The organism is Janthinobacterium sp. SUN176 (assembly GCF_030587335.1).
In the GTDB taxonomy this organism is placed as follows: Bacteria; Pseudomonadota; Gammaproteobacteria; order Burkholderiales; family Burkholderiaceae_D; genus Janthinobacterium; species Janthinobacterium kumbetense.
The window spans coordinates 111,188-168,858 of record NZ_JAPWIA010000007.1 but is presented as its reverse complement, the minus strand read 5'-3'; the positions used below and the strand labels follow the sequence as shown (position 1 = coordinate 168,858).

The 57,671-nt window shown below is 63.9% G+C and carries 46 protein-coding genes and 1 tRNA gene (2 of these 47 running past the window's edge); 3 read left to right on the top strand and 44 right to left on the bottom strand.

Annotated elements, in window-relative coordinates:
- Positions 1–1,177 carry the 5' portion of a glycosyltransferase gene (locus O3299_RS27340; RefSeq protein WP_305063633.1) on the bottom strand. It extends 35 nt beyond the left edge of the window, so 1,177 of the gene's 1,212 nt are visible here — the first part of the coding sequence; its start codon is at positions 1,175–1,177; its stop codon lies beyond the left edge, outside the window.
- A 316-nt stretch (positions 1,178–1,493) separates the two neighbouring features.
- On the opposite strand from O3299_RS27340, the gene O3299_RS27335 reads away from it, so the two are divergent.
- On the top strand, positions 1,494–2,480 hold the full coding sequence (locus O3299_RS27335) for a glycosyltransferase (protein WP_305063632.1): 987 nt from the start codon (positions 1,494–1,496) through the stop codon (positions 2,478–2,480).
- Between the two features lie 49 nt (positions 2,481–2,529).
- On the opposite strand, the gene O3299_RS27330 is transcribed toward O3299_RS27335, so the two are convergent.
- The 31 genes from O3299_RS27330 to O3299_RS27180 all read right to left on the bottom strand — a co-directional run bounded on the left by O3299_RS27330 (position 2,530) and on the right by O3299_RS27180 (position 41,913).
- A complete protein-coding gene (locus tag O3299_RS27330; RefSeq protein WP_305063631.1) occupies positions 2,530–4,761 on the bottom strand; it encodes a heparinase II/III family protein in 2,232 nt (743 codons plus the stop codon).
- Between the two features lie 205 nt (positions 4,762–4,966).
- Positions 4,967–5,911 carry a glycosyltransferase family A protein gene (locus O3299_RS27325; protein WP_218965277.1) on the bottom strand — a complete coding sequence of 315 codons (945 nt, stop codon included), beginning with the start codon at positions 5,909–5,911 and terminating at the stop codon, positions 4,967–4,969.
- Positions 5,911–7,329, bottom strand: coding sequence for an O-antigen ligase (locus O3299_RS27320; RefSeq protein ID WP_099665077.1), 1,419 nt, complete (start codon positions 7,327–7,329; stop codon positions 5,911–5,913). Before O3299_RS27320 ends, O3299_RS27325 begins: the two co-directional genes overlap by 1 nt.
- Complete coding sequence (locus tag O3299_RS27315; protein ID WP_305056770.1) at positions 7,322–8,860, bottom strand: lipopolysaccharide biosynthesis protein; 1,539 nt, start codon at positions 8,858–8,860, stop codon at positions 7,322–7,324. Before O3299_RS27315 ends, O3299_RS27320 begins: the two co-directional genes overlap by 8 nt.
- Positions 8,861–8,924: 64 nt before the next feature.
- On the bottom strand, positions 8,925–9,611 hold the full coding sequence (epsI, locus tag O3299_RS27310; RefSeq protein ID WP_077400965.1) for an exosortase-associated protein EpsI, B-type: 687 nt from the start codon (positions 9,609–9,611) through the stop codon (positions 8,925–8,927).
- On the bottom strand, positions 9,608–10,516 hold the full coding sequence (xrtB, locus tag O3299_RS27305; RefSeq protein WP_251350013.1) for an exosortase B: 909 nt from the start codon (positions 10,514–10,516) through the stop codon (positions 9,608–9,610). Before xrtB ends, epsI begins: the two co-directional genes overlap by 4 nt.
- Positions 10,516–11,394 (bottom strand): chain length determinant protein tyrosine kinase EpsG, encoded by an 879-nt coding sequence (epsG, locus tag O3299_RS27300; protein WP_077409017.1) that lies wholly within the window; start codon positions 11,392–11,394, stop codon positions 10,516–10,518. The genes xrtB and epsG overlap by 1 nt, the downstream gene beginning before the upstream one ends.
- Positions 11,395–11,407: 13 nt before the next feature.
- The gene (gene epsF, locus O3299_RS27295; protein WP_077400960.1) at positions 11,408–12,805 is read right to left on the bottom strand and encodes a chain length determinant protein EpsF; all 1,398 of its coding nucleotides are present in this window, start codon (positions 12,803–12,805) and stop codon (positions 11,408–11,410) included.
- Positions 12,806–12,846: 41 nt separating this feature from the next.
- The gene (epsE, locus tag O3299_RS27290) at positions 12,847–13,635 is read right to left on the bottom strand and encodes a polysaccharide export protein EpsE (protein WP_077400957.1); all 789 of its coding nucleotides are present in this window, start codon (positions 13,633–13,635) and stop codon (positions 12,847–12,849) included.
- A 56-nt stretch (positions 13,636–13,691) separates the two neighbouring features.
- Positions 13,692–14,630 carry an EpsD family peptidyl-prolyl cis-trans isomerase gene (locus O3299_RS27285; RefSeq protein ID WP_257218705.1) on the bottom strand — a complete coding sequence of 313 codons (939 nt, stop codon included), beginning with the start codon at positions 14,628–14,630 and terminating at the stop codon, positions 13,692–13,694.
- 527 nt (positions 14,631–15,157) lie between these two features.
- On the bottom strand, positions 15,158–16,540 hold the full coding sequence (locus O3299_RS27280; protein WP_305063630.1) for an undecaprenyl-phosphate glucose phosphotransferase: 1,383 nt from the start codon (positions 16,538–16,540) through the stop codon (positions 15,158–15,160).
- A gap of 8 nt (positions 16,541–16,548) precedes the next feature.
- Positions 16,549–17,787 carry an XrtB/PEP-CTERM-associated polysaccharide biosynthesis outer membrane protein EpsL gene (epsL, locus tag O3299_RS27275; protein WP_305063629.1) on the bottom strand — a complete coding sequence of 413 codons (1,239 nt, stop codon included), beginning with the start codon at positions 17,785–17,787 and terminating at the stop codon, positions 16,549–16,551.
- 40 nt (positions 17,788–17,827) lie between these two features.
- On the bottom strand, positions 17,828–18,490 hold the full coding sequence (locus O3299_RS27270) for a CAAX prenyl protease-related protein (RefSeq protein ID WP_305056775.1): 663 nt from the start codon (positions 18,488–18,490) through the stop codon (positions 17,828–17,830).
- A gap of 176 nt (positions 18,491–18,666) precedes the next feature.
- Complete coding sequence (locus O3299_RS27265; RefSeq protein WP_077400945.1) at positions 18,667–20,559, bottom strand: ATP-binding cassette domain-containing protein; 1,893 nt, start codon at positions 20,557–20,559, stop codon at positions 18,667–18,669.
- 172 nt (positions 20,560–20,731) lie between these two features.
- Positions 20,732–20,806 (bottom strand) — tRNA-Arg (locus O3299_RS27260).
- Between the two features lie 71 nt (positions 20,807–20,877).
- Positions 20,878–21,945: a hypothetical protein gene (locus O3299_RS27255; protein ID WP_305063628.1), complete on the bottom strand. Its 1,068-nt coding sequence runs from the start codon at positions 21,943–21,945 to the stop codon at positions 20,878–20,880.
- Positions 21,946–21,953: 8 nt separating this feature from the next.
- The gene (locus O3299_RS27250; protein ID WP_354669839.1) at positions 21,954–23,321 is read right to left on the bottom strand and encodes an MBOAT family protein; all 1,368 of its coding nucleotides are present in this window, start codon (positions 23,319–23,321) and stop codon (positions 21,954–21,956) included.
- 340 nt (positions 23,322–23,661) lie between these two features.
- Positions 23,662–24,435, bottom strand: a complete 774-nt coding sequence (locus O3299_RS27245; RefSeq protein WP_251350006.1) for a PEP_CTERM-anchored TLD domain-containing protein — start codon at positions 24,433–24,435, stop codon at positions 23,662–23,664.
- A gap of 119 nt (positions 24,436–24,554) precedes the next feature.
- Positions 24,555–24,947: a RidA family protein gene (locus tag O3299_RS27240; RefSeq protein ID WP_099665086.1), complete on the bottom strand. Its 393-nt coding sequence runs from the start codon at positions 24,945–24,947 to the stop codon at positions 24,555–24,557.
- A 17-nt stretch (positions 24,948–24,964) separates the two neighbouring features.
- Positions 24,965–26,125 carry an acyl-CoA dehydrogenase family protein gene (locus O3299_RS27235; RefSeq protein WP_305063627.1) on the bottom strand — a complete coding sequence of 387 codons (1,161 nt, stop codon included), beginning with the start codon at positions 26,123–26,125 and terminating at the stop codon, positions 24,965–24,967.
- Between the two features lies 1 nt (position 26,126).
- A complete protein-coding gene (locus O3299_RS27230) occupies positions 26,127–26,981 on the bottom strand; it encodes an enoyl-CoA hydratase family protein (RefSeq protein WP_305063626.1) in 855 nt (284 codons plus the stop codon).
- A gap of 2 nt (positions 26,982–26,983) precedes the next feature.
- Positions 26,984–27,496 carry a MarR family winged helix-turn-helix transcriptional regulator gene (locus O3299_RS27225; protein WP_305063625.1) on the bottom strand — a complete coding sequence of 171 codons (513 nt, stop codon included), beginning with the start codon at positions 27,494–27,496 and terminating at the stop codon, positions 26,984–26,986.
- A gap of 13 nt (positions 27,497–27,509) precedes the next feature.
- Entirely contained in the window at positions 27,510–28,298 is a 789-nt protein-coding gene (locus O3299_RS27220) for an SDR family NAD(P)-dependent oxidoreductase (protein WP_305063624.1), read from the bottom strand.
- 1 nt (position 28,299) lies between these two features.
- Positions 28,300–30,693, bottom strand: coding sequence for a bifunctional salicylyl-CoA 5-hydroxylase/oxidoreductase (locus tag O3299_RS27215; protein WP_305063623.1), 2,394 nt, complete (start codon positions 30,691–30,693; stop codon positions 28,300–28,302).
- Complete coding sequence (locus O3299_RS27210) at positions 30,690–32,309, bottom strand: AMP-binding protein (RefSeq protein WP_305063622.1); 1,620 nt, start codon at positions 32,307–32,309, stop codon at positions 30,690–30,692. Before O3299_RS27210 ends, O3299_RS27215 begins: the two co-directional genes overlap by 4 nt.
- Before the next feature lie 93 nt (positions 32,310–32,402).
- Positions 32,403–33,113 carry a response regulator gene (locus O3299_RS27205; protein ID WP_077400918.1) on the bottom strand — a complete coding sequence of 237 codons (711 nt, stop codon included), beginning with the start codon at positions 33,111–33,113 and terminating at the stop codon, positions 32,403–32,405.
- A gap of 86 nt (positions 33,114–33,199) precedes the next feature.
- Positions 33,200–37,378, bottom strand: coding sequence for a two-component regulator propeller domain-containing protein (locus O3299_RS27200; RefSeq protein ID WP_305063621.1), 4,179 nt, complete (start codon positions 37,376–37,378; stop codon positions 33,200–33,202).
- A gap of 105 nt (positions 37,379–37,483) precedes the next feature.
- Entirely contained in the window at positions 37,484–38,653 is a 1,170-nt protein-coding gene (locus O3299_RS27195; RefSeq protein WP_034751717.1) for a patatin-like phospholipase family protein, read from the bottom strand.
- A gap of 41 nt (positions 38,654–38,694) precedes the next feature.
- Positions 38,695–40,470 carry a gamma-glutamyltransferase gene (gene ggt / locus O3299_RS27190; RefSeq protein ID WP_305054467.1) on the bottom strand — a complete coding sequence of 592 codons (1,776 nt, stop codon included), beginning with the start codon at positions 40,468–40,470 and terminating at the stop codon, positions 38,695–38,697.
- Positions 40,471–40,564: 94 nt separating this feature from the next.
- Positions 40,565–41,323: a 3-hydroxyacyl-CoA dehydrogenase gene (locus O3299_RS27185; protein WP_099665094.1), complete on the bottom strand. Its 759-nt coding sequence runs from the start codon at positions 41,321–41,323 to the stop codon at positions 40,565–40,567.
- Between the two features lie 152 nt (positions 41,324–41,475).
- Positions 41,476–41,913 carry a hypothetical protein gene (locus tag O3299_RS27180; protein WP_099665095.1) on the bottom strand — a complete coding sequence of 146 codons (438 nt, stop codon included), beginning with the start codon at positions 41,911–41,913 and terminating at the stop codon, positions 41,476–41,478.
- A 278-nt stretch (positions 41,914–42,191) separates the two neighbouring features.
- On the opposite strand from O3299_RS27180, the gene O3299_RS27175 reads away from it, so the two are divergent.
- Positions 42,192–44,249 carry a TonB-dependent receptor domain-containing protein gene (locus O3299_RS27175; protein ID WP_305063620.1) on the top strand — a complete coding sequence of 686 codons (2,058 nt, stop codon included), beginning with the start codon at positions 42,192–42,194 and terminating at the stop codon, positions 44,247–44,249.
- 4 nt (positions 44,250–44,253) lie between these two features.
- Here O3299_RS27175 and O3299_RS27170 read toward each other — a convergent pair whose 3' ends face one another.
- From O3299_RS27170 to O3299_RS27125, 10 genes are all read right to left on the bottom strand, one after another.
- Positions 44,254–44,604 carry a glycine zipper family protein gene (locus tag O3299_RS27170; RefSeq protein ID WP_305063619.1) on the bottom strand — a complete coding sequence of 117 codons (351 nt, stop codon included), beginning with the start codon at positions 44,602–44,604 and terminating at the stop codon, positions 44,254–44,256.
- 13 nt (positions 44,605–44,617) lie between these two features.
- Positions 44,618–45,004 (bottom strand): hypothetical protein, encoded by a 387-nt coding sequence (locus O3299_RS27165; RefSeq protein WP_305063618.1) that lies wholly within the window; start codon positions 45,002–45,004, stop codon positions 44,618–44,620.
- Between the two features lie 191 nt (positions 45,005–45,195).
- Entirely contained in the window at positions 45,196–47,319 is a 2,124-nt protein-coding gene (locus O3299_RS27160) for a sodium-translocating pyrophosphatase (RefSeq protein ID WP_099665098.1), read from the bottom strand.
- 180 nt (positions 47,320–47,499) lie between these two features.
- Complete coding sequence (adk, locus tag O3299_RS27155) at positions 47,500–48,156, bottom strand: adenylate kinase (protein ID WP_077400901.1); 657 nt, start codon at positions 48,154–48,156, stop codon at positions 47,500–47,502.
- Positions 48,157–48,400: 244 nt separating this feature from the next.
- A complete protein-coding gene (gene kdsB / locus O3299_RS27150; RefSeq protein ID WP_305063617.1) occupies positions 48,401–49,156 on the bottom strand; it encodes a 3-deoxy-manno-octulosonate cytidylyltransferase in 756 nt (251 codons plus the stop codon).
- 2 nt (positions 49,157–49,158) lie between these two features.
- A complete protein-coding gene (locus O3299_RS27145; RefSeq protein WP_010395789.1) occupies positions 49,159–49,335 on the bottom strand; it encodes a Trm112 family protein in 177 nt (58 codons plus the stop codon).
- Positions 49,316–50,371: a tetraacyldisaccharide 4'-kinase gene (gene lpxK, locus O3299_RS27140; RefSeq protein WP_305063616.1), complete on the bottom strand. Its 1,056-nt coding sequence runs from the start codon at positions 50,369–50,371 to the stop codon at positions 49,316–49,318. Before lpxK ends, O3299_RS27145 begins: the two co-directional genes overlap by 20 nt.
- Before the next feature lie 74 nt (positions 50,372–50,445).
- Positions 50,446–50,886 (bottom strand): biopolymer transporter ExbD, encoded by a 441-nt coding sequence (locus tag O3299_RS27135; protein WP_035825768.1) that lies wholly within the window; start codon positions 50,884–50,886, stop codon positions 50,446–50,448.
- Complete coding sequence (locus O3299_RS27130; protein ID WP_251349991.1) at positions 50,883–51,485, bottom strand: MotA/TolQ/ExbB proton channel family protein; 603 nt, start codon at positions 51,483–51,485, stop codon at positions 50,883–50,885. The genes O3299_RS27135 and O3299_RS27130 overlap by 4 nt, the downstream gene beginning before the upstream one ends.
- A 521-nt stretch (positions 51,486–52,006) precedes the next feature.
- Positions 52,007–52,480 carry a hypothetical protein gene (locus O3299_RS27125; protein WP_305063615.1) on the bottom strand — a complete coding sequence of 158 codons (474 nt, stop codon included), beginning with the start codon at positions 52,478–52,480 and terminating at the stop codon, positions 52,007–52,009.
- Positions 52,481–52,814: 334 nt separating this feature from the next.
- Between O3299_RS27125 and xseA the strand changes: the two genes are divergently transcribed.
- Positions 52,815–54,176 carry an exodeoxyribonuclease VII large subunit gene (gene xseA, locus O3299_RS27120; RefSeq protein ID WP_305063653.1) on the top strand — a complete coding sequence of 454 codons (1,362 nt, stop codon included), beginning with the start codon at positions 52,815–52,817 and terminating at the stop codon, positions 54,174–54,176.
- A gap of 81 nt (positions 54,177–54,257) precedes the next feature.
- Here the strand turns inward: xseA and O3299_RS27115 are convergent, their stop codons facing one another.
- Together O3299_RS27115 and O3299_RS27110 are read right to left on the bottom strand one after the other, a co-directional pair.
- Positions 54,258–56,720, bottom strand: a complete 2,463-nt coding sequence (locus O3299_RS27115) for a TonB-dependent receptor (RefSeq protein WP_251349989.1) — start codon at positions 56,718–56,720, stop codon at positions 54,258–54,260.
- A gap of 107 nt (positions 56,721–56,827) precedes the next feature.
- A protein-coding gene (locus O3299_RS27110; protein ID WP_305063614.1) for an ABC transporter ATP-binding protein crosses the window boundary here: on the bottom strand, positions 56,828–57,671 show its 3' portion. 197 nt of this gene lie beyond the right edge of the window; the window shows 844 of its 1,041 coding nt (coding positions 198–1,041); its start codon lies off the right edge, out of view; its stop codon occupies positions 56,828–56,830.

Genomic DNA, 57,671 nt, shown 5'->3' with positions numbered 1-57,671 from the left:
GCGCCAGTGCCTGCGCCAGCACGCGGTAGCTGCGCCGCGCCTCGATATAGGCGACGCCGGCCTGGGCGCGGGCGCGCGCTGCGGGCACATCGGACAAGATGGCCGCCATCGCGGCGGCCATGGCGGCCGGTTCGCTGGCCGTCAGCCAGCCTGCGCCGCTGGCCGTCAGCACTTCGGCCTGGTCCGGGCTGTCATTGCCCACGGCCGGCATGCGCAAGGCCAGGTATTCGAGCAGCTTGGTGGGCGAACTGACGTCGAACAGGGCGCCACGGGGAATATACGACAGCGCGGCGTCGGCCCCGGCGAGCAGGGGCCACGCCTGGTCCGAGGGCAGCCAGCCCGTCACGCGCACGGCCCCGGCCAGGCCGGCACGCTGCGCATAGGCAAGCAAGTCATCGACGTCGGATGGCGTATCGGAAGCGCCGATCAGCAACAGACAGGCCGCGGGGATACGCTGGCGCACGATCAGCAAGGCGTCCAGCAAGCGTTCCAGCTGGCGCGACTGGTCGAGCGTACCCAGGTAGGCCAGCAAGGGCACCTCCTCCCAGCCCTCCGGCCGGACGGGCGCGATGGCTTGCGCCTGCAACACTTCCATGTCGACACCCATGGGCACGGCAGTGAGGCGCTGCGCCGCGATGCCGCGCGCCTGCATCATGCGCAGCATCGCGTCGCTTTGCACGAACACATGATTAGCGCGCGGCAACACAATGCGGTACAACAACCATTGTTCGAGCAAACCCTTGCACAGCACAAGGCGCGCGCGCAAGGTGGGGCGCTGCGCCAGGCTGCTGCGCGCCCGTTCGATGCGTCCCTCGCTGATCAGGTATGACACCCAGTAATAGAACGGTATGCCCTTCAGGCGCGCCACCAGCAGGGCGAGCAAGCCCGTGGGCACCATGTCGCGCACCTGGATCGCATCGCAACCGGCGCGGCGGGCGCCCGCCAGGGCGCGCAGGCAGAGCCACTGGAAAGCCAGTTCGCGCAACAGGCGGCTGCCCAGGAAACGCCCGTGGCGTACCGAACGGAAACCCTGCGCCTGCGGCGGCTGTTGCGACGGCATGCCGACGATATCGCATTCGACGCCGTGGCGCGGCAGGTACTTGCCGAACAGTACCGCGACATCGGGACGAAACGTGGGCAGGCTTTCCGGCACCAGTTGCAAAATCTTCAGGGACATAGGCGGTTCGACGGCAAAAAAAGGTTGAGGCAGATACAATACGCCATGCGCCGAAGCATATCATGCCCTTACGAAATAATTAATTATATTGCATTAGTAGCATCAAACCAAGCTTGTGCCATTGATGAGCGGCAAGCATGCGGCAAGCTGGCCACAGCATGACATGCCTCATGCTGAAACAATGCATAAACGCCCATTTTAATGCTATTATAATAATACAGTCGATTGCCAATCATTAATTGTGTGACAACGAGGGCCGGAACGGCCCTGGCTGTTGTTTTAATGTGATAATGTTCATTTTTAATAAGGCGCAACAATGATCCACGTGCTGCTGTCGGAAGCGGGAACCTACCACGACATCGTCGAGCATCTGGCGGCGGGCGGCGCGCGCGTGACGCATATCGGGCCGGACGCGCAGGCGCACATGCGCAGCAAACTGTCCATCCTGGCCGCCATGCTGTCGCCGTCGCTGTTGCGCACGCGCAAATTATGGCGCCAGCAAGACCGTCTGCTGGTCGTCGGCTGGCAAGCGCTGCCCGTGCTGGCGCTGATACGCCTGGGCCTGCTACCGCGCCCGCAACGGCTGCTGGTGATGGCTTGTTTCATCCATGGCACGCGGGCCCGCAACGTGATCAACCGGGCCTGGCGCCTGCTCAATTTCCCCGGACTGGAATTCATTACTTTTTCCAGCGGCGAAACGCGCAACCTGACCGACAACGTCGGCATCGCGCCCGCCGCCGTGCATTTCCACCTGTGGCGCCAGCATCTCGACGGTGCCACCACGGCGTCCCAGCGGCAAGATGACGGCAGCATCTTCTCCGGCGGCTTTTCCAACCGCGATTACGACCTGCTGCTGGAGGCGGCGCGTGGGCTGGAAGCGCACCTGGTGATCGTGGCGTCGGCGCAAAACCAGATCCCCGCGCAAGACCCGGCGCAGACCACGGTCCATCTCGACTTGCCGGAAGCGCAGTTTGAAAAGCTGCTGGCAAGCAGCCGGGTGGTCGCCATGCCGCTGAAAAGCCAGGGCGAAGCCTGTGGCCAGAGCGTGCTGCTGCGGGTATTGCGCAATGGAAAACCGCTGATCGCCACGCGCCACGAAGCCATCGAAGCATACCTGGGACGCGATTACGCCGGCTTCGTTGCCGCCGGCGACAGCGGCGCCATGCGCGAAGGCTTGCGCCGCGCCCTGTCCGACGACGCCTTCCGCGCAGGCTTGGCCGCGCAGGTGTCGCGCGCCTGTGCCCGGATGGAGCAGCGCGGCGGACCGGGCCAGGAAATCGAACAATTTCTGCTCGCCAATTAAAAAAATCCACTGCCGCAACAACGACAGTGGATTTTCCTTGAACCGGCGGTCAGTTCGGCAATGTCACCACTTGCTTGCCGACCGTCAGCGTGCGGGCCGTGCCGCTTTTGCCCAGCTTGATCAGCGGCTTCTTGCAGCCGACATCGAGCACCGTGAGGAATTCGCCGCTCAGCGCTGCGGCCGACTTGATGAATACCCCATGCTCTTCATAGGTACCGGGCTGCGGCGGAGGTCCCGTGCGCTTTTCGAAACGCGCACCGGTGCTGACCGGCACCACGCACACCTTGCGGCCCTGATTCGTCACCGAGATGGCGCCGCCGGCGTCGACCACGATAGGCGCATACGTATGGAAGTTCCACTCGAACACGCGCGGCGTGGCCGAGGTCACCTGGTCCTGCACCACCACGGCGTCCGTGGTGCGCAGGAACCACAGCTTGCGCAGCGCCGATGTCAGCTGGCCGCCATAGGCCAGCGTGGCGTCGCCCGCCACATAGTCGACGGTGGCCTTGGGAGCAAAGGCGGTGATGCGGCCGTTGCGCGCCATGGTCGTTTCATAGCCGTCGACCAGCTGGCCCTGGCCATTGTCGAACGTCAAGGCATTGTGGGCCTTGGTCTGGCGGTACCAGGAACTCCACAGCGGCGAATCGTACCAGTCGTACCAGCCGCTTTCCGTCAGCAGGGGCACGCCCGCGCTGGCCAGCACAAAGCCGTTCTGGTCGCCGTGGCTGTGATTGAACGAACCGTAGGGACTCGATTTGAAATACACCGAGGTGCGTTGCAGATTGCCGATGTCGCTGTGCATGGCTGCCCAGCCGATGCTGGGGTAATACGCCGAGTTGCCTGGCGGCGCGGGCGTGGCCACCGTCGCCACCGGCAACGGGTATGGCGCCTGCAAGGTGGCCAGCGAATCGTCGGTGCGGATCAGGTTCTTGTAATACCACGCCGCGGCAGGCGTGGCGAAATGCGCGGCGAAACCCTTCATCATGCGGATTTCAGGCAGCGTCTCGTGCCCGTCGCCAAACACGTGGGTCTGCGAACCGGGCGGCACGAAATGCATCAGGTAATCGAGGAAGCCGCTGGCCCAGGGCTTGGTGAACAGGTCGACCTTGGTCGCGTAGGCAAGCGCCGGCCATATCTGCAGCGCATAGTCGGCTTCATACTCGGCATACGCCGTGCCGTTGGCAAAACCGCCCTCCGGACCGCTCCACACGCTGTAGGAACTGACAAAGGCGCGGAACGAGAAATCGAACCAGTCCTTCGCCTCCGGGATATCGCCCAGGGACAGCGTTGAAATCAGCGTCAGGAAACCGATATTGCTGGCGGCGTGGGAATCGTAGGGATACTGGTCCAGGCGCCCCGTCTGCGCAGCCAGGTCGAGGTACATCGCATTCGTACGAACGCGTACCATTTCCAGCCACGCGGCGCGGCGCGGCGCATCGAGGGCGCTGCCCAGGTTGTCGACCGCCTTGATCAGGCTTTGCGCAATGGCGCGGTTGCCCTGGTCATGGTTGACAAAACTGGTACCGCCGTTCGGGCTGAGCGCGGCTTCCTGGTCGCCGCGCGCGATCGCCTCCACCAGATACTGGTTCTCGCCCGTCACGCGATACAGCAGCGAGGCCGCTTCGAGCTGGCGTGCGCTCTGATTCGTGCGCGAAATGACGCGCGCATTCTGCGCCTCGTTGGCGGCCGTGCGCACCTTGCCTGGAGACAATGGCCACTCGGCGTCGGAGACGGGCGCGATCGCCGTCATATTACGTATCACCTCGGTGCTCAGCCAAGTCAGCACCTGGGTGCGGTCGGCGCGCTTGGCCGCGCTCCAGCTCGCAAAAAAGGTCGCGTTATCCTCCAGGCCGCGCGGGCGCGGGCGCAAGACGATGGCGGCGCGCAAGGTGCTGCTTTCCGGCACTTCGAACACTTTCGACGTGGCGTCGATCACAAAGGTTCGCGGGCTCGACCATTCATTGCTCGTGCTGGGACGCACGCGCCAGCTGTAGGTGCCTGCCGCAAATTTCTTGGATGGCAGATACCAGTTGCGCGCCGACGTGAAGGTGCTGACCACGGCGCCCGCCAATTTGACTTCAATGACATACGACGCCGGCGACAGCGGATGGCGCGACCAGGTAAAACTGGGGGGATTTTGCGGCTGGATCTGGCGGTTGTCCGGCAAGGTGCGGACGGCCAATGGGTCGGTCGCCAGGGCCCAGTCGGCCTGGGCCTGGCCGCAGGCTGAACAGACGAGCAGCAGCGCCACTTTGACCAGCGTATATTTAGCGAATTTCATAGATTACCTTCTTAACATCAACTATCGAGCAAGATACCGCCGCTGCGTGGGGCATATCATACGCCTCCTGTCGAGGCTGCTTGCGAGACACAGGACGGCCCGCCGTACAAAATCGGGCAAAAGGCGAAGACACTGCTGAAGGCACTGCGAATACCTGTAAGCATATACCTAAAGTATTCTTCCGAACATTAATATTAGTTGCAGCTCAGCTATTAATGTGCGTTTCGCGCCACATTTGCCATTTGACGGCGAGCCGGGTCGGCAGCAAACAAGACAAGGCCAGGGCCACCCACCAGTGGCGCGACATGCCGCCGCCGGCGGCGCGGCGCAGCCCGGCCAGCGCCTCGCCGCGGCGGCCCCGCGCCAGCGCCGCGCGCGCCACGCTGACGCGCGCATCGGACACCAGCCGCAAGGCGGAACGGCGCGCCGGATTGGCCGCCGGCCAGGCCAGGGCGCGCCGTTCCAGCCGCTCGAACGTGGGCGCCAGCACATCGGCCGACTCGATCGCGCACAGGCTGCCTGCCACCTCGACACGGTAGGCCACCAGCTGTGCCGGCGTAAACACCAGGGTCAGGCGCTCGGCCAGCCGGAACCACAGATCCTGGTCCTCGCCAGCCGACTCGCCTTCCGGGAAGCATGGTTGCAAGGGCAACAAATCGCTGCGCCGGATGGCCACCGAATTCGTGCAGAAAAACGGTCCGCCACGGCGGCGGCGCTCGAAAAAGTCGTCGAGCAGGCGCGTCTCGCGCACGGCCCCGCCCTGGTAGCTGAGCGCCGCGGCGCGGCTGTCCGGTATGCGTTCGAAGCCGCAGGCGAAAAACGAGCCGGACGGATGGGCGCGCGCCATGCCCACCATGGTTTCCAGATACACGGGGCCATACCAGTCGTCCGCATCGAGAAAGCAGATCAAGTCGCCGCGCGCTTCGAGGATGCCGCGGTTGCGCGCGCGCGAGACGCCGCCATTGGCCTGGCTGACCAGCCGCACGCGCGCATCGGCGCAGGCCCGCACGCGCTGCGCGCCATCGTCGCTGGAGCCGTCATCGACCACCACCACTTCCCAGTCGGCATGGGTTTGCGCCAGCACCGAGGCCAGCGCCGCTTCGATATACGGCCCCTTGTTATACAGGGGCACTATGACCGAGCACAGCATCAAGCCATCCCCGGCACGCGCACCTTGCGCGCCCTGACGGCCTGCTTGTCGGCCACCGGGAAATACGCCGTCACGATAATGAGCAACAGCAAATGCGTCATCGCCTCGGCGGCAAAGCCCGTCAGCGACAGCGGCACTTCGCTGATCGAGCGGATGGCGATGAGAACGAACAAGGCCATCGACAGGCCCTGGCTGGCCCGCGCCGTGCGCGCGCACGCATACAGCAGCGCCATGGCATACAGCACCAGGCCGATGGCGCCGATGGTGCCGGCGCTGGCCAGGCTCTGGTAAAACTGGCTGTGCGCATGGGTGGCGTATGGCATGCCGATGCTGATGCGGAATGCGTCATCCCACAGAGGCAAGCCGTAGCCGAACACGGGATTCTTGTGCCATTCCTGCAGCGCCACCTGCCAGATCACGTCGCGGCCCGTCAAGCTGATCAAGTCGGAGCCTTCGCTGCTGGTGGCAAAGTGCGCCAGCTTGGCATCGATATTGCCAAACATCACATACAACATGCCCAGCGTACACAGCAGGATGAAGCAGAAGATGCCGACGATCGACAATTGCGGGCGGCGGTAATCGAACAGCCGCTCCTTGATCTGTTCGCGGAAACCGAAATAGGCGACGCAGGCAAAGCACAGGAAGCACGCGATCCAGCTGGTTTTCGATTGCGCCAGCAGCAGGCTGCCCAGGCCCAGGCCCCAGGCGAACAGGTTCAGCGGGCGCCAGCCATAGGGCTTGCGCCATAGGCACAGCAGGAACACCACCACCATCGGTCCCAGGCTGTTGGCGTGATTGGCCAGGCCCGTATAGCGGATGCTGAGGAAGGGAATCAGGCCGTGGTAATTCCGGTTGACGACCATGTTCGGCTTCCAGGCAAACACGGCTGCGCTGAGCACCAGGAACAGCAAGGTGGCGTTGCGCATCGAGATGACGCTCAGGTCGACCTCCTTGTGCGTCATCAACAAGGCCGCATAGCCGGCCAGGAACATGTACAGGTATTCATGCGACACATTGGTATGGCGCCCCAGCACGGCCGGACTGACGATATTGCTGAGGAAATACACGAACAGCGCCCAGAACAGCAGCATCGGTATCGGCTGCAGCTTGTCGCGCGTAGTCAGGCGGTGCAGAATGCGCTCGCCGCAGGCAAAGATCACGAACAGGGACGTGAGCCGGCCAAACCAGGAGCTGGCCGGGTGCCGCGCCAGCGCCTGCATGCCCATCTGGAGTTCATCGCCCGAGACATCGCGGTTCGACAGGATGGCCGCCACGGCGATCGACAGGAAGACCGGATAGAACACGTACGGCACCAGTCCCGTCTCGCGCTTGCTGCCCCAATGGATGCTCAAGGCGATCACGAACACCACCACCAGCGCGGCGACCACGGCAAACAGGCCAAACAGTATTTCACTCATGTAGTTCTCGCGTATCCAGTAAGTTGTCGCGCGCGCCACAGCGGGCGCGCAAATAAGAGACTACCCTGGCCGGCAGCGGCGGGCTGAAGCGGGCAAGCATGCCCACCGCGCGCGTGCCCAGCAGTTCAGGCCAGGCCAGCACGGCCAGCAGCAGGGTCAGGCCGCCGAACAACGCGCCGCCCAGGAATGCCGGCAGCGGATGACTGCCGCCCAGGCTGCCCAACATGGCGCCGCCCCAGCTGCCGGCGGCGGCCAGCAAGCCCATGGCCAGGCCGCGCGCGGCCAGCGGCGCCAGATCGCCCGGTCCCACCTGCAGGCGCAGGCACGCCACCGTGCCCACCACCAGCGCCCGCGCCAGCAAGGTGCCGGCGGCGATCATGGCGACCACCGCCCCGCCCTGCCCCGCCCACAGCACCAGCGCCGCACCGGCCAGCACGATCAGCGGCAGCTGCAGCAGGCTTTCCAGATGCTTGCCGCCCGTATTCCACAAGATCGGCGTCGACATGCCCCACGTGATGTACGCGGGCATGGCCAGCGCCAGAATGCTCAGCACGATGCCCGACTCTTGCCACACCTTGCCGTACAACACGCCGATCAAGTCCGGCGCCGTCATCGCCAGCAGCACGAACAGGGGCAGGATGATGATCCAGATGGTCGCCAGCACCGACAGATACGTGTCGCGCAGGCGCGGCAGATCGTCCTGCAGCTTGGCGCCCGTGGCCAGGAAGGCCGGCTGCAAGGCGCTCAGGAACAGCGAGTTGGGCGTATTGGCCAGGTTGTAGCCGACCGCATACACGCCCACCGCGTGGGCATTCAGGAAGCGGCCGAGGAACACGCGATCCATATTGTTCAGGCACCAGTTGCACAGATTCGTCACGAACACCGTCACGCCCACATTCGTCGAGCGCCGCGCGCCCTCGTACCACAGCAGCGGCTTGAGCGAGAAACGCGTACGCGCATACGTCAGCACCAGCGCCGTGGAAGCCTGTCCCAGCCAGGCGCACACGAGGGTCCACACGCCGGCGCCCGCATACGCGAGCGGCAAGCCCACCAGCAGGTAGCCGACGATGTAGCTGATCACCTGGATGATGTTGAGCCAGCGGAAATCGAGGGCGCGCCGCAGCAGGCTGCTGCCCGGCGCCGTCAGCGCATTCAGCAGGCAAGTCAGGCTCATCCACGCGATCACGGGCGCGATGCGCGGTTCCTTGAAGTACGCGGCGATCCACGGCGCCATGAAAAACAGCAAGCTCATGGCCGCCAGGCCCGTCAGCGCCTGCCACGTCACCGTGAAGCGCACGTCTTCCTCGCTGAGCGTGCGGTTTTGCACCAGCCCCCAGGAAAAACCGAAATCGGCCAGAAAGTTGCTAAATGTCAGCACAATCAGTCCCATCGCAAACAAGCCGTAGTTTTCCGGCCCCAGCAGGCGCGCCAGCACCACTTGCGTGACCAGCTGCAGGCCAAACATGAGGACCGTGCCCATCGCCGCCCACTTGACGGCGCTGACGCTTTTCTTGTTGATGTCGCTGCTCATGATTCTCGCTGTCCGCCACGCCGTGCCGCGCCCGCAGGCGCTTTGTCATCGTTCCAGCCATGCCTCATCCGGGCGGCGCGCCGATCAGGCGGCTGCGCTGCGCCGCCGGCATGCTGGCCAGCAAGCCGTTGACGAAATCGGCCTGCAAGCGGTAGGCGCGCGGCAAGTCCGTATCGATGCTCGACACGCGGAACAGCATGGCGTCGGCCACGGTGCCCGTCAAGCCATAGCGCAATTGCTCCAGGCGCTGCTGCATGCCCACCTTGCTGATCTTGTCGCCGATGGTGATCCAGTACGTGATGGGCTCGCTGCGGTTGCCATTCACGGCCAGCAAGCGCTTCACGGGCAGGCTGCCGTAGGCCGAGGCCAGCTCGCCGTATTCGTCGCGCTCTACCTGGAAACCCTGCGCCGCGTAGCACACTTCCGGCTTGTGCACGCCCATGTTGTCGCTCTGGTCGCCGCCGTACGCGATCGACAGCATCACCCGTTCGCCGTGCCCATTGATGTAGGTGCGCGACAAAGTCTGGTTGTAGATCTTGTTCAGGCGCTCCTGGGTTTCCGGATCCACCTGCAGCGGCACGATGGAACTGTCTACGCGCCAGTCGCCGAACGCTTGCGGTATCGCCGCTTCCAGCGAAAAACTCGGGCGCTGGTCGGCCATCTTCACGCCCGGCGCCACGCCGTGGCTGAGGACGGCTGCGCCCAGCAGCAAGGCGCCCAGCAGCATATTCATGCGCAATGCAGCGTTCATGTCGACGCTCCCACGGTTGGCGCGCGGCCCGCCTGGCGCTTGCGCACGATCCACTGCAGCAAGCTGTCGACACTGAGGATCAGCAGCAGCGCGGAAATGAACAGCACCATGCCGGCGAAGCCGTGCAGGAAGCCCTGCCCGGCCGCGTCGCCGAAGTAATACGTGATCAGGGTCAGCACCATCACGCGGATGACATTGGCGGTAAAGGAAATCGGCACGATCAACAGGGCCAGCACGATGTTGCGGAACGGCGAAGTATGCCGCACCAGGTTCAGGTAGAACAGGCCCAGCGCTTCAAGCGTCAGCAGGGTCTGCAAGCCGGCGCAGGCGTCGGCCACCAGCAGCTGGTACTGGCCGATCTGCAGGATCACGCCATTGCGGGCGATCGGATAGCCGGCCAGGAAAAGCAGGTGTTCGGTCACATACGAAACCGCCATTTTCATCGGCATGGTCAGGGTCGTCACCAGCGGCAGCGGCAGCGGCACCATGAACAGCATGAAAAAGAAGGGAAACCACAGAATACGCGCGGCAATCCAGCCGCGCTTGAGCAGCAGCAGGGACAGGCCGGTGCCGATCAGGGCGAGGATTTCCAGCGACAGGATATGCTGCGAACGGCCCAGCACATACAGCAGCAGCGAAACGGCCAGCAGCGGCCAGCCGGCGCGGGCCGGACGGGCGCCGGCGCTCTGCGCCAGCATCTCGGGCCATTTGCGGTAGATCAACCACAGCGACAGGGCCAGGATGATGGGACCGTGCGCCTGCTCTTCGGTGGACCAGATGCCGCGGAACAGGCCGACCAGGCTGGGCGCGAGCATGGCCAGGAAACCCAGCGCCAGCGGCAGCCAGTCCGGCACGGCGGAGCGGCCGGCCTGCGCCGGCGGCATGGCGTGGCCTGGCGCAGCCATCAAAAGTCGACCATCACGGAACCGACCACCTGGGCGCCGCTATGCGTCATTTGCTCGGCCATGGCCGCCACTTCCGCCATCGGCGTCTTGTTCTTGCGCGCCACCAGCAGCACGCCGCCCGCACGCGCCGCCACGGCCAGCGCATCGGAACCGGTGGCATACGCCGGCACGTCGTACAGCACCACGTCGTAGCGGCTTTCCAGCTGCTTGTTGAGCGTGACGAAGGAGGTGCGGCTGAGCAATTCCTGCGGATTCGGCGGCAAGGTGCCGGCGGACAACACCGACAGCGCGACAAACGATTCCACCTTGGCGATGATATCGAGTTCGGCGCGGCCGGCCAGCACGTCGGACAGGCCCTGGCGTGTCTTCAGGTCGAAGATTTCCTGCTGGCGCGGCGCGCGCAGGTTGGCGTCGACCAGCAAGGTGTGCTCGCCCAGCTGGGAAAACACCACGGCCAGGTTGGCCGCGAACAGGCTGGCGCCGTCGCCCGGCTCCATGCCCAGCACCACCAGCGATTTGCTGCCGCGGGCGAACCAGCGCAGCATCAGCTGGCTGCGCACGGCGCGCAGGGTTTCCACCTGGTGGCTGAAAGGCTGGTAGGCGGCCACCAGTTCCTGCGGATACTTGCCGGCGCCCGGCTGCAGGTAGGGATAGTCGAACTGGCGCGCCAGCACTTGCTCGATATCGGCTTCCGTGATCAGGCCCAGGCGCAGGGCCGCTTCACCGAAGCGGATGCCCAGTTCCTTTTGCATGCGCAGCACGCGTTCGGCGTTTTCCGGCGTGATCTTGCCCGATTCGAGCAACAGGCCGCCAATGCTGGAATCGGTGCCGCGCGCCAGCGGCGCAGTGGTATTGAGGAGGTGTGGACTTGAAGTCATGATAGGTTCCATCTCAGTTCAGGCGCAAACGGCGCGGCAGCATGCCGCGCATGCGACGCTGTTTAGGTTTCCAGTCGACCACGCCGAACACGGGAATCTGCAGCACTTCGCTCAGGTCCTGGTCGGAACGGATACGGCGGTCCAGCAATTCGGCCAGCAGCGCGATGCCGCAGCCCAGCATGAGGCCGAGGAAGATCGACAGCAGCACGTTGCGGAGAATCTTCGGGCTGTCCGGCTCGATCGGCGCCGTGGCCGGATTGAGCATGGCGATATCGGACTGCTCCGCCTGGCCTTCGATGCGCGTCTGCGACAGGCGCTGCGAAGTCACGTCGAAGGCGCGCTGGGCGCTTTCCACATCCTTGCTCAGCACGCCCATTTCATCGCGCGTCCGGTTCAATTCCAGCACCTTGGCCTTTTGCGCCGCCAGTGCGGCGCGGATCGCGCCTTCGCGCTGCTGCAGGATCTGCGCATTGTTGCCCACGCTTTGCGAGGTGGCGCGCGTCTGCTCGGCCAGGTCGCGGCGCAGCTTGTCCACTTCCGCCTTGGCGCTTTGGTATTGCGGGTGATTGCGGTCCAGGCGCTGGCCCAGTTCGGCCAGTTTGCCCTCGGCATTACCCAGGCCCAGCTTCAGGCTCTGGATCAGCGGATTCGACGCGACGTCCGGCGATTCGGACAGGTTGCCGCCCTGCGCCATGCGCTGGCGCGAATTGGCTTCCATGGCCTGGCCCTGCGCCAGCACCAGTTGCGCCGACAGGTCGTTCAAGCGGTTCGATTCCACATCGAGGCGGTTGTCGACGCTGACGATGCCATTGTCCTGCTGGTATTTCGACAGGCGGCTTTGCGCGCGCTCGACGTTGTCACGCAGCAATTTGGTCTGGTCATCGAAGTACGTCGTCGCCTTGCGCATCGGGTCGACCTTCAGCTGGATGCTGACCTTTTGATACTGTTCCGCAAAGGCGTTCGACACGGCCGCGACGAATTGCGGGTCGGCGCCCTTGAAGCTGACATCGACCACGCTGCTTTCGCGCGACGGCATCACTTCGAGTTTCTTCAGCAGCAAGTCGGCCAGCCAGTCGCGCACCGTGCCCTTGCCTTGCGCCGCGTCATTGAACTGGGCGATCACGGCGGGGCTGCGCGCCAGTTCCAGCTGGTCGACGACGCGCAAGGCCACGTTCTTGCTGCCGATAATATCGACCTGGGTCGCCATGTAGCCAGGCAGCAACTGCCCCGGCATGGTCATGCCCGTCAGGGGATCGACGCCCTTGTAGTTCAGCAGCAGGGTGCTGGTGGCCTTGTAGGTCTTCGGCAGCACCAGGCTGACGCCCAGCGCCAGCGCCACGGTGATCATCAAGGTCAGCAGCACAATCTTCTTGCGCGCCCGAAGGATCAGCAATAGTTGGGTGAGGTTCATTTGGAAACTTTCAATACAAAAAGATAGGGAGCCAGTTGCTCTTAGAACAGGCTTTCCTGGACATACACGACATCGTCGACGCGCAGCAGGTCGTCATGCTTGACCGACAACACTTCCATCTGGCCTTCCGCATTGCGGCGCTTGACGCGCACGCCCCGTTCGGTGCCGCGCAAGGTCAGGCCGCCACCCACGGACAGGGCTTGCAGCACGGTCATGTTGCGTTCCAGGCGGAAGGCGCCCGGACGCTGGACTTCGCCGTAGATGTAGAAGCGCGGCGCGCGTTCCACGTAGATGATGTCGTTGCCGCCCACTTCCATGTCGCCCTTCAGGTCGCCGTTGCGCACGATGTCGAGAATGTCGGCCACGTCGCGCGTGGCAGTGCCGCCGCGCTTGCGGATCACGGTGATCTGGTCGGCGCCGTCAGGACTGACGCCGCCGGCCATGGCCAGCATGTCCATCACGCTGCGCTTGCCTTCCACCGGGTAGCGGCCCGGACGGTTGACCTGGCCCAGCACGGACGCCTGCTGGCTTTGCAGGCTGGTGACGATGATGTTGACTTGCGCCTTGCGCAGGAAGCCGCCGCTCTCGAGCAAGCCGCCCAGTTTCTTTTCCGCTGCCGACGTCGACAGGCCGCCGACGGCCACCGCGCCCACCAGCGGGAAGGTGATTTCCCCCGCTTCGCTCACGCGCGTCTCCAGGCCCAGATCCGGGTTGCCGTAGACGGAGATTTTCAGCACATCACCAGCCCCAAGGGGGACATCGGCTGCACCGGCCATGCCTGCGGCGAGGGCCAGAAAGGCCGCCATCATCCAGTTTGCGAGTCGTTTCATGATTACAGATTCCCGTTGGTAGATTGCTGATGTTTAACTACTTGTCGATAAGTCACTTATTTCAAGCCCGCCACGCCGCGCTCGTTGGCTTCATGCGCGCTGTTCGCCGGCGCCGCTGCCGCAGGTGCGCTGGCCGTAGCCGAGGCCGCAGCCGCTGCATCCTTGTTGAAATACTCGATCTTGGCGCTGGCGCGCAGACGCTTCAGTTCCGCTTCGGCCGCATCCTTGTTCTTCTTGTTGGCCAGGAATTGCTCGATTTGCGGCGCCGCCGCGTCCAGGCCCACCGGGCTGTCCTTGATATCGGCCAGCGCGATGAGCAGGCTGCGCTCGCCTTCGCGCACGATGAACAGCTGGCCCTTCGGCATCGATTGCAGTTTGCTGCTCAGTTCGGGCGCCAGGTCGGCGCTGGTGCGCGACACCTGGGTGCGGCCGAACGCGATCTTGTGCTCCTCGAGCCATTGCGCCACGTCTTCCAGCGACTTGGCGCGGTCCATGACGGCTTTGAGCTCATCGTTCAGCGCCGCCGTCGGGATGACCAGTTCGCGCAGATCGAATTGCTTGCGCTGGCTGAAGAACAGCGGGTTTTTCGCGAAGTACTCTTCCACTTCGGCCTTGCTCGGGCGGGTGGCCGCGCCGATGCGCTTTTGCATGTATGCCTGGGCAACGATCAGCGCCTTGGCGCGCTCGATGGCCTGCATGACTTTCGGATCGCGGTCGACCTTTTCCTTGGCCGCTTCGTTCTGCAGCAACTGACGGTCGATCAGCGACTCGAGCAACTGCTTGCTGGCCGCGGCCTGCTGCGGCGCCTGCACGCCGGCGCGCTGCAACTCTTCATTCAACTGCAAGACGGTGATTTCTTCGCCGTTCACGCTGGCCAGCGCCTGGCCAGCCTTTTTTTCCTTGTTGCCGCAAGCGGACAGGCCAGCAGCGGCCAGCAGGACCAGGGCGGCGCACAACAAACGTGGCGCGGGGCGGGAGTGAATAAAATGATTCAAGCGTGCTCCTTCGGATGACAGGTATGACGGGGGTGGAAAATCCGGCGCAGTATAACGGGCCATGGCCAGGCTGCACTGCACGGATGCCCCGAAAAATAGTTATTCGTCAAATAATTAACAATATTGTAAACATAATACACATAATGCATGACGACAAGCAAAATATTTGCTTAAAAATCTACTAATGAGATATAAAAACAACTATTTCCACAGTCTACTTGATTGCAAAAAATTATGTATTGCGTGGTTCAGACCGACTTTAAAATCGATAGTTGGCGCGTGCCGTCCCGGACGGCTTCCCGTCAGGGTGACGCACGTCCGGCAGGGGCAAGGCCGGATACTGCTCACATCGTGAACCCTTTCCAAGAGGAAAGTAATGGCGCATGGCCGGCACGACTCGTGGCAAGGTGAGCGCGGAGTGGTCGCGTAATGCGCTGGTGCTCTATAGATGCTCCATTTTAACGCGTATTGACTCCGTGCAAAGTATATTCAAACGCTATTTTTTCCTGCTGGCAGCATACTGACGCTCAATGGGCGTTCTCGCGCGCCAGCACCACTTTGACCGTGCGCGCGATAATCCACAGATCCAGCCACAGCGACCAGTTGCGCAGGTAATCGAGGTCGAAATGGATGCGCGCCTCCATCTTGTCGAGCGTTTCCGTCTCGCCCCGCAAACCGTTGACCTGGGCCCAGCCCGTAATGCCGGGCTTGACCTTGTGGCGCAGCATGTAGCCCTTGATCAGCTTGCGGTACTGCTCGTTGTGCACGACGGCATGGGGGCGCGGTCCGACGATGCTCATGCGGCCCTGCAGGACGTTGAGGAATTGCGGCAGCTCGTCGAGCGAGCTGCGGCGCAGGAAGGCGCCGACGCGCGTCACGCGCTGGTCGTTCTTGGTGGCCTGCACCACCGTGTCGCCATCTTCGCCCACCGTCATGGAGCGGAACTTGTAGACGACGATTTCCTCGCCATACAGGCCATAGCGGCGCTGGCGGAAAATCACGGGGCCTTTCGAAGTGGTCTTGACGGCGATGGCGATGACCAGCATCACCGGCAGCAGCAGGATCTGGATCATCAGCCCCAGCACGATATCGCTGCCCCGCTTGACCATGCTGTTAAAGCCCGTGAACGGCGATTCCCGGATGGCGATGACGGGCATGCCGCCCACGTTGTCGAAACGCGCCTGCATCAGGTCGAAGATATAAATATCCGGCAGGAAATACACGGAAGCCGTCGTATCTTCGAGCTCGTCGAGCATCTTGCGGATGCGCGGCTGGGCCGAAATCGGCTGGCTGATGAAGATCATCTTGATGTTGTGTTCGCGCACATAGGAGGCGATATCATCCATGCGCCCCAGCATGGGTTCGCGCATCTTTTCCGGCCAGCGGTCGTCCGTGCGGTCATCGAAAAAGCCGTGCACGTGCATGAACAGGTTGGCATTGCGCTCGATGGTGGCGGCAAACTTCAGGCTGGCGTCGTTGGCGCCGATGATGACCACCGAGCGCACTTCGCTGTCGCCGTCCGGGCGCAGGCTGAACCTGCGCCCGGCCAGGTGCCCGGCCAGCAGCACGAAGGGCGTGAGGACAAACCAGGCCAGCACCACTTCGGTATCGAAATGATAGGCCAGGCCCGTGGCCGAGCCCAGGAAGGTGAGGATCAGCGCGACGATGGTCCAGCCGACGAGGATATCGCGCGCATACGCCAGCATGCGGCCGCTGCGCCAGGTACGGTAGGGGTCGACATGCTGGTATACCGTCGATGAAATGAAGACGGCCAGTATCATCAGCACCAGCGTATAGCCGGTGAAGGTCGAACCCGACAACACCGTCATCAGGTACAGCAAGCCCATGATGATGATCGGGTCGAGAACGCGCTGGAAAAACGAAATCAGGGGTATATCATTGACAGTCATGTTGATCTTTAAAACTGTACGCTGCCATTGAAGGAAATGCCCTTGGCCCGGTAGCTGCCGTTATCGATGATGGCGACGCCTTCGCGCCGCTCGTGGAACACGCGCACGCCAAGCTGGATTTTCCGGTGCGGCGCATACGTCGCGCCGAGCGAGGCCGTGCGCGTGGTGTCGCGCCCGTCGCCGGGCAGCACCAGGCCGCTGACGGCCTCGAAATCGCGCCGTTCCTGGCGCAGCTGCGCATCCACGCGCACCTTCGACGTGGCCGTCCAGGTCGCGCCCAGGCTGGCGCCCGTGTTCAGGCTGCTCGTCACCAGCGAATTGTCGACGGAACCGAATTCGCGCCAGACGATGCCGGTGAAATTGACCTTGCCCAACGGCTTCCAGTACACGCTCAGCCGGCCATTCGTGCCGCTGGTATCGCGCCCGGACAGCAAGTTGTTGCGGTGGCGCACCCAGCCACCGAGGAATTCCATCTGCGTGATATCGCTGAAATCCCAGAGAACATTGGCCTTGACCTCGTCCTGGCTATAGCCGTTGCCGTACACACTGGCGTCGAACGCGCCGCGGTTCGGATACTTGCCATTCAGGTGGCGCAGCTGCACGCCGACGCGGCTGTTGCTGCGCGCCAGGTAGTCGACGCCAAATTCCGTCGCGTCTTCCACCCAGTTGGAAAACGCCTGCGACGGCAGGTCATACGAGTAGCGGTCGCGCGACAGGCCGCCGCGCACGCGCCAGCTGGGGTGGAAGCGCCACGCGCCATTCACGTACTCGCGGCGCTGCGTGCGCAGATTGCGCACCGAGCTCTGGAAGTCGCTGAACGGCGTCAGGGTCTGCGAATAACTGGCGCCCACATGGCCTTCCAGGTGGTTGGCGATGTGCCATTCCAGGTCGGCCAGGTAATCCTTGCCATCGTAGTCGAACTGGCTGAAGCGGTTGAAGCTCACCTTCGACCACTTGGCCTGGCCCGTCAGTATCTGGCGGCCGATGGGACGGTTGAACAGGAAGCCCGCCTGCAGCATCCTCGACGTATCCGAACGGGGGCCGGAAAAACCCCGCACATCGTCCGGCAGGCGCATCAGGTTGTCGTCGTACGAATAGGACGTGGCAACGAAAGGCTTGATGGTGTCGCTGATATCGGCCACAGCGGCGCCGCTGGCCAGGGTGCCCAAGAGTAACAGCGCAACCGGCAAACGTGGGCCGGCCATGAAGGCGGCGGCAACGGCTTTTTTACGCAAGGAATTCAACATGGATTTTGTCTTTGAAAGATCACACAGTTGATAGGCAATACTACCAGTAAATCCAGTGCCCACCAGAAATAATCCAGAGGCCCAGCACGCCGTTCGTCACGCCGTGCGCGAGGATGGGCGACCACAGGGACTGGCTACGCATGTACAACAAACTATAGACCGCACCGGCCACCATGCCGGCCAGCCATAAATTATGCTCAAAGCCAAACAGCAACACGCTGATGGCGAAGGCCTTGACGCTGGCCAGGCGCGGATCGGCCCGCAAAAAGTCCGGCTTGTCGATCCAGCGCAGCAGAAAGGAGCGCCAGAACAGCTCTTCCATCACGGGCACCACCAGCGCCGCGCCGGCGATGCGCAGCACTACCAGGCTCCACTCGATGCGGCCATCGGTGCGGGGATCAAAACCGTCCGGCTTGCCGATGCTCATCCAGCTGGCGTCGAGATTGATCCACAGCAAAAAAACAACAACACCGCCTGCCAGCGCCCCGAGAATGGCACGCGCGCCCAACGGCGTCCACCGCAATTCCGTGTAACTGCGGCGCCAGTACAACAACAAGCCCAGCACGACGCCGATCTTGACGACATACAGCCAGCGCAAGTCCTGCGCGGCAACGCCCAGGCGGCCGAGCATGTCGGCAATGGCAATGAAGGAGAGATAGGCCAGGAATGGCGCTACCCGGGGCAAGGCGGCGCGGTCAAACATGCTGCCACGCATCGGAGGAGGAGCTGCGCGCCGGACGCGGTGGTCCGGAGCGCATGTTTTTCATGACAAACATGCATCCTCCGATGTAATAAATATAATTATATAATTATATCAAGCAGAACCGTTGCCGTGGCAAATAATCCTGACTTAATTACAACAGGGTATGCAAAAAAGCATCAGCTATTCGCGCGCGCCTCGATCTGCTCCCACTTTTCCAGCGCTTCCAGCAGTTCGCCTTCGATCTCGGCCACGCGCGCATTCAGGCGCTTGCCTTCGGCTGGCGTCTTCTTGTAGAAGTCCGGATGCGACAGTTCGGCGGCCAGCACCGATTGCTCGTCTTCCAGCTTGGCGATCAGTTTCGGCAACTCTTCCAGCTCGCGCTGTTCCTTGTAGCTGAGCTTTTTCTGCTTGGCGGCCGGCGCGGCAGCCTCGACCTTCACGGCCGGCTTGCTGGCTGGCGCCGTGGCGATCGGCAAGGTGCGCACGCGCTCCCAGTCCGTGTAGCCGCCGACGAATTCGCGCCACTTGCCCTCGCCTTCGGCGACGATCACCTGCGTGACCACATTGTCGAGGAAGGTGCGGTCATGGCTGACGAGGAAGACGGTGCCTGTGTATTCTTCCAGCAACTCTTCCAGCAATTCCAGGGTATCGATATCCAGGTCATTGGTCGGTTCATCGAGCACCAGCACGTTGGCCGGCTTGGCGAACAGACGCGCCAGCAGCAAACGGTTGCGCTCGCCACCGGACAGCGACTTGACGGGCGAACGGGCGCGTTCCGGCGCGAACAGGAAGTCGTTCAGGTACGTCATCACGTGGCGGCGCTGGCCGTTGATCTCGACCCAGTCGCTGCCCGGCGCGATGGTTTCCATCAGGTTCGCCTCTTCGTTCAGCTGCGTGCGCATCTGGTCGAAATACGCCACTTGCAGCTTGGTACCCAGGCGGATGGTGCCCGTGTCCGACTGCTCTTCGCCGAGGATCATCTTCAGCAGGGTGGTCTTGCCGGCGCCGTTGGCGCCGATCAGGCCGACCTTGTCGCCGCGCAAGATGGTGGCGCTGAAATCCTTGACAATGACCTTGTCGCCGTAAATCTTGGAGACGTTTTCCAGGTCCGCCACGATCTTGCCCGAGCGTTCGCCGGCCGAGACGTCCAGCTTGACTTGTCCCTGCTGTTCGCGGCGCGCATTGCGCGTCAGGCGCAGCGCTTCCAGGCGGCGCACGCGGCCTTCGTCGCGCACGCGGCGGGCCTTGACGCCCTTGCGTATCCACACTTCTTCCTGCGCCAGGAACTTGTCGAACTTGGCGTTTTCCACTTCTTCGATTTCCAGCTGCTCCGCCTTGCGCACTTGATACGCCGTGAAGTTGCCCGGATACGACAGCAAACGGCCGCGGTCGAGCTCGATGATGCGCGTGGCAACGTTGTCGAGGAAGGAGCGGTCATGGGTAATGAACAGCACGCTGCCCTTGAAGTCGCGCAACAAGCCTTCCAGCCACAGGATGGAGCTGAAGTCCAGATGGTTGGTGGGCTCATCGAGCAGCAGCACGTCGGGCGCCGACACCAGCGCGCGCGCCAGCGCCACGCGCTTCTGCATCCCGCCGGACAGGGTTTTCATGGCCATGTCGCCCGTCAGGTTCAGACGGTCGAGCACGGTTTCCACCTTGTTCGGCAAGCTCCACGCATCGGCCGCATCGAGTTTGACCTGGATGTCGTGCATGCGTTCCATCAGTTCGTCGTCATTGCCCTGGCCAAACTGGCCCGTCAACGCATCGTATTCCTTCAGCCACGCCTGCGATTCGCCCATGCCGGACGCGACGGCGTCGAACACGGACATTTCCGGGTCGAATTGCGGTTCCTGCTCCACATACGCGATCTTGATGCCTTGTTGCATTACCAACAAGCCGTCATCGAGCTTGAACTTGCCCGAAATAACCTTCAACAGCGACGATTTACCCGTGCCGTTGCGGCCGATCAAGCCGACCCGCTCCGAGGTTTCCAGTGAAAATTCCGCGTGATCGAGCAGCGCGACGTGACCGAACGCAAGTTGCGCCGATGAAAGAGAAATGACAGCCATAATGAGTAAGAGTGCTCGGGCGCCGTCTCGCGCACACCGCGTGGTGTGCAAAACAGCCGCCGATTGGATGAATGAAGCACGCATTGTACCGATAACTCGGACTTCAATCGCCATCGACCAGTAATTACCGCCTGGATGATCACAGGCTGCCGACGCGCGTTGCGTGGAAACGTGGTGTCGCCAGCAGGAATCGAACCTGCATTTAAGTCTTAGGAGGACCTTGTACTATCCATTGTACGATGGCGACACGCGCAGCGGCATTATACAGGCTAGTTCCTGCCATTGACAGTCCGGCAGCACGTGCGTGGGGCCGGCGCCTCAGTGCCCTGCCACCTGGCGCAATGGCGCCGGCAACGCAGGCGATGCCGAAGGCAACAAGGGCAGGATTTGCTGCGCCGCCAGATCGTGCGCCACCGGGTTCCAGTGGCCGTCCATCGGCAGAAAATCCATGCGCTCGCGCTGTTGCGCCCAATGGCGCGCGAATACCGGCTGCATGTCCACCACCTGATGGCCGTGTCGCAGGGCCGTCTGGATGAAAAATGCGCGATCGCCCGCTTTCCAGTTCGGTACCGCCTTCTGCGGCGCGTACAGCATGTTCCGGTCCGCGTCGACCAGGAAGATAAAGCGCGTATCGCCAGCGCCGCCCAGCGCGCGCAATTGCGTCATGTAGTACTCGAGCGCGGCGGCGCGGCGTGCATCAGGTGCGCTGGCGGCCGGCTCCTGCGCCGCGGCAGGAGGACTGCGGCGCAATTGGCTCATCAACCAGTCAGGAAATTTCAAGTTGTAATAGATATAACGGGCCAGGGCCGAATAGGCGACCAGTCGCTTGGCCTTGGACTCGACATAGGGAACATGCACCATCCTGATATCATTCCCTTCGCCGACAAACATGCTGTGGCCCCGCTGCGCCGGCGCCAGGATGTCCTGCATGTCCATCGGCTCGACAAACATCACCACCGTGCGCGGATGCAATTGCGCACGCGTATGACGGAACACTTCCAGCGCGTCGGCAAAGCCGTTGCCCGAGGCAGAGGCGGCATACACGCCGCCGCCCAGGGCTTGACTCAGCCGGCCTTGCAGGGTTTCCTGATACTCGAGCATCAGGCTTTCGATAAAGCTGTCGCCGATGACAAGCACGGCCGCGCCATCCTTGAAATCGGGGGAATTGGTAAAGCCCTGCCGATTCGTGCGGCCATGCCGGGCATTCGCCAGGGCCCAGCCATGCGAATACACGTAGTCCTGCTGCGGCAGATAACGGGCATACGGGCGCTGTTCGCTGCTCTGCTCCATGCGCAATCCGGACACCACCGGCATGCATTGCAGGAACGCTTCCAACGCCAGTGCCGTGACCAGCACACCCAGGCCTATCGCAAATATGGAGCGCATATGATTTGTCAGAAATTAAAGTACAAGAATTCAGAAACGCCACGCGTCTCGCTAATTGCCAGCAAGACCAGGCAAAGCATCAACATGGCCCCCAGCAAGACGCTGCCCCGGCCACTGTCCAGGCGCTGCTCCGTCGACAGGCGCAAGCCTCGCCCCAGCAGCTCATACACATTCGGCAGGAAGAAAACGATGGCGGCGCAGACGCCCAGCCACCACAGGCAGGAACTCAGCTGCATGATGCGGTTCACGCCCAGCATGCTTTCCTGCATCGCGGGCGTCAGCGTGCCGCCGCCCATGGCTTGCAGCACATCCAGCGCCACCTCGAGGGAACTGGCGCGAAAAAACACCCAGGCCAGCACCACGGCAAAAAAAGTCGCCAGTGCGCCGCCGGCCCGTATCGCCAGGTTGCTGCGCTGGCCCAGCAGATGACGCAAGGCATGGTTGACGATCAGATAAGCGCCGTGCAAGCAGCCCCAGACCACAAAGGTCCAGTTGGCGCCGTGCCACAGTCCGCCCAGCAGCATCGTGATCAGGAGGTTGCGGTAACGCAAGAACCCGCCCTTGCGATTCCCGCCCAGGGGGATATACAGATAATCGCGCAGGAAATTGGACAGCGTGATGTGCCAGCGGCGCCAGAAATCGATGATGGAGGTCGCCTTGTATGGCGAGAGAAAGTTAATCGGCAAGATAATGCCGAACATATAGGACAAGCCATACGCCATGTCGCAATAGGCCGAAAAGTCGAAATACAGCTGGAACGTATAGGCCAGCGCACCGGCCCATGCCTCCAGCATGCTCAAATGGGCGTGATGGAGGTCGAAGACGGGTGCGACGTAGCGCGCGATGCCATCGGCCAAAATGACTTTCTTGAACAGGCCAATCGTGAAGAATGCAAGGCCGACGATCAGGCGCCCGCGGCTGAAGACATGCGATTCGGCCTGCACGAACTGCGGCATCATTTCCTTGTGATGCAAAATCGGACCGGCGATCAGGTGCGGAAAGTAGGTGACGAACAAACCGTAGCTTTCTGGCTGGTAATCCTTGACCTTGCCGGCGTGGCAATCGACCAGGTAGGCGATTTGCGTGAAGGTGAAAAACGAGATGCCGATCGGCAGGGTAATCCCCAGCGGCTGGAATGTCGCCCCCGTCAGGGTGGCAATATTGCTGATAAAAAAATCAAAATACTTGAAAAACACCAGCAGCGACAAATTGAAGGCGAGTCCGAGCCACAGCCAGTGCTTTGCCTCGCGCTTGCGGCCCGTCTCTTGACGTTTCGAAACGACTCGGCCAATGCTGAAGTTGCAGCAGATTGACAGCAGCAGCAGCGGCAGGTAGGCGACATCCCAGTAACTATAGAATGCAAGCGAGGCCAGCAACAGGAAAATTATGGATAGCCGCAGCGAGTATTTTGACAGGAGAAAGTATCCCAGCAACGCCAACGGCAAGAACACCAGAAAGAACGGAAATGAATTAAATAACACGGTGCAATTCCATAAAGTTGCTTATACGTAACGCGTTGGCAGCCAGCAATGGCAAGTTTATGCTTTTAACGCTGATATTTGTTTATTATTATTCTACACATGGTGACGAGACGAACTCTTGCCCGCACAACGTGCGGGCATGCGCCGGACTGCCACGGCCAGGCGCGCCGTCGCCGGCAGCCATTCCTGCACACCATTTCCCGCCACGCTGCCGAACTCGTACCAGCGTCCTGCCTTATTTGAGACCCATGGTGGCAAACGGCGGCACGCTAAATTTCCTGCGCCGCGCGACGCCTGCACCAACCAGCAACAAGCCGGCCAGCATGAGTTGCAACATCGCGGGCTCGGGCACGGCGCTGACGCTAAATACTTGCATGGCGCCAAACGTGACGTTCGGATAGGAGCCATACGGCGCGCCATCGAGCAAGCTTGCGCCAAAGATGCCATTGACCGGGTCGATGTACGAGTAGCGCGAAGAAATGCCATTGGTGCTCAGGTCCGCCGACATGCCCAGGTCGGCGCCGATGCCGAACGTGGGGCCGGCATCGATATCATTGAAGGTTTGATACGCCCCCACCGAGTCCAGCGCATAGGTTTTCGGCGTCTGCCGGAAATACTGGCCCGACGTCAGGTTGAAGATGAAGGCCGTGCGGTCGCGGTCTTCCGGCGTCATGTTGTAGGTACCCGACGAATTCCAGCTTTGCGGGTTGTAGCCGCCCACCAGCCAGGTCTGGCCGGCGGCGTTGCTCGCCTGCATCACGGAAAACGTGCGTCCCTTGCCGTCGGCGGCCAGGTGGAAGTCGCGCGAGGTGTCGCCCGCCGACTTCGTGTAGATGGCCGTCAGCGCCAGCGGCCCTTCGCCCAGCCAGGCGGACAGCTGCGCTTCCTGCGCGCCGTTGAGCAAGGATTGCGCCGAGGCGACAGGAACGCTGCCGATGCACAGCAAGGCACCGGCGAGCAAGGTGACGGGCCGCACCGCCTTGATTTTCAGCATGATTTGTTGTTGCATCGCTCCCCCTGTATATATGCCGCGAATTTTCGGCATATCAATATAGCACAGGGTGATATATTAATTGCATTAATTTATTTCAATTGAAATGCAGTTAAGGCAATAGTTTATTGCAGCCATCATGGCGGCAGCACGGCCGTCACCTCGATTTCCACCCTGGCGCGATCCTCGATCAGGCCGGCCACCTGCACGGCCGTCATGGCAGGAAAGTGCTTGCCGATCAGCTCGCGGTACGCCACGCCGATTTGCGGATACGCCGCCACATACTCCTTCTTGTCGAGCACATACCAGTTCATGCGCACGATATGCTCGGGCAAGGCGCCCGCCTCCGCCAGCACGGCGACGATATTCTGCAAGGCCTGGCGTACCTGCCCCGCAAAATCGTCCGTATGGAACCGGCCCTGCGCATCCCAGCCTATCATGCCGCTGACGTACACCGTGCGTCCGCTGGCGGCTACGCCATTTGCATAGCCGCGCGGCCTGGCCCATCCCGGTGGTTGCAGCACTTGCATTGCGTTCTCCTGGTTATTCATACATGTCCCGCCTCGCGCAGCAGTTCGCGCGCGATGATCAATTGCTGTACTTCGCTGGCGCCCTCGTAGATGCGCAAGGCGCGGATTTCACGGTACAGGCGCTCGACCGGATGATCGCTGACCACGCCCATGCCGCCGAACAGCTGCACGGCCGCGTCGATCACCTGCTGCGCCGTTTCCGTGGCCGTCAGCTTGGCCATGGCCGCTTCCTTCGTCACCTTGCGGCCCTGGTCGCGCTGCCAGGCGGCGCGGTAGGTCAGCAAGGCAGCCGCCTCGATGCCGGTGGCCATCTGCGCTAATTTTGCCTGCGTCAGCTGGAAGTCCGCCAGGGTCTGGCCGAACATCTGGCGCGCCATGGCGTGGCGCAGCGCCTCGTCAAAGGCGCGCCGCGCAAAGCCCAGCGCGGCGGCGGCCACCGACGTGCGGAACACGTCCAGCGTGGCCATCGCCACCTTGAAACCCTGTCCCGCCTCGCCCAGGCGCTGCGTGGCGGGCACGCGGCAGGCATTGAAACGCAGGCGCGCCAGCGGGTGCGGCGCGATCACCGCGATGCGCTCGGCGATTTCCAGGCCGGGATTGTCCGCGTCGACGATGAAGGCGCTGATGCCGCGCGCGCCCGGCGCCTCGCCCGTGCGGGCGAACACCACGTAAAAATCGGCGATGCCGCCGTTCGAGATCCACGTCTTTTCGCCATCGAGCACGTAGTCGTCGCCATCGCGGCGCGCCGCGCACGCCATGGCCGCCACGTCGGAGCCAGCCTGCGGCTCGGACAGGGCAAAGGCGGCGATGCGCTTGCCGCTGGCCACGTCCGGCAAATAGCGCGCCTTGTTGTCGGCGCTGCCGAACAGGCCGATGGCGCCGGAACCGAGTCCCTGCATGGCGAAGGCGAAATCGGCCAGGCCGTTGTGGCGCGCCAGGGTTTCGCGCATCAGGCAAATGGCGCGCGTGTCGATCTTGCCATCGGTGCCCGTGGCGTATGCCAGCCAGCCGCCCTGCCCCAGTTGCGCCACCAGCGCGCGGCAGGCGGCATCGACATCGGCGCCATGGGCTTCCTGCAGGTGCTGCGCGGCCCAGGCATCGAGTTCGCGTTCAAGTTCGGCATGCCGCGCTTCGAAAAACGGCCAGTCCAGGTAAGTTATATCACGCGTGCTGCTCATGTCAGTCGCCCTCGAATTGCGGTTTTTCTTTCGCCACGAAGGCGTGATAGGCGCGGTGGAAATCGTTGGTGGCCATGCAGATGGCCTGCGCCTGGGCTTCCGCCTCGATGGCTTCATCGACGCCCATGTTCCACTCCTGCTGCAGCATTTTTTTCGTCATGCCGTGCGCGAAGGTGGGGCCGCTGGCCAGGCCGGCGGCGAACAGCTGCGCCGCCTCGGCCAATTCTTCCGGCTCGACCAGGCGGTTGAACCAGCCCCAGCGCTCGGCCTCGCTTCCAGGCAGGGAGCGCCCCGTGTACAGCAATTCGGCGGCGCGGCCCTGACCGATCACGCGCGGCAGCAAGGCGCAGGCACCCATGTCGCAGCCGGCCAGGCCCACGCGGGTAAACAAAAAGGCCGTCTTGCTGCGCGCCGTGCCGATGCGGATATCGGAGGCCAGCGCCAGCATGGCGCCAGCGCCCGCACAAATGCCGTCGATGGCGGCGACGATGGGTTGCGGACAGGCGCGCATGGCTTTCACCACGTCGCCCGTCATGCGGGTAAACGCCAGCAGGCCGGGCATGTCGAGCTGCGTCAGGGGGCCGATGATGTCGTGCACGTCGCCGCCCGAACAGAAATTGTCGCCGCTGCCCGTGATGACCACGGCCTTGACATCGTCCGCATGCGCCAGCGCGCGGAACAGCTCGCGCAGTTCCGCATACGAGTCAAAAGTGAGCGGATTCTTGCGCTCGGGCCGGTGCAAGGTCAATGTGGCGACGCCGCCTGCGACGGAAAACAGGAAATGCCGCGCGGCGTAGCCGGCCAGGCTGGCGCGGTTGCCTGGCAGGTCTTGCGGCTGGCCGGGTAGATGGCGCATGCTCAGTCCTTTAGGGGGGTGTTATTCAACTGCTGCTTCATGTGCGACAGCAGGTCGATCAATCGGGTTTTGTCGTCCGGTGTCACGCCGTGCAGCAGTTCGGCGATCCAGCCTTCGTGCACGCGCGCCATTTCGTCGAACGCGCGCCGGCCCGCCGGCGTCAGCTTGACGCTGTAAGAGCGGCGGTCCTTGGGATCGACCACGCGCGCCACCAGTTTTTCCTGCTCCAGCTGGTCGGTGATTCCCGTGATATTGCCGCCCGTAACCATCATGCGTTTGGACAGTTCGCCCATGCGTAAACCTTCGGGAAAGCGTTCCAGCTGCGCCATCAAGTCGAAGCGGGGCAAGGTGATGCCGAAGGTGGCGCGCAGCCGCGTGCGCACCTCGTTTTCGATCTTGACCGTGCACGAGAGCATGCGCAGCCACAGCTTGAGCGACTGGTGGTGGTCCTGCGTCAACCGGCTGGCCAGATCCAGCACGGGCTCGTCCTGCACATTCTCGGGTTCTTTATCCATGATCTTCATTCCGTTACATGACTTCGCCGCCGGCGACGGCGATCGATTGTCCATTCATGGCTGCCGACGCGGGCAGGCATAGCCACGCCACCGCATCGGCCACTTCGCGCGGCTGCACCAGCCGCTGCTGCGGATTGCTGGCCGCCAGTTCCGCGCGCGCCGCATCTTCGCCGCACCCCGTCTTGCGCACGATATTCTGCACGGCCTGGGCCACCATGTCCGTTTCCGTGTAGCCGGGGCAGACGGCGTTGACGGTGACGCCGCGCGGCGCCACTTCCAGCGCAAGCGCGCGCGTCAGGCCGATCACGCCATGCTTGGCGGCGACATAGGCGCTGACGTAGCGATAGCCTTTCAAGCCCGCCGTCGACGCCACGTTGACGATGCGCCCCCAGCCCGCTTCCAGCATGGCCGGCATGGCCGCCTGGCAGCAGTGGAACACGCCCGTCAGGTTCACGGCCAGCATCTGCTGCCAGATGGCGGTATCCGTCTTGCCGAAAGGCGCCGCATGCGCCTGGCCCGCGTTATTGATCAAGATATCGATGCGGCCGAAATGCGCGGCGGCCTGCGCGAAACCCGCCTGCACGGACGCTTCCACGGCCACATCGAGCACGCAGATGGCCACCCTGCCCGCATGACCCTCTTCTTCCAGCTGCATGCGCGCGCGCGCCAGCCGCGCGCCGTCGCGCCCGGCCAGGGTGACGCGGGCGCCCGCATCGAGCAAGGCGCGCGCGCAAGCGAGTCCGATGCCGCTGCCGGCGCCCGTCACCAGCGCGTGCCTGTCGATTATCGCTTGCGTCTTCATGTCATCCTTCCAGCAGCCGCGCGGCCACCTGTTGCGGGGTGAGACCCGTATTGGCGGCCGCCAGCTGGCGCTCGCGCTGCAGATTGCGTTCCAGCTGCTGCTGGCCCGGCCGGTACTGTTTCGGCCAGGCAGCTCCGGCGCCAGCGCCGCTGTAGCCGATGCGCGCCGTCTCCGTCAGGGTCCAGGCCGGGTTGGCCAGGTGCGGCCGGCCCACGGCGCACAGGTCGGCGCGCCCGGCGGCGATGATGCTGTTGGCGTGGTCGGCTTCAAAAATCGAGCCGACGGCCATGCTGGCGATGCCCGCCTCGTTGCGCACGCGGTCGGCGAACGGCGCCTGGAACATGCGCCCGTAGACTGGCTGTTCGAGCTTGCTGACCTGACCCGAGGAGCAGTCGATCAGGTCGGCGCCCGCCTGCTTGAACAGGCGCGCGATGACGACGGCGTCGTCGGGCGTGATGCCGCCTTCGACCCAGTCGTGGGCCGAGATGCGCACGCTCATGGGCTTATCCTGCGGCCAGGCGGCCCGCATGGCACGGAATACGCGCAGCGGATAGCGGCAGCGGTTTTCCAGGCTGCCGCCATATTCGTCCGTGCGGCGGTTGGTCAGCGGCGAGATAAAACTCGACAGCAGATAGCCGTGCGCGCAATGCAGCTCCAGCCAGTCGAAACCGGCGACGGCCGCCGCCAGGGTGGCGCGCACGAAATCCTGCTCGATGCGCGCCAGGTCGCTTTCCGTGGCCGCGCGCGCCACCTGCGACACGCCGGCCAGGTATTGCTGCTCCGAGGCCGAGATCAGCGGCCAGTTACCCTCTTTCAAGGGCAGGTCGATGCCATCCCACATGGGCCGTGTCGAGCCTTTCGCCCCCGCGTGGCCCAGCTGCAGGGCGATCTTCGCATCGCTGTTGGCATGCACGACATCGACGATGCGGCGCCAGGCCTGCGTGTGCGCTTCGCTGTACATGCCCGGGCAGGCGGGCGTGATGCGCGCATCGGCCGACACGCACGTCATCTCGGCAAATACCAACCCCGCGCCGCCCATGGCGCGCGCGCCCAGGTGCATCAGATGGTAGTCGCCCGCCACGCCGTCGACGGCGCTGTACTGCGCCATCGGCGAGACGGCGATGCGGTTTTTCAGCAGCACGCTGCGCAAGCGGAAGGGCGTGAGCATGGGCGGCAAGGCCTCGTCCAGCATCGCCACGCCGGCCTGCTCGCCCGCGCGCCGCGCCAGCCATCGCTCGTAATCGGCCACGTAGGCAGGGTCGCGCAGGCGCAGGTTTTCATGCGAGATGCGCTGGCTGCGCGTGAGCATGGAATAGGCGAACTGTGGCGCTTCCATGGCGCTGTAGCGCTCGACGTTTTCAAACCATTCCATGGAATTGCGCGCCGCGCTCTGGATCTTGAGCACCTCGATGGTGCGCAGCTGCTGGTAGGCGGTCAGCGCAGCATCCGTACCGGCAGCGGCGTCGGCATGCTGGCCGAAACAGCGCGCCAGTTCGATCGCGTCTTCCAGCGCCAGCTTGGTGCCCGAGCCGATGGAGTAATGCGCCGTGTGGGCCGCGTCGCCCATCAGCACGACGGGCACGCCATCCTGGCGGTGCACCCATTGGCGGCAGACGATGCGGGGGAAGGTGATCCACTGGGCCGAGCCGCGCAGGTGCGGCGAATTGCTCAGCAAGCCGTGGCCATCGAGTTCCTCGGCGAACAGGGCTTCGCAAAAGGCGATGCCCTCTTCCTGGCTCATGGCATCGAGGCCCGCCGCGCGCCACACATGTTCGGGCGTTTCGACGATGAAGGTCGAGGTCTCGCCGTCATACTGGTAGATATGCGCCTGGAACCAGCCGTGCGGCGTCTGGCGGAAGGCAAACGTGAAGGCCTCGAATTTCTTGCGCGTGCCCAGCCAGACGAAGCGGCAATGGCGCTGGTCGATCTCGGGCTGGTAGCTGGCCGCATAGCGGGTGCGGATGCGGCTGTTCAAGCCGTCGCTGGCGATCACCAGGTCGGCGCCGTACTGGCGCGCGATGGCCTGGTCGTCCTGCACTTCCGTCTCGAACACCAGCTGCACGCCAAGTTCCTCGCAGCGCGCCTGCAGGATGTTGAGCAGGCGCTTGCGGCCGATGCCGCAAAAGCCATGGCCGCCGGAGCGCACGGTCTCGCCCTTGAAGTGGATCTCGATATCGTCCCAGTGGTTGAACGCCTGCAGGATGGCGCGCGCCGTCGGCTCGTCCGCGTTGGCCAGGTTGCCCAGGGTCTGGTCGGAAAACACGACGCCCCAGCCAAACGTGTCGTAGGGGCGGTTGCGTTCGATGACGGTGATGCGGTGCGCGGGGTTCTGCTTTTTCATGAGCAGGCTGAAATACAGGCCGGCGGGGCCGCCGCCGATGCAGACAATATTCATGGAGTGTCCGTACGAAGTTTGAAGCGCTGCAGCTTGCCAGTTTCCGTGCGCGGCAGGGAAGGCAGGAAATGGATGGCGCGCGGGTATTTATACGGGGCGATCTGCTGGCGCACGAAGTCCTGCAGTTCGGCTACCAGCGCATCGCTGGCCTGGCAGCCCTCCTTGAGCACCACGTGCGCCTCGACGATCTGGCCACGCTCGGCGTCGGCGCGCCCGACCACGCCGCATTCGGCCACGGCCGGGTGGCGCAGCAGCGCCTCTTCCACTTCCGGGCCGGCGATGTTGTAGCCGGCCGAAACGATCATGTCGTCGCTGCGCGAGCGGTAATAGAAATAGCCGTCGGCATCCATCTCGAAGGTGTCGCCCGTCAGGTTCCAGCCATTTTGCACATACTCGCGCTGGCGCGGGTCGGACAGGTAGCGGCAACCGGTGGGGCCTTTCACGGCCAGGCGGCCCGTCACGCCGGGCGGCTGCGGCACCCCTGCGTCATCGACGATGCATGCCTGGTAGCCGGGAATGGCCTTGCCGATGGCGCCGCGGCGGATGCCCTCGCCCGTAGCGGAAATGAAGATGTGCAGCATCTCGGTGGCGCCGATGCCGTCCGTCATGGCCAGGCCCGTCGCCGCCCGCCAGGCGTCGCGCGTGGCCAGCGGCAGCGCTTCGCCGGCCGAGACGGACAGGCGCAGGCTGCGCAGGTCGTGGCTGGCCGCCAGGAGCGCCATCTGGCGGTAAAAGGTGGGCGCCGTGAAGCAGATGGTGGCACCGTACGCCTCGATGGCGCGCAGCAGGCCGTCGGGCGTGAGTTTTTCCAGCAGTACGGTGGCCGCGCCAAAGCGCAGGGGGAACAGCAGCAAGCCGCCGAGGCCAAAGGTGAACGCCAGCGGCGGCGTGCCGATGAAGATGTCGTCGGCGCGCACCTGCAGCATGGAGCGGGGAAAGCAGTCGCAGATGGCCAGCAGGTCGCGGTGCATGTGCATGGTGCCTTTGGGGACGCCCGTCGTGCCCGAGGTAAAGCTGATCAGGCAAACGTCGTCGGCCGCCGTGTCGCATGCGGCAAATGGCGCATCGTGGGCCGCCATGCGCTGCTCCAGTTCCGTGTCGTCGGCGCCAAAGCACAGCATGGCGGGCAAGCCGGGCACGCCATCGAGTTCCCCGCGCAAGCCCTGCGCGCACAGCACGGCGTTCACTTCCGCCTTGGCCAGGATGGCGGACAGTTCGCGCGCGCGCAGCAGCGGCATGGTGGGCACGGCGATGCAGCCGGCTTTCAGCACGGCCAGCAGGCAGGCGGCCATCATGGGCGTATTCGCGCCGCGCAGCAGCACGCGGTTGCCGGGGATCAGGCGCAGGTCGCTGCGCAGCGCGTGGGCGATGCGGTCGACCTGCCGCGCCAGCTGTGCATAGGTCCAGCGCTGGCCGTCGGCAAGGATGGCGATGCGCCCGCCGCCGCCATTGGCCACGGCGGCATCGAGCAGCGCGGCGACGCAATTGAGGCGCGCCGGATACTGCAGTTCGGGCAAGTCCAGGCACAGCTGCGGCCAGAGTGCGCGCGGCGGCAAATGCGTGCGCGCAAAGTCGTCCTGGGGAGATGCGGTGGTAGGCGAAGGGTCGCTGCTCATGCTCATCCTGGCTGGTAGCGGGCGCGTGCACAAGGCCCGGAAGCAGATACTTTAAACCTAAAGTATTTTCCCGGCAAGCAAAAAACAGCAGATTCAGTCGATCCCGTCCTGTTGCCGCAGCAGGCGCGCCTGCTGCGCCACGCTGCGCGCCAGCGCGGCCAGCGCCGTCTGCATCTGGTCGCCATCGAGCACCGAGGCCTGCAGCAGGGCCATCATCCCGGCTTCCGCGCCATGTAACCCCAGGGTGCGGCAACCGAGGTGCAGCCGTTCGAGCTGCTGGCGCGCCTGGGCCGGTTCGCCGCGCGCCAGCAAGGCGTCGACCTGTTCGCTGGCGGCGACTATCTGTCCCTGAAAGCCCGTCAGATACGCCAGCAGGCGTTCGCTGTCGATGCCCAGCCGCTGCAAGGTGTCGCGCGGCGCCTCGGCCGGCAAGGCCGAGACGTCGAAGCAGGCATCGATATGCTGGCGCACCTGCTCCGGCTGGAAAGGCTTGACGATGTAGCCGGCGGCGCCGGCCTGCACGGCGTCGCGCACCGTGTCCTGGTCATTGGCCGACGACACGAGCACCAGCGGCATGGCATCAAGCGCGCTGTCGGAGCGGATTTTCTGCAGCAGCTCCATGCCGGACAGGCGCGGCATGCGCAAGTCGCAGAAGCACAGCGACGGGCGCAAGCCGCCTTCGAGCTGTTCCCACGCCGCCGCGCCATCTTCGGCTTCCACGATATCGTGCACGCCACAGCTGTCGATCAGATGCATCAATACCATGCGCGACACGACATCATCGTCAACCACCAGTACTTTCATTGCTTTCTCCATTGGCGGCAGCGTCTCGGTGCCTGGCCGTATTCTACCCAGTTTCGCCGCGCGCTCCATGGCCGGCATTGCCTATTTTACATTTCCTTGCCCGAAACGGCTATTTGCGCCAACAGTGCGCGCAATTGCGGCAAATGCAGGGCCACCTGCGTCCAGCGCCCGCCGTCCGCCGCTTCTTCCATTTCCGTGCACAGCATGTGCAGCTGCGTTTCATCGAGGTAGGCGGCGCTGCCCTTCAAACCGTGCAGCAGGCGCCCGGCGTTGTCCTTGTCCTGCGCCGCCAGGGCGTCGTCGAGTTCACGCAAACGCCCTTCCAGGTCGGCGACGAAGGCGACGCGGATGCGCCGTTGCAGTTCGCCGCTGCGAATGGACTGGGAAGGCGCCGCGACGGGAAGTGCCGGCGCGATGCCGAACAGGGCGTCGAGTTCGGCCTGTCCCCGCGCCGTGCCGCGCGGCGCGTTCGACGGCATGCGCGGCAACATGAAACCGCGCTGCAGCTGGCGCTCGATGGCGCGCGCCAGCAAGCCATGCAGCACCGCCTCGTCGACGGGTTTGCTGAGGAAATCATCCATGCCGACGCCAAGATAGCGGCTGCGGTCTTCTTCGCTGGCGTTCGCCGTCAGGGCCACGATCATCAATTCCTGGTCGCGCACGGGCTGGTCCGGCCAGCCGCCCACACGGATCAGGCGCGTCGCCGTGGCGCCGTCCATCTCCGGCATGCGCCCGTCCATCAGGATCAGGTCATAGCGCGTATGCACGCAAGCCGCCACCGCCAGCACGCCGTTGGCAACCACGTCGACCCGGTGCCCCAGCTCTTCGAGCATGACGCGGATGATGATCTGGTTGGTGGGGAAGTCTTCCGCGCACAGCACGCGCAACTGGTGGCTGTGCGGCGCCAGCGCCACCTGCGGCACCAGCGGCGGCGCCACGCCATCGGCCAGCGGCAAGGTGAAGGCAAAGGTACTGCCCTGCCCCGGCGTGCTGGCCACCTCGATCTGGCCATCCATCAGTTCGACCAGCTGGCGGCAGATCGCCAGGCCCAGTCCCGTGCCGCCGTAGCGCCGCGTGGTGCTGGCGTCGGCCTGCTCGAATTTCTGGAACAGCCGCGCCATGGCCTCGGCATCGATGCCGATGCCGCTGTCGCTGACGGTAAAGCGGATCAGGTTGACCTTGCGTCCGCCGCTGCCGCTGGCCACGCCGGCCCGTTCGACGCTCAGGCTGACGCCGCCGCGCTGGGTGAACTTGAAGGCATTGCCGACCAGGTTGACCAGCACCTGGCGCAAGCGGGTCGGGTCGCCCACCACGAAGGGCGGCAGGTCGGGCGCGAAATCGATGGCGAAACCGATGCTGCGCGCGGCAGCCTGCTCCTCGAACAGGGTGACGACCGTCTCGATCGCCGCGCCGAGCGCGAAGTCGATGTTTTCGATACTCAGCTTGCCCGCCTCGATCTTGGAAAAATCGAGCAAGTCATTGATGATCACCAGCAGCGACTGGGCGTTGGCCTGGCCGCGCAGGATCTGCTCGCGCGTGGCGTCGTGCAGCTGCTCGTCGCGCAGGGCAAAGCCCAGCATGCCGATCACGCCGGCCAGCGGCGTGCGCATCTCGTGGCTCATGTTGGCCAGGAATTCCGACTTCTGGCGCGTCGCGTCCTCGGCCTTGCGCTTGGCCTGGCGCAGGCTTTCTTCGTTTTTCGTCAGGCTGCTGTTGACTTGCGCCAGCTTTTCCGACTGGGCCAGCACTTCGATTTCCTTGCTCTGCAACTCCGCCGTGCGTTCGCTGACCTGCTTTTCCAGTTCATTCTGCTGATGCCGCAGCGCGCGCACGCGCTGGCGGTACGCGCCATATATGGCGCCCAGCAGCAGCGCCGCCATCAGGGTGCGGAACCACCAGGTTTTCCAGAACGGCGGCAGGATCGTGATGGCCAGGGTAGCGCCGCTCTCGTTCCACACGCCGTCCTTGTTGGCCGCCTTGACGCGAAACACGTAGTTGCCGGCATCGAGGTTGGTGTAGGTGGCAAAGCGCCGCCCCGCATCCGTCATGACCCAGTCCTGGTCGAAGCCTTCGAGCCGGTAGGCGAACATGTTGCGCTGGGGCGCGGCGAAATGCAGGGCCGCGAATTCCAGCGAAAAGACGCTTTCGCGGCTGGTCAGCACCAGGTTGCGCGTGTGGTCGATCGCCGCATTGAGCACGTGCGCGAACTCACCGCGGCCGATGGCCACCGGCTTGTTGAATATCTGCAGCTCCGTGATGGCCACCAGCGGCGGCACGCGGTTGTCGTGGATATCCTGCGGCACAAACGCCGTCATGCCGTTGAAGCCGCCGAAATACATGGTGCCATCGGCCGCGCGCAGGGCCGCGCCATCGAAATACGAGCCTTCCACGGTGCCATCGGCGCTGTCGTAATTGCGGAACAGGCCGCTGCGCATGTCGAGCCGCGTGATGCCGCTGTTCGTGCTCAGCCACAGCTGCTCGTTGTCGTCGCCGAGAATGCTGGCGACGGCGTCGTCGGCCATGCCATCCTTGCGCACGAAGCGGCGGAAGCGGATCTCGCCCTTGGCGTCGACGTCCATACGGTTCAAGCCATTGGCCGTGCCCACCCACAGCACGCCGCGCTTGTCCTCGTGCAGGAAATGCACCTCGTCATGGCTCAGGCTATGCGGGTTTTGCGGATCGTGGCGGAAATGGCGGAAGTGGCCGCTGGCGCGGTCCAGCAAGTCCAGGCCGTGGAAGGAACCTATCCACAAGCGCCCCTTGCCGTCTTCCAGCACGGGCCGCACCATGTTGTCGGACAGGCTGTTCGAGTTGGCCGGGTCGTGGCGGTAGGTGGTAAAGCGGCGGCTGACGGGGTCGAAGCGGTGCACGCCGCCCCGCGTCGAGACCCACAGCATGCCGCTGCGGTCGCTCACGATATTGCGGATCGTGTCGCTGTTCGGGTCGCCGGCGGCAAAGCGCATGGTAAAAAAACGCCCGAGGGCCGGATCGAAGCGGTGCAAACCCGTCGAGCCGCCCACCCACAGCACGCCGTCCGGCGCCTTGTACAGGGTCGTGACCTGCTCGTCGCGCGACATGCCGGGCGAGCTGCGCAAGTCGAACAGCCGCGAGCTGCCGTCGCGCGTGTCGTACAGTTTCAGGCCGCCCTTGGTGGCCAGCCACAGCTTGCCATCGCCCGCATCGGCCACGGCGCGCACTTTCTTGTCCGCCAGCGCGCCCACGTCGCCGGGCGCGCGCGCCATGCGCGAAAAGCCGCCACTGCCCAGGTCGACCCGGCTCACGCCGCTGTACCAGGAGCCGACCCAGAAGGTGCCCGCGCGGTCGCGGTACAGCGACGACAGCTGGTTGTCGGCGACGCTGAATTTGTCGCCCGTCTGATGCCGGTATTGCAGGAAGGTGCCGCTGCCGGGCAGCCAGCGGAACAGGCCATCGGCATTGCTGCCCAGCCAGACGGTGGCGTCGACATCCTGGTACAGGCTGGCGACGCGGATGGCGGAAAAGCCATGCTTCTCGCCGAAGCGCACGCGCGCCTGCGGCGGCTGGCCGGCGCCGCCCAGGCGCCAGCGCTCGGCGCCGGCCATGGTGCCAATCCACAGGTTCTGCTGGCGGTCGATCAGCAGCGACTGGATCACGTTGTATTTCGAGCCAGGCTCCGTGTCGACGGCAAAATGCTCGAAGCGCTCGCTGCCCGGCGCCAGCATGTCCAGGCCCGTTACCGTGCCGATCCACAGGCGCTGTTGCGCGTCCAGCGCCAGCGCCTTGATTTCATTGTCGCCCAGGCTGTGCGGATTGCCCTCTTCATGGTGCCAGGTGCGGAAGGTGCCCGTGGCCGGGTCGAAATGCTGCAAGCCGTCCGAGGTGGCGATCCAGAAGCCGCGCGCGCCATCGTCGAGGATGGCGTGGATATGCCGGTTGCCGTTGCCGCGCTTGCTCTTTTCGGCCGGAACGTAATGGATGAAGGTCTGGCTGGCGGCGTCGAAGCGGTCCAGCCCATTGTCGGTGCCGATCCACAGCTGGCCCTGGCTATCGACATGCAGCTCGCCCACCCAATTGTCGGCCAGGCTGGTCTTGTCGCCCTCGATATTCTTGTAGACGACCATGCGGTAGCCATCGTAGCGGCTCAGGCCAGACTGGCTGCCGAACCACATATAGCCCTGCCGGTCCTGGGCGATGGCCAGCACCGATTCCTGCGCCAGACCCTGGTCGACGCTGAGCTGGTCGAAACGCAGGGTGGGCGCAGGCGCCGCCGCGGCCGGGACGCCCATCAGCAGAATTAACAGTAAAGCAACATCGCAAACACGTCGAAATACCAGCACAATCGTCCTGTCAAAAAAAACGCGAAAAACCCGCACACCGCTCCAGGGGCCGTCTCAGGAACCAAAGAACGCCAGGACATCATCCTTGCGGGCTTGCGTATCGCGCTGTCCAAGACGGATCAGCTCGTTAGTATACGTCGATTCGAACAATAAATACGATGCCAGCGCCGCGCCGCGCGCTTCGGCCGCGCCGATACCCGACAACATGGTGCGGATGGGGCGGGGCAAACTGCCGATATGCCGGCTGGCGATGGCGTCGAGCCGCTCGGACGGCGCGATGACCAGCAATTCCACGGGCCGCAAGGCCGTCTTGCCCAGCAATTCGGGCGGCAGCATCGACAGGGTCAGGTTGATGCGGTTCAGACGCTCGATGTCGACGGCCAGCCCATCGAGGAAGATCGACGACAGCGCGTGGCCGGCAATCTGCGCCAGGCTCGGGTAGCGTGCCGCTTCGGACGCGGCGGGCGCCGGTTCCGTCATCCGTCCCGCCCCCACCACCAGCACCTTGTTCGCGCCCAGGTGGATCGCCGGCGAGATCGGCGCCAGCTGGCGCATGGAACCGTCGCCGCAGTATTCGCGCTGGCCGCCCACGTACAGGGGCACGGCGGGAAAGATGAAGGGGATGGCGGCCGAGGCGAGCAAGTGCTCCACGCCGATCTGGTCCGGCAGGGCCAGGCGCTGCGTGCGCACCCAGGGCGCGATATCCTCGGCCGTCTGGTAAAACGTCATGTGGCGGCTGCCCGAGTACGACGACGCCGTCACGGCCAGCGCATGCAGCAGGCCGTCGGCCAGGGCCGCGTCCAGGCGCGGCAGGTCGAGCATGCGGTGCAGCAGGCTGACCAGCGGCGTGTTGTCGAGCAGGGAACTGGGCGGCGATGCGTGCCACTGGCGCAGCAGCCAGCCGAACGACAGCAGCGACAGCCAGCGCGCGCCCGAGCGGATCACGCCCAGCGAATCGGCCCGGTAGACTTGCTCGACTTCGATGTGCTGCCACACGTCTAGCAGCTTTTGCACGCCTTCGCCGAAGTTATCGGCACGGCAGGCCAGCGCCGTGGCGTTGATGGCGCCGGCCGAGGTGCCGCAGATGATGTCGAACGGATTGCGCGCCGGCGCCCAGCCCGCTTCCCACAAAATCGCCGAAATCGCCTGCAGCACGCCCACCTGATAGGCGGCACGGGCGCCTCCTCCCGTGAGTATCAAGCCTGTTTTATTTTGCATTCCCATGCCGGCAGATTAGCAGGGTCTTGATACTTTGTGGAAAAGTTTCAATCTCCCTTGACCATGCCTTCACGACGTGGATCGGCGCCGCCAAACCAGAAATCCTTGCCATGCGCATTCAGCCGCATGATGCCCTGCAAGCCCGAGTTCTGTTCGATCACGCGCACCTCGTGGCCCATCGCTTGCAGCGCCTCGACTTGCGCGGCGGGCGCGCGGCCCTTTTCCAGCTCCGTCGGGCCATTGCGGCTGCCGAAGTTCGGCAGGCTGATCGCTTGCTGTACGTTCAAGCCCCAGTCCATGGTGCCGACCAGCACCTTGGCGACATAGTTGATGATGGACGAACCGCCGGGCGAACCCGTCGCCAGCACCAGCTTGTGCGTGCCCTTCTCGAACACGAGGGTGGGCGACATGGCGCTGCGCGGACGCTTGCCCGCTTCGACCCGGTTGGCGATGGGGCCGTCGGCATCGCGCGAATCGAACGAGAAATCCGTCAGCTGGTTATTCAGCAAAAAGCCGTCGACCATCTGGCGCGAACCGAACGCGTCTTCCACGCTGGTGGTCATCGACAGGCCGCCCCCAAAAGCGTCCACCGCCACCAGGTGCGAGGTCGACGGGCGCTGCAAGGCGTTGTCCATGCCCCACGCCACCTGCATGCCCGGCGGCGTGCCAGGCATGGCCTTGCCCATGGATTTGTCGCCGATCAGCGAGGCGCGCTGCGCCAGATAGGTTTTATCCAGCATCGAGGCGACGCCATTGCCCGGCAGCGGCACGAAGTCCGTGTCCGCCACGTAGCGGTTGCGGTCCGCGTAAGCCAGGCGCCCCGCTTCCGAGAACAGGTGGATCGCCTGCGCATCGAGCACGCCGTCGACGGGCGCATACGGCCGGATATCCTTCACTTCCAGCATGCCCAGCATCTGCGCGATGGCGATGCCGCCCGACGATGGCGGCGGCATGCCGCACACGGTCCAGGCCTTGTAATCGCTGCAGACGGGTTCGCGCACCTTGGCGCGGTAGCCGGCGATGTCCTGCGCCGTCAGCTTGCCCGGATTGGTCGGATGCGCCGCCACCTTGGCGGCGATGTCGCGCGCGATGCGGCCGTTGTAAAACGCGTCGGCGCCGCCACGGGCGATCTCGCGCAGGGTGCGCGCCAGCTGCGGGTTTTTCAGCACGTGGCCGACGGGCCATGCCTTGCCGTCCGGATCATAGAAATACGCGGCGGCGACCGGGTCGCGCTTCAGGGCCTGGTCCCAGTTCAGCAGGCCGTTGAGGCGCTGGCTGACGGGAAAGCCGCCGTGCGCCAGCTTGATGGCGGGGCCGAACAGGGTCGCCCACGGCAGCTTGCCGTGCTCCTTGTGCGCCAGTTCCAGCATGCGCAGCACGCCCGGCGCGCCCACGGAACGCCCGCCCACCACGCCCGTGGCGCGCGAGACGGGACTGCCGTCGGCATTCTGGAACAGGTGTTCATCGGCGCTGGCAGGCGCCGTTTCGCGCCCGTCGAACGCTTGCACGCCCTTGGCCGTGGAGTACAGCAAAAAGGCGCCGCCGCCGATGCCCGACGATTGCGGCTCGACCAGGGTGAGGACCAGCTGCGTGGCGATGGCCGCGTCGATGGCGCTGCCGCCCTTTTTCAGCATCTGGTAGCCGGCATCGGCGGCCAGCGGATTGGCAGCGGCGACCATGAATTTCTGTGCCGCCCAACCCGATTTCTCCGCATACGCGGTGGCGATTTCCGGCGCCTTTTGCGGCACCTCGGCAAATGCGGGACTGGCAGCGAGGGCTCCCAGCAAGGTCAGGCTCAGTGCCAGCGGCTTCAATATGATCATGGATTCTCCGATAAAAAAAGGACGCACAGCAAGGCAAGGCTGTACGCCCCATACGGGGGTATCCTACATCAAATGCCCGTCAGGGCACTGCCCCTTACTTGGGCTGCATGCGGATGGCGCCGTCCAGGCGGATGGTCTCGCCATTGAGCATGACGTTTTCCACGATGGCTTTCACCAGCTGCGCGTATTCGCCCGGCTTGCCCAGGCGCGAAGGGAACGGCACCATCTTGCCCAGCGCATCCTGCACTTCGGCCGGCATGCCCAGCAACATCGGTGTTTCGAAAATGCCGGGCGCCACCGTCATCACGCGGATGCCGTTGCGCGACAGGTCGCGCGCCATCGGCAGGGTCAGGCCCACCACGGCCGCCTTCGACGACGCATACGCGGCCTGGCCAATCTGGCCATCGTAGGCCGCCACGGAAGCCGTGTTGATGATGATGCCGCGCTCGCCTTCGGCCGTCGCATCCTGTTTCGCCATGGCGTCGGCCGCCAGGCGGCACATATTGAAGGTGCCCACCAGGTTGATGTTGACGACCTTCTGGAACAGGGCCAGCGGATGCGGGCCATCCTTGCCCACGGTTTTCACGGCAGGCGCCACGCCGGCGCAGTTGACCAGGCCGCGCAAGGTGCCCAGCTTCGTGGCTGCCGCCACCACGGCCAGGCCGTCCTCTTCCGACGTCACGTCGCACTGGACGAACACGCCACCGAGTTCAGCGGCCAGCGCCTGGCCCGCTTCCGTCTGCACGTCGGCCAGCACGACCTTGCCGCCGGCCGCCGTCAGCATGCGCGCCGTGGCGGCGCCCAAGCCCGATGCGCCGCCCGTGATGATGAATACATTGTCCTGAATCTGCATGAAATCTCCTGAGTGATAAGGGCCGTGTTCCCGGCGCCTGATGGTTGATACATGATGCCATCATTACGTTTACGTAAACGTAATGTCGGCGACAATTGTAGCCATTTTTATGGTCACCGAGCGAAAACTTGCAGCGCTGGCGAATGAGAAAGTTAAAAACACTGCATGAAAGCGCCATTGCGGTGGCAGATGCGCCCGTTGGCATCGAGCGTGGCGTTGCCCGCGCCGTTGTAGCGCGCGCCTGCCGCATCGCGGCAACCGCCTGAGTCGCATGAGCCGATGGGCTGCGGCGCGCGCGGCATCGGCACGGCCGGGCTGGGCGGCAGGGGCGCGATGGGCACGACCGGTGACGCAGGCTGCGCCGGCATGCGGCCGATCACTTGCGCCACGGAACGGCGCGGCTGCACGGGCGGCGCCGGGCGGCACGGCTCCACCGCCAGCTTGCCGCTGTCGCGCGGGTCGAGCTGGCACACGGGCAAAGGCTCAGTCAAGGACTCGGCAGGCGCCGCCTGCTCCTGCGCCCGGGCATGGCCGCCAGCGAGCAGCATGGAGCACGCCAGTGCCGATATCGTTTTTGCCAGCCTCTTCATGCCGCCTCCCAAGCATCCATCGCAACTTTCATTATTGGCACACGCCGCGCCAGATGCCAGCGCGGGTAACAATTTGTCACGCTTGTACCTGCCATGCGCACAGCGTAACGGTGTTTTATTTCCTTTCAGCACTTTCCTTCTTGCCAGTATGGCATTACAATAAGAACGATTCTTATTCTCATTCGCAGGATGGGAGCGCATTTTTTACTCTTTTCATTCATTCATACCCGAGCCACCCGGAAGGCAGCCAGGAAATAACAACATCCGGAAAGTTCACCATGACCAAGCGTAGTCCCGCCTTCGCAGCCCCCGTTTCCACTCCCGGCCGCTCCATGCATTCCGCCGCCCTGCTCCTGCCCTGCCTGCTCTCGCTGGCCGTCAGCAACGCCTGGGCCGAAGGCAATGTGGCCGCCGATCCCACCATGAACACGGTGGTCGTCACGGCGTCCGGCACGGCCATCGACATCAAGGATGCGCCGGCCAGCATCAGCGTCATCACGCGCGAGGAAATCGAGCGCCAGCCCGTGTATGACTTGAATACCTTGCTGCGCCGTATCCCCGGCGTGACGGGCGGCAACGGCCCCGAAGGCGAAGCGTCGAAGATCAAGCTGCGCGGTTTGCCCGACAAATACACCCTGATCCTGGTCGACGGCAAGCGCGTGGGCAGCTCGAGCGACACGGCTTACCGTCCCGACCTGGGCCGCCAGGACTTGAACTGGATCTCGCCCGACATGATTGAGCGCATCGAAGTGGTGCGCGGACCCATGTCGTCGCTGTACGGTTCGGACGCCATGGGCGGCGTGATCAACATCATCACGCGCAAGGTGCCGGGCAAGTGGAACGGTTCGGCCACGGCCAACTACACGCAACCGCAGGAAAGCGACCGCGGCACGGCGCACCAGCTGGGCGTCAACCTGGCCGGCCCCCTGTCGGACACGGTGGGCATGCGCCTGGGCGTGAGCCAGACGCGCCAGAATCCCGATGAAAAATTCGACAAAGCGGGCGGCATCGGCGGCGAACGCAACCAGACTGTCTCGGGCCAGCTGACCTGGGCGCTGGGCAAGAAACAGAACCTGTCGCTGGACGCCAGCTATGGCAGGCAGGAAGCCAGCGGTTCGAGCACACGCGATGCGGACGGCGAGTCGCTGGTTCCCAGCTGGGGCGCCAACAAGCTGATACGCAAGAGCGTCAGCCTCGGCTACGAAGGCCGCTGGGACTTCGGCAAGACCACGGTCAACCTGTATCACAACGATTTCGACAACCAATTCGTCGGCACGGTGGCCAAATCCAAGGACAGCACGCTCGATGCCAGCCTGGAAAAACGGGTCGGCTGGGGCGGCATCGAGCAAATGCTGGTGATGGGCGGCCAGTGGAAGCACCAGGAATTGACGAACACGAACACCATCGGCACCGTACCCACCGATTACCTGGGCAACACCGTGAGCGGCGCGACCCTGTCCGGCACCACCTCGGCCCTGTTTGCGGAAGATCAATTGTTCCTGCGCGAGGACTTGACGGCCACGGCCGGCTTGCGCCTCGATCACCACGGCAAGTTCGGCAACCATTACAGTCCGCGCCTGTACCTGGTGTACCACCCTGCCCCCGCCTGGACCATCAAGGGCGGCATCTCGCAAGGCTTCCGCGCCCCGAGCCTGAAGGAAAACTCGCCAGCGGCAGCGACCAACTCGGCCGGACGCGGTTGCGGCAGCCTCAAGCCGCTGGGCTACATCAAGGGCGACTGCTACATGGCCGGCAATGCGGACTTGAAGCCGGAAACGAGCACGGCCGGCGAGATCGGCGTGGCGTGGGAACAGAATGGCTGGGATGTGGGCCTGACCTGGTTCCACACGGATTTCAAGAACAAGATCGACTATGCGCCGCTGGGCTTTTACCAGCAGCGCTGGTGGACCAAGATGACGAATATCCAGAAGGCGCGCACCAGCGGCCTGGAAGCGACGGCCACCATCCCGCTGACGAAAAACCTGAACTGGCGTAACAACGTCACCTACATGGCGGAAGCGAAAAACCTGACCACGGGCGCCAACCTGCTGTCGACGCCGAAACTGTCGTGGTACTCGGCGCTGGGCTGGCAAGTCAACGACCAGCTGTTCGGCGAAGTATCGGCCCAGTACACGGGCAAGGAACTCGACGCCGGCAAGCTGGCCGACAAGGCCTACACCATCGTCGACACCGTCGTGTCGTACAAGGTCACGCCGCAATGGACCGTGCGCGGCGGCGTGCAAAACCTGTTCAAGAAGGGTCCGACGGCCGATGGACTGGTCGACTATTACGTGCCGGGACGGCGCATGTTCGTCGGCCTGACGTCGCGCTTCTAAGCGGCTAGTACCGGGGCGGCGGCGTATCGGGCGGCGGCGTGGCGGCATTCGCCGGCACGCTGCCCAGCATCCGCCCGGCCGCGAGCACCTTGTGGCCGCTCGCATACATGCATTTTTGATAAGAATCATCGTAGCTGCGCTGCATGCCATGCGAGGAACTGTCGGCCGCGCCCGGGCCGGCCAGCTGCGCCTGCGCGTAGCCACGGCAACTGCCGTCATCGACGCGGAATTGCTCGAGGCTCTTGCCCGTGCCGGGCAAGGCCGTGGCCGACGGCCCTTCCGGCATCACCGTGCAGGCGGCCAGCAGCAGGGGCGCCAGCAGGCCGGCACGCCCCATCAACGCTTTCGTGTTCATCATCGCCTCCCCGTCAGCGCACGCTGGTCGGCAACACGGCACGCCATGCCGTACTGCAATTTTTCACATAGGGATAATAGCCCTGCGGCCTCGCGCAGTAGTACCACATCTGCGCCGTCGGCTCGCCGCCCTGCTCGATGTACACGGGCGGCGGCTGCACGATCAGGGTGCGCCCATATGGATAGGGATAGCCATACCACGGGTCGCCATACCAGCCCGGCCCGTAGCCATACCACCAGGGCGATCCCACCCAGACGCCCACGTGCGAGTGACCATGGAAGTGGCCGTGGCCGCCGTGAAAGCCGCCATGCCGGCCCGGCGCCGCCTGGGCCACTCCCGCCGTGACCGCCAATACCAAGAGCGCCGCCAGCGCGCCGCCCTTCCTGCTGATGCTGTCCATGACATCCTCCCGCCTTCCATGCCCAACTGTGACGCTCATTCCATTATTGACAGAGAGCCAGCACAAGCAAAGGCGCCGTAACAATTGCTCACCTTTGATACGCCGAGGATATGGACGGCAGGAAAGTTTCATTTGCGCAAAATACAAACAGCCCCGCAGCGCTGGCCACGGGGCTGCCGGGATGGCGCAGTTTATTGCGCGGGCAAGCTTTGCACGGGTGTCGCCGGCGCCAGGATGGGCGGCGCGGGCGCGTGGATGGGCGCCGGCGCCTTGACGGCCAGCCAGCCCGTGGCCGGCAGCAGCGGCACCAGCAGCAGGGCCACGATATTGATGATCTTGATCAAGGGGTTCACTGCCGGCCCGGCCGTATCCTTGTACGGGTCGCCCACCGTGTCGCCCGTGACGGCCGCCTTGTGCGCGTCCGAACCCTTGCCGCCGAAATGGCCATCCTCGATGTATTTCTTCGCATTGTCCCAGGCGCCGCCGCCCGTGGTCATGGAAATGGCCACGAACAGGCCCGTGACGATCGTCCCCATCAGCAAGCCACCGAGCGCCGCAGGCCCCAGCAGCATGCCCACGACGATGGGCACCACCACGGGCAGCAGCGACGGCACGATCATTTCGCGGATGGCCGACGCCGTCAGCATGTCGACGGCCTTGTCGTATTCTGGCCGCGCCGTGCCTTCCATGATGCCCTTGATGTCGCGGAACTGGCGCCGCACCTCCACCACCACGGCGCCGGCCGCGCGGCCCACGGCTTCCATCGCCATGGCGCCGAACAGATACGGTATCAAGCCGCCGATGAACAAGCCGACGATGACCATGGGGTTCGACAAATCGAAGGTGATGTGCTGGCCCACGGATTCGAGCGCATGCGTGTAGTCGGCGAACAGCACCAGCGCGGCCAGCCCCGCCGAGCCGATGGCGTAGCCCTTGGTGACGGCCTTGGTCGTGTTGCCGACGGCATCCAAAGGATCGGTGATGGCGCGCACGGAGTCGGGCAAGCCCGACATTTCCGCGATGCCGCCCGCGTTATCCGTGATGGGGCCATACGCGTCGAGCGCGACGATGATGCCCGCCATCGACAGCATGGAAGTGGCCGCGATGGCGATGCCGTACAGGCCCGCCAATTGATACGATATCAGGATGGCGACGCAGACGGCCAGCACCGGATACGCCGTGGACTTCATCGACACACCCAGGCCGGCAATGATATTCGTGCCGTGGCCCGTCGTCGACGCTTCGGCGATGTGGCGCACGGGCTTGAAATCCGTGCCCGTGTAGTACTCGGTGATGTACACCATCAGGCCCGTGAGGACGATGCCGACGACGGTGGCGCCCAGCATCTTGTAGCGCATGGCGTCGTCGGGCCACAGCAGCCACGTCACCACGGCAAAACCGACCAGCGACAGGCCGGCCGCCCACCACAGGCCCGTGTACAGGGCCGACATGATCTTCTTGCCGGGGGCCGTCTTCACCATCGAGCAGCCGACGATGGACGCGAGGATGGAGACGGCGCCCAGCAGCAGCGGGTAGATGATGGCCGTGCTGCTGGCCTCTGCCATCAGCAGTGCGCCCAGCAGCATGGTGGCGATCAGGGTCACGACATAGGTTTCGAACAGGTCGGCCGCCATGCCGGCGCAGTCGCCCACGTTGTCGCCCACGTTGTCGGCGATGACGGCCGGGTTGCGCGGATCGTCCTCGGGGATGCCCGCCTCGACCTTGCCCACCAGGTCCGCGCCCACGTCGGCGCCCTTGGTAAAGATGCCGCCGCCGAGGCGCGCGAAGATGGAAATGAGCGAGGCGCCGAAGGCCAGGCCGATCAGGGGCTTGATCAGGTCATGCTGCGTGAGGCCGGGCGCGCCCGTCGTCGCCAGCAGCCAGTAGAACAGGGTCACGCCCAGCAGGCCCAGGCCGACGACCAGCATGCCCGTGATCGCCCCGCCCTTGAAGGCCACGTTCAGCGCCTGGTTGATGCCCAGGGTGGCCGCCTGCGCCGTGCGCACATTGGCCCGCACGGAGACATTCATGCCGATGAAGCCGCAGGCGCCCGACAGCACGGCGCCGATCAAGAAGCCCAGCGCCGTGTGCAGGCCAAGCAGCGCATAGATGGCGATCAATAACACCACGCCGACGATGGCGATGGTGCGGTACTGGCGCGCCAGGTAGGCGGCCGCGCCCTGCTGGATGGCCAGGGCAATTTCCTGCATGCGCGCGTTGCCGGGATCCTGCCTCAGGATCCAGCTGCGCGACACCAAACCGTAAATGACTGCGACCACGCCGCAGGCTACCGCAAACCACAAGCTGGCTGCCATATCGTCCCCTTCTGTTTTTATCCGACGTCATTGCCAACAGCTGCAGACCGCACCGGGTAGGCACGCGCAGCCAGGAAAACACGACCTGCAAAAAACCTGAACTACGAAAACGATGCGGCACCGCTGGCGAAAAGCGGGCACAAAAAAAGCGGACACTCAGGTCCGCTTTTCATAAACTGCTTATTCCGCCAGGGCGGCAAATGCGCTGTCGCGGATTTGCTCGACCGGACCGACGCCGGCGATGCGGCGGTATTTCGGTGCGCCTGGCAGGCCGGACTTGGCCCAGTCATTGTAGTAGCCCAACAAGACCTTGGTCTGGTTGTGGTACACGTCCAGGCGCTTCTTGACCGTTTCCGCCTTGTCGTCGTCGCGCTGGATCAGCGGTTCGCCGGTGATGTCATCGACGCCGTCGACCTTGGGCGGGTTGAATTTGACGTGATACACGCGGCCCGAACCCGGGTGGCTGCGGCGGCCGTCCATGCGCTCGATGATCGACGCGTCAGGCACGTCGATTTCCAGCACGTAGTCGACATTGATGCCGGCGTCTTTCATGGCGTCCGCTTGCGCGATGGTGCGCGGGAAGCCGTCGAACAGGTAGCCATTGGCGCAATCGGCTTCCTGCAGGCGATTCTTGACCAGGCCGATCATGATGTCGTCCGACACGAGGCCGCCCGCATCCATGACTTTTTTCGCTGCCAGGCCCAGTTCGGAGCCTTCCTTGATCGCCGCGCGCAGCATGTCGCCCGTGGAGATTTGTGGAATGTTGTATTTTTCTTTGATGAAATTAGCTTGGGTGCCCTTGCCGGCACCGGGTGCTCCTAAAAGTATCAGACGCATTGAAAAGTTCCTAAAAAACAGATTTTGGATGGTGGTATGTGTAATTTTTTTTAGATGGTGTTGCTAAGGCTATCTTTCCCTACGAAACTTACCACAAAAAATCCCCGGAACGCCAGTTTGCTATCGAATTGCTATGCCCTGATTGATCAAAGCCAGCAATTCGCGCGGCGCACGTTTCAAAATGTGGTTTTTACTGCAGGCGCACAAAATTATATTTGCACGCCTGCCGTTTTGCGGGTAGCGCTTACAGGGCGTCGTAGTGGGCTTGCACCCTGGCAAGATCTTCCGGCGTATCGACACCGGCGGCCGGGGCGCTATCGGTCACGTAGACGGCGATGGCAACACCGTGCCACAGCACGCGCAGCTGCTCCAGCGCTTCGATGGCTTCCAGCGGCGAGGCGGACAATTGCGGATATTCTTGCAAAAACGCATTGCTGTACGCATACAGGCCGATATGCCGCAGGGGCACGTAACCTGCCGGCAAGCTGTCTTTCGACTGCGCGAAGCCGTCGCGGTGCCACGGGATGGTGGCGCGCGAGAAATACAAGGCGCGGCCGTTCTTGTCCAGCACGACCTTCACCACATTCGGATTGAACGCGTCGGCCACATCATGCAGCGGATGGGCGCAGGTAGCCATGGGGACGGCGGCGCTGATCTGCGCCGCGCAGGCGGCCAGCAGGGCCGGATCGATCAACGGTTCGTCGCCCTGCAGGTTGACGACGACGGCGTCCGGCGGCAGCCCGAGCGTGCGCGCCACTTCGGCGATGCGGTCCGTGCCCGACGGATGGTCGCTGCGCGTCATGCACACTTCCACGCCATGCTCGGCGCAGGCGGCACGGATGCTGTCATGGTCGGTGGCGACGATGACGCGCGCGGCGCCCGAGAGCAGCGCCTGCTCGGCCACGCGCACCACCATGGGTTTGCCGCCCAGGTCGGCCAGCGGCTTGCCCGGCAGGCGCGTCGAGGCCAGGCGGGCCGGGATGATGACGATGAACGCCATCGTTATTCCACTGCGTCTTGCAGGGTGCGCGCTTCGTCCGCCCACATGATGGGGATGCCATCGCGGATAGGATAGGCCAGACGGTCGGCGCGGCAAATCAGTTCCTGCGCCTTCTTATCGTGTTCAAGCGGACCCTTGCAAACAGGGCAGACCAGGATATCAAGCAGTCGAGCGTCCACGACATTTCTCCACAATTTGTTGGGCCAGCGCGCTATCGATGCGCGCACTGACGGGGACGACCCACAGTCTCGGGTCATCTTTGAGATGTTCAATTTGCGCACATTTTACTGCATCCTTCTCGGTGATCAAGATCACATCCGTGTCGAGGGCGGCAAATGGCTGGTCGAGGAAGTCGTGGTGGTCGGGCAGGGGCAGCTCCGTGAAGTCCAGTCCGGCCCCGCGCAGCATGGTAAAGAAGCGCTGAGGATTGCCGATGCCGGCCGCCGCCACGATGCGCCGGCCGCTGGCCGCCAGGTCGGCAAGGGCCATGCTTTCGCCGCGGTTCAGCATGCGCTCGGCCACGCCGCCATCGAGCCGCATCTGCACCACCAGCCCGCCTTGCGGCGCGACCTGGCCCACCAGTGCCGGCGCCAGCTCGGGCGCATTGATCACCGTCACGTCGCGCCGCCGGCGCGGCGATTCGCGCAGCGGTCCAGCCGGCAGCAGCCAGCCATTGCCGGCGCCGCGGCCGTCGAACAGCACGATTTCCACGTCGCGCTGCAAGGCGTAATGCTGCAAGCCGTCGTCCGTCACCAGCACGTCGACGTCCGGGTGCACGGCCAGCAGCGCCCTGCCCGCTTGCGCGCGGTCGCGCCCCACCATCACGGGGCAGCCGCCGCGCTGGAAGATCAGCAGCGGCTCGTCGCCCACCTGCTGCGGCGTGGAGGCAGCGCTGACGGCGCGCGGCAAGCGGTCGGCGCTGCCATGGCCGCGCGAAATGACGCCCGGGCGCATGCCCGCGTCGCGCAAGGCTTGCACCAGCCAGATCGTCAGCGGCGTCTTGCCCGTGCCGCCGATGAAAATATTGCCGACGACGACGACGGGCACGGGCAGGCGCGCCGATGTCAGGAGGTTGGCCCGGTACAGGCCGCGCCTGACGCTGCTCAAGGCGCCGAACAGCAGCGACACGGGCCACAGCGCGCACGCCAGCGGGCCGCGCGTCAGCCAGGCGCGGGTGAGAGTGGATTCAAGCTTGGCGGGAGAGGAAGTGGGCATGCGGTGAAGGGTAAAGGGCTGGGGTCTGACCCGGCGGGTCAGTCCCCAATTTTGTTGCCGGTAACGGTAGAAACTTACTTGCCGCCCGCCTGCGCCGCAAACGTCAGCTTTTCATAGCCGGCCAGGCGCGCCGCTTCCATCACGTGGATGACCATCTGGTGCATGGCGAACTGGTCGGCGTTGACCACCACCACGGGCGTCTGCGCGGGCGCCTTGCCGCCATTGGCCGCCTTGGCCGCATCCTGCAAGGCGTCAGCCAGGCCGGCCACGTCGCGGAACGAGACGGGTTCGCGGTTGACTGTGTAGTTACCCTTGGCATCGATGGTGACGTCGAGCTGCTGCGGCTTGTCCTTCGCTTGCTCGGCATCGGCCGTCGGCAAGGTGATCTGCAGCTCCGTGAACTTGCTGTAGGTGGTGCTGACCATGAGGAAGATCAGGATCACCAGCAGCACGTCAATGAACGGGATCAGGTTGATTTCGGGGTCTTCACGCCCCTTGCCTTTGCGGAAGTTCATTTGCGGCCACTGTGGACGATGTCGACGAATTTGACCGCTTGTTGCTCCATGTCAATGACGAAGCTGTCGACGAGGGCGCGGAAGTGGCGGTAGAAAATCAGGGCCGGCATGGCGATGGCCAGGCCAAACGCCGTGTTATACAAGGCGACGGAAATACCGTGCGACAGCGCCGCGTTCGACGCGGTGGCGCCGGGCGAGGCAAAAATCTCGATCATGCCGATCACCGTGCCGAACAGCCCCATCAGCGGCGCCAGGGTGGCGATGGTGCCCAGGGTCGTCAGGAAACGTTCCAGCGTGTGAGCCACGCCGCTGCCTGCCTCTTCGATCGATTCCTTCATCACTTCGCGCGGCGCGTCGACGTTGCGCAGGGCGGCGGCCAGCACCACGCCCAGCGGCGAGTTGTCTTCCAGCTTGGCCACCGTGTCCGGCGTGATCTTGCCGCTGCGATACACCTGCACCACTTCATCAAACAGCTTGCGGGGCAGTATCTTGACGCGGCGCAAATACAGCAGGCGCTCGATGATCAGGGCCAGGGCGACGATGGAAGCGATCAACAACAGCCAGATGGGCCAGCCAGCGGCTTGAAATATAGCGAGCAAAAGAAACTCCTGATAGAGGAAAGGCGATGGACCGCCCGAACAGCCTGTATTGTACCGAGCGCCGAAGACCGATTGTACGTCCGCGCGGGAATGGCGCAATGTAGCGCGTTGCCGCGCCGGCGGCAAGTGGCGCCCGCATGGCACTTGTCCACACGGCGCGGCGGGCGTGCGCCAAGCACACCCGGTTTTGCACACTTTGTGTGGATAAGATTGTGAGCAAGCATGAAGTCCAGCATGCAAGCCCTTGATTTACAAGCGAATTATTGTACTGCGCAAAATACAGGCATAGCAGCTTATCGACAGGAGTCAATGTCATAAAATCAAGAATTCAAGAGTTCTGCACATTTACTGTGGACAAGATTGTGCGCAAAGCCGAGGAATTCAACTAAGTCATTGATTTTAAAAGAAATTAAATCAATGAGTAAAAAAGTGGCAGCGAGCACGAAATCGACGCCAGGGAGACCGTCAAAGTTCTGCACACAATCTGTGGACAAGATTGTGTGCAAGCGCAAGGATACGCGCTAAGTACTTTGATTTATATCGTTTTTATTGCCATGCATAAAAATGTGGCAAGCGCTGAAAAGCGGGCTTTTATCGGCCCGATTGCGCTTCGAAACGGCAGTTTTCCACCGCAAAGGCAGTTTCGCACATAAAGTGTGGATAAGATTGTGAGCAAGCAGATTGACTCCATGCAAGAGCATTGATTTTAAAGGAGTTTTTTTCAATGCTGAAAAATGAGGCAGTGCAACGGCCTGGCCGCGCGGTGGAAAAGCAAGCGAAAAAGCGAAATGATTTATGCAGTTTTGCACACATTCTGTGGATAAGATTGTGAGCAAGGCCCACGATGTGATGCTATACCATTGATTTATATGGCTATTTTTATGCTGCGCAAAATTCAGGCAAGCCATGCCATAGGCATTCCGGTGGATAAATCCGGCGCCGCGCCAGAGTTCTGCACATTTTTTGTGGATAAGATTGTGCGCAAGGCCATGCATGGCATACTAAGCGCTTGATTCCTATGCTCTTTATTTCCGTGCGCAAAAATGTAGCAAGGCATTTTTATCGGTCAATGTCGGCTTGCCGGGCCATGTTTGTCCAAGGCAAAAAGTTCCGCACACTTTCTGTGGATAACTTTGTGCGTAAGTGGCGGGGGCTATACTGATGTGCTTGATATTAAAGGTTTTTTTCCCTGTGCACGCAAATCAGGCATATGGGAATTCATCATGAAATCAAATACTTAGAAATAGAACTTGTTGTTTTGCACGATATATGACATAAGCATGACCTCGCCGATAATATGTGGACAGTTCCCTCACCTCCCCCAGCTTGATGATGACCGACACCCCGACTGACAGCGGCTTTGCCGCCCCGCCCGTGCTGACCGTCAGCGCCCTGAACCAGGCCGTCGCGCGCCTGCTCGAGCGCTCGTTTCCCCTGACCTGGATCGCCGGCGAGATTTCCAACTTCACGCGCGCCGCTTCCGGCCACTGGTATTTCACCCTGAAGGACGATGGCGCCCAGGTGCGCGCCGTGATGTTCCGCGGCCGCGCCCAGTTTGCCGGCTTCACGCCGCGCGAAGGCGACAAGGTCGAAGTGCGCGCCCTCGTCACCCTGTACGGCGCGCGCGGCGATTACCAGATCAACGTGGAAGCCATCCGCCGCGCCGGCGTGGGCGCCCTGTATGAAGCGTTCCAGCGCCTGAAGGAAAAGCTGGCCGCGCAAGGGCTGTTCGACCAGGAGCGCAAGCGCGCCATTCCCATGTTCGCGCGCAGCATCGGCATCGTCACCAGCCCGCAGGCGGCCGCCCTGCGCGACGTCTTGATCGCGCTCAAGCGCCGCGCGCCGCACGTCAACATCATCCTCTACCCCACGCCAGTGCAGGGCCAGCAGGCGCCGGAAAAGATCGCGCACGCCATCCGCACGGCATCAACCAGGGCCGAGTGCGACGTGCTGCTGGTATGCCGCGGCGGCGGCAGCATCGAGGATCTGTGGTCGTTCAACGATGAAGCCGTGGCATACGCGATCGCCTATTGCTCCATGCCCGTGATCAGCGGCGTGGGCCACGAGACGGATTTCACCATCGCCGACTTCGCGGCCGACCTGCGCGCGGCCACGCCGACGGCGGCGGCCGAACTGGCGGCCACGCCGCGCGCCGACTGGATGGCGTCCCTGCGCGCCGATGCGGCGGACCTGCGCCGCGCCATGCGCCGCAGCCTCGACGATGCGGCGCAGACCCTGGACCGCCACAGCCGCCGCCTGCTCAACCCGAAGGCGCAGCTGCGGCAGCAGCGTTTGCAGCTGCTGGCCCTGTCGACGGCCATGACGCATGCGGCGCGCGCGCCCGTGAACCAGTCGCAGTACGCACTGGAACGCCTGCGTGCGCGCTGGGCGGCCTTGCGGCCCGACGTCGCGGCGCCGCGCGCGCGCCTGGTGGAAATGCAGCGGCGCGGCGGCGCGGCCATGGCGCAGCAACTGACGCAGCGGCGCCACCGCCTCGACGGCCTGGCGGCGCAGCTGGAACTGCTCAATCCCCAGCGCACCCTGGAACGGGGCTACGCCATCCTGCGCGATGAAAAAGGGGCGATCGTGCGCTCGCCGGCGCAGCTGCAGGCACGCCAGAACGTCAGCGTGCGCCTGGCCGAAGGCAGCGCGCAGATCGGCATCGCCAGCGTGCAGGCGACCCTGGAATAAAAAAAGCCGGGGAAGAACCCCGGCCCAACACCTTCCCTACTGAGTGGACTGCTACTGCGACTGCTCTTTCCCCCTACGCCATCAGAACTTCATCGACACGCGCGCGCCAAAGGTGCGCGGCGCGTTGTAGAAGGCGCCGTAGATCTGCTGCGTGGGCTGGCATGGCATGCCCACGTCCGTGCAGATTTCATTGACGTCCAGCTTGACGGCCTTGTCGGTGGCATTCTGCACGAACGCTTCCACCGTATAAGCCTTGTTCGCCGGCTGGAAGCGCAGACTCAGATCCAGCGTCGTATACGCTTCCTGGCGCTTGACGCCGGCATGGCCCGGCACGTCGCCGTTGAACGCGCCCGCACCGACATACGACATGGTTTCGTAGTGCACCGAGGCGCGCGGCGTGAGCTGGCCGCCGGCGACATTGAAATCATGCTCGTACTGGACGGTCGTGGAAAACTTCGGCGCATGCTTCATGGTGCTGCCGCCCACGCTCACCAATGGCGCCGTCGAACCGCAGGACTGGCCATTCGCGCGCGCCGCATCGACGTCGCACGACATGAAGTCGTCATACACGGCCTTCAGCCAGGTGGCGTTGCCCGTCAGGCGGTCGACCTTTGTTGGCCGCCAGACCCATTCCGCTTCCAGGCCCTTGACGGTGGCGCCGGCCGCATTGAAGTTGGCCAGCACGCTGTTGACCACCTGCGACTCGAGCTTGTCCTTGTACTTCATCAGGAAGGCATCGAGGTTCAGGGTAAGTTCGCGGTTCAGCAAGTCCGACTTGAAGCCGATTTCATAGCTGGTCAGCTTTTCCGGCTTGGTGGTGGCGCCGCCGTCGCCGATGGCCGGCGAGTGGAAGCCCGTCGTCACGGAGCCGAACAGCAAAATGTCCGGGCGCAGCTTGTACTCGATGCGGCCCAGCCAGGTGGCCTGGCCATACTTCAGGTCCGCCGTGTTGTCGCCCGGCGTATTGCCGCAGCTGGCGGCCGTGATGGCGCCGCCGGGGCCGATATTGTGCGTGTTGGCCAGGCCCGTGCCGGGCGTGACCAGCTGGCGCAGCTGGTCGGCGGTGAGCACGGTGGTGCCCAGCGGCGTATTCGCGGGCCAATTCGGGCAAGCCCAGTTCTTGCCGCCGATGTCGAATTTATGGTCCTTCGTGTAACGCGCACCGGCCGTCAGCTTGATCTGGTCCGTCACTTGCTGGCTGACCTGGCCGAACACGGCTTTTGACTTCAACTGGCGGTCGCCCTGGATGAAGGACATGGCCGAGGCATACTGGCCCACGGTGGGCTGCACGAAAATCACGGCGCCGTTGGCGATATCCTGCTGCACGGCCGCCTGCGAAATCTGGCTGCGGTCGATATCGAAGCGCACCTTGTTCTTTTCATTGAACAGGAACAGGCCCGCCACCCACTGGAACGGCGCATCGTCGTCCGAGCGCGCCTGCAGCTCGTGCGAATAGCTGTCGAACTGCGCCCAGTCGGTACGGTTTTCCGACTTGAAGCCGGGGAACAGTCCCGCATCGGAATCGTTGCTGTTCTGGCGCTTGTAGCGGCTCCAGCTGCCCAGGTAAGTGAAGTCGAGCGCATCGGTCGGCTTGTAATTGAGCTTGCCCTTGTAGGTCAGGATCGACTGGTCCAGGGTGCCCGGCGTGTCGATCAGGGCGGAGCGCAGCTTCTCTCCCGCTTTCGGCTCGGCCGCCAGGTAGACGTTGCCGGCGCCCTGGTCGAGGAAGTAATCGGCGATGAACGTGCCGCGCAACTGCGGCGTGAACTTCCACAGCAGGGAGGCGCGCACGCCCATCTGGTCGCCGGCGCCATACTTGGCCGTGCCCGGCATGACGTTCGAGCCGCGGCGGAAGTCCACCGTGCCGTCATGGCTATCCTTGATGGCGGCGATGCGCAGCGCCACGTCGTCGGAAAACGGGATATTGATCATGCCCTGCGTCTGCAGATGGCGCTTGTCGCCCACGGTGATGCCGGCCGAGCCCATGAACTTGGCCGTGCTCGGCGCAGCCGACACGAGATTGACGGCGCCGGCCGTCGAATTGCGGCCGTTCAGGGTGCCCTGCGGTCCGCGCGCCACCTCCACGTGGCTCAAGTCATACATCAGCGCCGTGGCGCCCTGCGGACGCGGCGAATACACGCCGTCGACATAGAAGGCGACGGCCGGGTCGCCCAGCTCCGTGTGGTTGGCCGAGCCGACGCCGCGCATGTAGACGTGCACGCCGCCGGAATCGCCATGCTGCTCGACGACGAGACTGGGCACCATGGTGGCCAGCGACGCCAGGTCCTTCACTTGATTGTTTTGCAGGGTGTCCTGGTTGAAGGCGGTGACGGCCAGCGGCGTCTCCTGCACGAATGTATTGCGGCGCGTGGCCGTGACGACGATGCGGTCCATCTGCTCGGCGGCCGGTTTTGCCGCATCGGTGGCTGCCGCGGTGCTGGCCGCTTCCTGGGCCATAGCGGCGCCGCTGCCCAGCAAGATGAACTGGGCGAAGGTCGCATGCGCCAGGCTGAGGGCGATGGTATTGCGTTTGAGCTGTTGCATTGTTGTTGTCTCCTGTACCGCTGGTTGAATGATGATCACATAGCTCTTTGGCTACTGCTGCACATTTTTTGGGTGTCAATCTGAAGTCATGTCGCCTCCGTGCGGGGTCAATGGGTAGCCACGGCGCGCCCGGCCGTGTCGAATAGAAAGGCATGGCCTTCTTCCGGCGCGAAGCCGATGGTGCTGCCCTGCGCCAGCGCGTGGCGCGCCTCGCCGTGCAGCTTGATGGCCACCGCATGGGGGCTGGCGTCCAGCGTGGCGTGGATGATTTGCGCATCGCCCAGCTGCTCGATCAGGGTGACCGTGGCGCCGTAGCCTTCATTGCGCGGCACCAGGCGCAGGTGTTCGGGGCGTATGCCGACCAGCATGCCCGCCTCGCCGCCGAGCTGGCTGGCCAGCGCCGGGACGGCGGCGCACGGCAAGAAGTTCATGCGCAGGGCGCCGATGAAGCCGGCGACGAACTGGCTGGCCGGCTGACGGTACAGGTCCAGCGGCGCGCCCACCTGCTCCAGGTGGCCGCCGTGGAAGACCGCCACGCGGTCACCGAGGGTCATGGCTTCGACCTGGTCGTGCGTGACGTAGATCATGGTGGTGCCCAGTTCCTGGTGCAGCTTGGCCAGCTCGATGCGCGTCTGCACGCGCAGCGAGGCGTCGAGATTGGACAACGGCTCGTCGAACAGGAACACCTTGGGCTGGCGCACGATGGAGCGGCCGATGGCCACGCGCTGGCGCTCGCCGCCGGACAAGGCCTTGGGTTTGCGGTCGAGCAAGTGCGTGATCTGCAAAATCTCGGCCACCTTGCCGACGGCCGCGCGCACCGCGGCTTCCGGCTTGCCCGCCAGTTTCAGGGCAAAACCCATGTTGTCGCGCGCCGTCATGTGCGGATACAGGGCGTAGCTCTGGAAGACCATGGCGATGCCCCGCTCTGCCGGCGCCACGTCGTTGGCCAGC

Excerpts from the sequence above, each read along its gene's own strand:
- O3299_RS27335 (WP_305063632.1), top strand. The coding sequence starts at position 1,494 with ATGATCCACGTGCTGCTGTCGGAAGCGGGAACCTACCACGACATCGTC.
- O3299_RS27330 (WP_305063631.1), bottom strand. The coding sequence starts at position 4,761 with ATGAAATTCGCTAAATATACGCTGGTCAAAGTGGCGCTGCTGCTCGTC.
- O3299_RS27325 (WP_218965277.1), bottom strand. The coding sequence starts at position 5,911 with ATGCTGTGCTCGGTCATAGTGCCCCTGTATAACAAGGGGCCGTATATC.
- O3299_RS27320 (WP_099665077.1), bottom strand. The coding sequence starts at position 7,329 with ATGAGTGAAATACTGTTTGGCCTGTTTGCCGTGGTCGCCGCGCTGGTG.
- O3299_RS27315 (WP_305056770.1), bottom strand. The coding sequence starts at position 8,860 with ATGAGCAGCGACATCAACAAGAAAAGCGTCAGCGCCGTCAAGTGGGCG.
- epsI (WP_077400965.1), bottom strand. The coding sequence starts at position 9,611 with ATGAACGCTGCATTGCGCATGAATATGCTGCTGGGCGCCTTGCTGCTG.
- xrtB (WP_251350013.1), bottom strand. The coding sequence starts at position 10,516 with ATGGCTGCGCCAGGCCACGCCATGCCGCCGGCGCAGGCCGGCCGCTCC.
- epsG (WP_077409017.1), bottom strand. The coding sequence starts at position 11,394 with ATGACTTCAAGTCCACACCTCCTCAATACCACTGCGCCGCTGGCGCGC.
- epsF (WP_077400960.1), bottom strand. The coding sequence starts at position 12,805 with ATGAACCTCACCCAACTATTGCTGATCCTTCGGGCGCGCAAGAAGATT.
- epsE (WP_077400957.1), bottom strand. The coding sequence starts at position 13,635 with ATGAAACGACTCGCAAACTGGATGATGGCGGCCTTTCTGGCCCTCGCC.
- O3299_RS27280 (WP_305063630.1), bottom strand. The coding sequence starts at position 16,540 with ATGACTGTCAATGATATACCCCTGATTTCGTTTTTCCAGCGCGTTCTC.
- epsL (WP_305063629.1), bottom strand. The coding sequence starts at position 17,787 with ATGTTGAATTCCTTGCGTAAAAAAGCCGTTGCCGCCGCCTTCATGGCC.
- O3299_RS27270 (WP_305056775.1), bottom strand. The coding sequence starts at position 18,490 with ATGTTTGACCGCGCCGCCTTGCCCCGGGTAGCGCCATTCCTGGCCTAT.
- O3299_RS27265 (WP_077400945.1), bottom strand. The coding sequence starts at position 20,559 with ATGGCTGTCATTTCTCTTTCATCGGCGCAACTTGCGTTCGGTCACGTC.
- O3299_RS27255 (WP_305063628.1), bottom strand. The coding sequence starts at position 21,945 with ATGCGCTCCATATTTGCGATAGGCCTGGGTGTGCTGGTCACGGCACTG.
- O3299_RS27245 (WP_251350006.1), bottom strand. The coding sequence starts at position 24,435 with ATGCAACAACAAATCATGCTGAAAATCAAGGCGGTGCGGCCCGTCACC.
- O3299_RS27240 (WP_099665086.1), bottom strand. The coding sequence starts at position 24,947 with ATGCAAGTGCTGCAACCACCGGGATGGGCCAGGCCGCGCGGCTATGCA.
- O3299_RS27235 (WP_305063627.1), bottom strand. The coding sequence starts at position 26,125 with ATGAGCAGCACGCGTGATATAACTTACCTGGACTGGCCGTTTTTCGAA.
- O3299_RS27230 (WP_305063626.1), bottom strand. The coding sequence starts at position 26,981 with ATGCGCCATCTACCCGGCCAGCCGCAAGACCTGCCAGGCAACCGCGCC.
- O3299_RS27225 (WP_305063625.1), bottom strand. The coding sequence starts at position 27,496 with ATGGATAAAGAACCCGAGAATGTGCAGGACGAGCCCGTGCTGGATCTG.
- O3299_RS27220 (WP_305063624.1), bottom strand. The coding sequence starts at position 28,298 with ATGAAGACGCAAGCGATAATCGACAGGCACGCGCTGGTGACGGGCGCC.
- O3299_RS27215 (WP_305063623.1), bottom strand. The coding sequence starts at position 30,693 with ATGAATATTGTCTGCATCGGCGGCGGCCCCGCCGGCCTGTATTTCAGC.
- O3299_RS27210 (WP_305063622.1), bottom strand. The coding sequence starts at position 32,309 with ATGAGCAGCGACCCTTCGCCTACCACCGCATCTCCCCAGGACGACTTT.
- O3299_RS27205 (WP_077400918.1), bottom strand. The coding sequence starts at position 33,113 with ATGAAAGTACTGGTGGTTGACGATGATGTCGTGTCGCGCATGGTATTG.
- O3299_RS27200 (WP_305063621.1), bottom strand. The coding sequence starts at position 37,378 with ATGGGCGTCCCGGCCGCGGCGGCGCCTGCGCCCACCCTGCGTTTCGAC.
- O3299_RS27195 (WP_034751717.1), bottom strand. The coding sequence starts at position 38,653 with ATGGGAATGCAAAATAAAACAGGCTTGATACTCACGGGAGGAGGCGCC.
- ggt (WP_305054467.1), bottom strand. The coding sequence starts at position 40,470 with ATGATCATATTGAAGCCGCTGGCACTGAGCCTGACCTTGCTGGGAGCC.
- O3299_RS27185 (WP_099665094.1), bottom strand. The coding sequence starts at position 41,323 with ATGCAGATTCAGGACAATGTATTCATCATCACGGGCGGCGCATCGGGC.
- O3299_RS27180 (WP_099665095.1), bottom strand. The coding sequence starts at position 41,913 with ATGAAGAGGCTGGCAAAAACGATATCGGCACTGGCGTGCTCCATGCTG.
- O3299_RS27175 (WP_305063620.1), top strand. The coding sequence starts at position 42,192 with ATGACCAAGCGTAGTCCCGCCTTCGCAGCCCCCGTTTCCACTCCCGGC.
- O3299_RS27170 (WP_305063619.1), bottom strand. The coding sequence starts at position 44,604 with ATGAACACGAAAGCGTTGATGGGGCGTGCCGGCCTGCTGGCGCCCCTG.
- O3299_RS27165 (WP_305063618.1), bottom strand. The coding sequence starts at position 45,004 with ATGGACAGCATCAGCAGGAAGGGCGGCGCGCTGGCGGCGCTCTTGGTA.
- O3299_RS27160 (WP_099665098.1), bottom strand. The coding sequence starts at position 47,319 with ATGGCAGCCAGCTTGTGGTTTGCGGTAGCCTGCGGCGTGGTCGCAGTC.
- adk (WP_077400901.1), bottom strand. The coding sequence starts at position 48,156 with ATGCGTCTGATACTTTTAGGAGCACCCGGTGCCGGCAAGGGCACCCAA.
- kdsB (WP_305063617.1), bottom strand. The coding sequence starts at position 49,156 with ATGGCGTTCATCGTCATCATCCCGGCCCGCCTGGCCTCGACGCGCCTG.
- lpxK (WP_305063616.1), bottom strand. The coding sequence starts at position 50,371 with ATGCCCACTTCCTCTCCCGCCAAGCTTGAATCCACTCTCACCCGCGCC.
- O3299_RS27135 (WP_035825768.1), bottom strand. The coding sequence starts at position 50,886 with ATGAACTTCCGCAAAGGCAAGGGGCGTGAAGACCCCGAAATCAACCTG.
- O3299_RS27125 (WP_305063615.1), bottom strand. The coding sequence starts at position 52,480 with ATGCATGGCCTTGCGCACAATCTTATCCACAAAAAATGTGCAGAACTC.
- xseA (WP_305063653.1), top strand. The coding sequence starts at position 52,815 with ATGATGACCGACACCCCGACTGACAGCGGCTTTGCCGCCCCGCCCGTG.
- O3299_RS27115 (WP_251349989.1), bottom strand. The coding sequence starts at position 56,720 with ATGCAACAGCTCAAACGCAATACCATCGCCCTCAGCCTGGCGCATGCG.